General features: G+C 65.3%; 56 protein-coding genes, 1 tRNA gene and 1 pseudogene (1 of these 58 running past the window's edge). 30 read left to right on the top strand and 28 right to left on the bottom strand.

Annotation, left to right across the window (positions count from 1 at the left end; genetic code table 11):
* From infB to rimP, 5 genes and pseudogenes are all read right to left on the bottom strand, one after another.
* Positions 1-1,715: the 5' portion of a translation initiation factor IF-2 gene (infB, locus tag IFT67_RS09055; protein ID WP_192146702.1), read on the bottom strand. It extends 1,141 nt beyond the left edge of the window; the window shows 1,715 of its 2,856 coding nt (coding positions 1-1,715); its start codon is at positions 1,713-1,715; its stop codon lies beyond the left edge, outside the window.
* Positions 1,712-2,449, bottom strand: coding sequence for a DUF448 domain-containing protein (locus IFT67_RS09050; RefSeq protein ID WP_244647306.1), 738 nt, complete (start codon positions 2,447-2,449; stop codon positions 1,712-1,714). Before IFT67_RS09050 ends, infB begins: the two co-directional genes overlap by 4 nt.
* A gap of 196 nt (positions 2,450-2,645) precedes the next feature.
* Positions 2,646-2,885: a tautomerase family protein gene (locus IFT67_RS09045; RefSeq protein ID WP_055881134.1), complete on the bottom strand. Its 240-nt coding sequence runs from the start codon at positions 2,883-2,885 to the stop codon at positions 2,646-2,648.
* A 176-nt stretch (positions 2,886-3,061) separates the two neighbouring features.
* Positions 3,062-4,675 (bottom strand): annotated as a pseudogene (gene nusA, locus IFT67_RS09040) (transcription termination factor NusA); the annotation flags it as partial.
* Entirely contained in the window at positions 4,675-5,271 is a 597-nt protein-coding gene (gene rimP, locus IFT67_RS09035) for a ribosome maturation protein RimP (protein ID WP_056051561.1), read from the bottom strand. The pseudogene nusA and the gene rimP, both read right to left, overlap by 1 nt.
* Positions 5,272-5,449: 178 nt before the next feature.
* On the opposite strand from rimP, the gene IFT67_RS09030 reads away from it, so the two are divergent.
* Positions 5,450-6,574 (top strand): PQQ-dependent sugar dehydrogenase, encoded by a 1,125-nt coding sequence (locus IFT67_RS09030; protein ID WP_192146696.1) that lies wholly within the window; start codon positions 5,450-5,452, stop codon positions 6,572-6,574.
* A gap of 164 nt (positions 6,575-6,738) precedes the next feature.
* Here IFT67_RS09030 and IFT67_RS09025 read toward each other — a convergent pair whose 3' ends face one another.
* Positions 6,739-7,140: a PaaI family thioesterase gene (locus tag IFT67_RS09025; RefSeq protein ID WP_192146694.1), complete on the bottom strand. Its 402-nt coding sequence runs from the start codon at positions 7,138-7,140 to the stop codon at positions 6,739-6,741.
* On the bottom strand, positions 7,137-7,592 hold the full coding sequence (locus IFT67_RS09020) for a PaaI family thioesterase (RefSeq protein ID WP_187503999.1): 456 nt from the start codon (positions 7,590-7,592) through the stop codon (positions 7,137-7,139). Before IFT67_RS09020 ends, IFT67_RS09025 begins: the two co-directional genes overlap by 4 nt.
* 93 nt (positions 7,593-7,685) lie before the next feature.
* Here IFT67_RS09020 and IFT67_RS09015 point away from each other — a divergent pair, with 93 nt between their 5' ends.
* A complete protein-coding gene (locus tag IFT67_RS09015) occupies positions 7,686-8,468 on the top strand; it encodes a crotonase/enoyl-CoA hydratase family protein (RefSeq protein ID WP_192146692.1) in 783 nt (260 codons plus the stop codon).
* A gap of 234 nt (positions 8,469-8,702) precedes the next feature.
* Here the strand turns inward: IFT67_RS09015 and IFT67_RS09010 are convergent, their stop codons facing one another.
* The 13 genes from IFT67_RS09010 to IFT67_RS08950 form a co-directional block, all read right to left on the bottom strand.
* Positions 8,703-9,062: a hypothetical protein gene (locus IFT67_RS09010; RefSeq protein WP_244647305.1), complete on the bottom strand. Its 360-nt coding sequence runs from the start codon at positions 9,060-9,062 to the stop codon at positions 8,703-8,705.
* Positions 9,059-9,475 carry a hypothetical protein gene (locus tag IFT67_RS09005; RefSeq protein WP_244647304.1) on the bottom strand — a complete coding sequence of 139 codons (417 nt, stop codon included), beginning with the start codon at positions 9,473-9,475 and terminating at the stop codon, positions 9,059-9,061. Before IFT67_RS09005 ends, IFT67_RS09010 begins: the two co-directional genes overlap by 4 nt.
* 40 nt (positions 9,476-9,515) lie before the next feature.
* A complete protein-coding gene (gloB, locus tag IFT67_RS09000; protein WP_192146690.1) occupies positions 9,516-10,241 on the bottom strand; it encodes a hydroxyacylglutathione hydrolase in 726 nt (241 codons plus the stop codon).
* Positions 10,242-10,248: 7 nt separating this feature from the next.
* Positions 10,249-10,665 (bottom strand): VOC family protein, encoded by a 417-nt coding sequence (locus IFT67_RS08995; RefSeq protein ID WP_107963247.1) that lies wholly within the window; start codon positions 10,663-10,665, stop codon positions 10,249-10,251.
* Positions 10,666-10,744: 79 nt separating this feature from the next.
* Positions 10,745-11,842 carry an LPS export ABC transporter permease LptG gene (lptG, locus tag IFT67_RS08990; RefSeq protein ID WP_192146688.1) on the bottom strand — a complete coding sequence of 366 codons (1,098 nt, stop codon included), beginning with the start codon at positions 11,840-11,842 and terminating at the stop codon, positions 10,745-10,747.
* Entirely contained in the window at positions 11,839-13,032 is a 1,194-nt protein-coding gene (gene lptF, locus IFT67_RS08985; protein WP_181321191.1) for an LPS export ABC transporter permease LptF, read from the bottom strand. Before lptF ends, lptG begins: the two co-directional genes overlap by 4 nt.
* Before the next feature lie 89 nt (positions 13,033-13,121).
* Positions 13,122-15,086, bottom strand: a complete 1,965-nt coding sequence (locus tag IFT67_RS08980; protein ID WP_192146686.1) for an ATP-binding protein — start codon at positions 15,084-15,086, stop codon at positions 13,122-13,124.
* Between the two features lie 96 nt (positions 15,087-15,182).
* Positions 15,183-16,445, bottom strand: coding sequence for a serine palmitoyltransferase (spt, locus tag IFT67_RS08975; RefSeq protein ID WP_192146684.1), 1,263 nt, complete (start codon positions 16,443-16,445; stop codon positions 15,183-15,185).
* Between the two features lie 148 nt (positions 16,446-16,593).
* On the bottom strand, positions 16,594-16,836 hold the full coding sequence (locus IFT67_RS08970; RefSeq protein ID WP_056055832.1) for an acyl carrier protein: 243 nt from the start codon (positions 16,834-16,836) through the stop codon (positions 16,594-16,596).
* A 58-nt stretch (positions 16,837-16,894) separates the two neighbouring features.
* Positions 16,895-17,794, bottom strand: coding sequence for an NAD-dependent epimerase/dehydratase family protein (locus IFT67_RS08965; protein WP_192146682.1), 900 nt, complete (start codon positions 17,792-17,794; stop codon positions 16,895-16,897).
* Positions 17,795-17,885: 91 nt separating this feature from the next.
* Complete coding sequence (gene proB / locus IFT67_RS08960; RefSeq protein ID WP_192146680.1) at positions 17,886-18,983, bottom strand: glutamate 5-kinase; 1,098 nt, start codon at positions 18,981-18,983, stop codon at positions 17,886-17,888.
* Positions 18,984-19,101: 118 nt separating this feature from the next.
* Positions 19,102-20,148 (bottom strand): GTPase ObgE, encoded by a 1,047-nt coding sequence (gene obgE, locus IFT67_RS08955; RefSeq protein ID WP_056489559.1) that lies wholly within the window; start codon positions 20,146-20,148, stop codon positions 19,102-19,104.
* Between the two features lie 78 nt (positions 20,149-20,226).
* Complete coding sequence (locus IFT67_RS08950) at positions 20,227-20,826, bottom strand: TetR family transcriptional regulator (protein WP_192146678.1); 600 nt, start codon at positions 20,824-20,826, stop codon at positions 20,227-20,229.
* A 63-nt stretch (positions 20,827-20,889) separates the two neighbouring features.
* Here IFT67_RS08950 and IFT67_RS08945 point away from each other — a divergent pair, with 63 nt between their 5' ends.
* Positions 20,890-21,759, top strand: coding sequence for a metal-dependent hydrolase (locus IFT67_RS08945; protein WP_192146676.1), 870 nt, complete (start codon positions 20,890-20,892; stop codon positions 21,757-21,759).
* A 290-nt stretch (positions 21,760-22,049) separates the two neighbouring features.
* Here the strand turns inward: IFT67_RS08945 and IFT67_RS08940 are convergent, their stop codons facing one another.
* From IFT67_RS08940 to hspQ, 4 genes are all read right to left on the bottom strand, one after another.
* Positions 22,050-22,595 carry a GNAT family N-acetyltransferase gene (locus IFT67_RS08940; RefSeq protein WP_342450595.1) on the bottom strand — a complete coding sequence of 182 codons (546 nt, stop codon included), beginning with the start codon at positions 22,593-22,595 and terminating at the stop codon, positions 22,050-22,052.
* Between the two features lie 175 nt (positions 22,596-22,770).
* Positions 22,771-23,061, bottom strand: coding sequence for a 50S ribosomal protein L27 (rpmA, locus tag IFT67_RS08935; RefSeq protein WP_056055842.1), 291 nt, complete (start codon positions 23,059-23,061; stop codon positions 22,771-22,773).
* 13 nt (positions 23,062-23,074) lie between these two features.
* The gene (rplU, locus tag IFT67_RS08930; RefSeq protein WP_120301376.1) at positions 23,075-23,434 is read right to left on the bottom strand and encodes a 50S ribosomal protein L21; all 360 of its coding nucleotides are present in this window, start codon (positions 23,432-23,434) and stop codon (positions 23,075-23,077) included.
* Between the two features lie 254 nt (positions 23,435-23,688).
* Positions 23,689-24,084, bottom strand: coding sequence for a heat shock protein HspQ (hspQ, locus tag IFT67_RS08925; protein ID WP_056055845.1), 396 nt, complete (start codon positions 24,082-24,084; stop codon positions 23,689-23,691).
* A gap of 156 nt (positions 24,085-24,240) precedes the next feature.
* Here hspQ and IFT67_RS08920 point away from each other — a divergent pair.
* The 6 genes from IFT67_RS08920 (at position 24,241) to IFT67_RS08895 (ending at position 28,823) form a co-directional block, all read left to right on the top strand.
* Positions 24,241-24,330 (top strand) — tRNA-Ser (locus IFT67_RS08920).
* 281 nt (positions 24,331-24,611) lie between these two features.
* Positions 24,612-25,220: a hypothetical protein gene (locus IFT67_RS08915; RefSeq protein ID WP_192146674.1), complete on the top strand. Its 609-nt coding sequence runs from the start codon at positions 24,612-24,614 to the stop codon at positions 25,218-25,220.
* 577 nt (positions 25,221-25,797) lie between these two features.
* A complete protein-coding gene (locus IFT67_RS08910) occupies positions 25,798-27,048 on the top strand; it encodes a lipoprotein-releasing ABC transporter permease subunit (protein WP_132738106.1) in 1,251 nt (416 codons plus the stop codon).
* On the top strand, positions 27,041-27,754 hold the full coding sequence (locus IFT67_RS08905; protein WP_192146672.1) for an ABC transporter ATP-binding protein: 714 nt from the start codon (positions 27,041-27,043) through the stop codon (positions 27,752-27,754). The genes IFT67_RS08910 and IFT67_RS08905 overlap by 8 nt, the downstream gene beginning before the upstream one ends.
* On the top strand, positions 27,751-28,347 hold the full coding sequence (locus IFT67_RS08900) for a GNAT family N-acetyltransferase (protein ID WP_192146669.1): 597 nt from the start codon (positions 27,751-27,753) through the stop codon (positions 28,345-28,347). The genes IFT67_RS08905 and IFT67_RS08900 overlap by 4 nt, the downstream gene beginning before the upstream one ends.
* Entirely contained in the window at positions 28,344-28,823 is a 480-nt protein-coding gene (locus IFT67_RS08895) for a glutathione peroxidase (RefSeq protein WP_192146667.1), read from the top strand. Before IFT67_RS08900 ends, IFT67_RS08895 begins: the two co-directional genes overlap by 4 nt.
* Before the next feature lie 253 nt (positions 28,824-29,076).
* Here IFT67_RS08895 and IFT67_RS08890 read toward each other — a convergent pair whose 3' ends face one another.
* Complete coding sequence (locus IFT67_RS08890) at positions 29,077-29,664, bottom strand: HdeD family acid-resistance protein (RefSeq protein WP_192146665.1); 588 nt, start codon at positions 29,662-29,664, stop codon at positions 29,077-29,079.
* A gap of 106 nt (positions 29,665-29,770) precedes the next feature.
* Between IFT67_RS08890 and dnaE the strand changes: the two genes are divergently transcribed.
* The 6 genes from dnaE (at position 29,771) to rutA (ending at position 38,204) form a co-directional block, all read left to right on the top strand.
* Complete coding sequence (gene dnaE, locus IFT67_RS08885) at positions 29,771-33,271, top strand: DNA polymerase III subunit alpha (protein WP_192146663.1); 3,501 nt, start codon at positions 29,771-29,773, stop codon at positions 33,269-33,271.
* An 18-nt stretch (positions 33,272-33,289) separates the two neighbouring features.
* Positions 33,290-34,882 carry a long-chain fatty acid--CoA ligase gene (locus IFT67_RS08880; protein ID WP_192146661.1) on the top strand — a complete coding sequence of 531 codons (1,593 nt, stop codon included), beginning with the start codon at positions 33,290-33,292 and terminating at the stop codon, positions 34,880-34,882.
* A 226-nt stretch (positions 34,883-35,108) separates the two neighbouring features.
* Complete coding sequence (gene rutB, locus IFT67_RS08875; protein ID WP_192146659.1) at positions 35,109-35,837, top strand: pyrimidine utilization protein B; 729 nt, start codon at positions 35,109-35,111, stop codon at positions 35,835-35,837.
* Between the two features lie 112 nt (positions 35,838-35,949).
* A complete protein-coding gene (gene rutC / locus IFT67_RS08870; RefSeq protein WP_133029275.1) occupies positions 35,950-36,333 on the top strand; it encodes a pyrimidine utilization protein C in 384 nt (127 codons plus the stop codon).
* Positions 36,333-37,121 (top strand): pyrimidine utilization protein D, encoded by a 789-nt coding sequence (gene rutD / locus IFT67_RS08865; protein ID WP_192146657.1) that lies wholly within the window; start codon positions 36,333-36,335, stop codon positions 37,119-37,121. The genes rutC and rutD overlap by 1 nt, the downstream gene beginning before the upstream one ends.
* Positions 37,122-37,130: 9 nt before the next feature.
* Positions 37,131-38,204, top strand: coding sequence for a pyrimidine utilization protein A (gene rutA, locus IFT67_RS08860; protein ID WP_192146655.1), 1,074 nt, complete (start codon positions 37,131-37,133; stop codon positions 38,202-38,204).
* Between the two features lie 385 nt (positions 38,205-38,589).
* Here the strand turns inward: rutA and IFT67_RS08855 are convergent, their stop codons facing one another.
* Together IFT67_RS08855 and IFT67_RS08850 are read right to left on the bottom strand one after the other, a co-directional pair.
* Positions 38,590-40,368: a cation:proton antiporter domain-containing protein gene (locus IFT67_RS08855; RefSeq protein WP_056055938.1), complete on the bottom strand. Its 1,779-nt coding sequence runs from the start codon at positions 40,366-40,368 to the stop codon at positions 38,590-38,592.
* 162 nt (positions 40,369-40,530) lie between these two features.
* The gene (locus IFT67_RS08850) at positions 40,531-41,751 is read right to left on the bottom strand and encodes an NADP-dependent isocitrate dehydrogenase (protein WP_056055940.1); all 1,221 of its coding nucleotides are present in this window, start codon (positions 41,749-41,751) and stop codon (positions 40,531-40,533) included.
* Between the two features lie 142 nt (positions 41,752-41,893).
* On the opposite strand from IFT67_RS08850, the gene IFT67_RS08845 reads away from it, so the two are divergent.
* Both IFT67_RS08845 and IFT67_RS08840 read left to right on the top strand, forming a co-directional pair.
* On the top strand, positions 41,894-42,622 hold the full coding sequence (locus tag IFT67_RS08845; RefSeq protein WP_056489534.1) for a phosphatidylserine decarboxylase: 729 nt from the start codon (positions 41,894-41,896) through the stop codon (positions 42,620-42,622).
* 26 nt (positions 42,623-42,648) lie between these two features.
* On the top strand, positions 42,649-43,467 hold the full coding sequence (locus IFT67_RS08840) for a CDP-alcohol phosphatidyltransferase family protein (protein ID WP_342450612.1): 819 nt from the start codon (positions 42,649-42,651) through the stop codon (positions 43,465-43,467).
* Here the strand turns inward: IFT67_RS08840 and IFT67_RS08835 are convergent.
* The gene (locus IFT67_RS08835; protein WP_056489532.1) at positions 43,406-43,639 is read right to left on the bottom strand and encodes a hypothetical protein; all 234 of its coding nucleotides are present in this window, start codon (positions 43,637-43,639) and stop codon (positions 43,406-43,408) included. The two genes, IFT67_RS08840 and IFT67_RS08835, sit on opposite strands and share 62 nt — an antisense overlap.
* A gap of 325 nt (positions 43,640-43,964) precedes the next feature.
* On the opposite strand from IFT67_RS08835, the gene rpsB reads away from it, so the two are divergent.
* From rpsB to IFT67_RS08770, 13 genes are all read left to right on the top strand, one after another.
* Complete coding sequence (rpsB, locus tag IFT67_RS08830; protein ID WP_192146653.1) at positions 43,965-44,819, top strand: 30S ribosomal protein S2; 855 nt, start codon at positions 43,965-43,967, stop codon at positions 44,817-44,819.
* Between the two features lie 89 nt (positions 44,820-44,908).
* Positions 44,909-45,841 (top strand): translation elongation factor Ts, encoded by a 933-nt coding sequence (tsf, locus tag IFT67_RS08825; RefSeq protein ID WP_056055945.1) that lies wholly within the window; start codon positions 44,909-44,911, stop codon positions 45,839-45,841.
* 411 nt (positions 45,842-46,252) lie between these two features.
* Positions 46,253-46,981, top strand: coding sequence for a UMP kinase (gene pyrH / locus IFT67_RS08820; RefSeq protein WP_056066004.1), 729 nt, complete (start codon positions 46,253-46,255; stop codon positions 46,979-46,981).
* Between the two features lies 1 nt (position 46,982).
* Positions 46,983-47,540 (top strand): ribosome recycling factor, encoded by a 558-nt coding sequence (frr, locus tag IFT67_RS08815; RefSeq protein ID WP_056055952.1) that lies wholly within the window; start codon positions 46,983-46,985, stop codon positions 47,538-47,540.
* Complete coding sequence (locus IFT67_RS08810) at positions 47,537-48,304, top strand: isoprenyl transferase (protein WP_192146651.1); 768 nt, start codon at positions 47,537-47,539, stop codon at positions 48,302-48,304. Before frr ends, IFT67_RS08810 begins: the two co-directional genes overlap by 4 nt.
* Before the next feature lie 65 nt (positions 48,305-48,369).
* Positions 48,370-49,125, top strand: a complete 756-nt coding sequence (locus tag IFT67_RS08805; RefSeq protein ID WP_192238629.1) for a phosphatidate cytidylyltransferase — start codon at positions 48,370-48,372, stop codon at positions 49,123-49,125.
* Positions 49,122-50,279: a 1-deoxy-D-xylulose-5-phosphate reductoisomerase gene (locus IFT67_RS08800; RefSeq protein WP_192146649.1), complete on the top strand. Its 1,158-nt coding sequence runs from the start codon at positions 49,122-49,124 to the stop codon at positions 50,277-50,279. Before IFT67_RS08805 ends, IFT67_RS08800 begins: the two co-directional genes overlap by 4 nt.
* A complete protein-coding gene (gene rseP, locus IFT67_RS08795; protein WP_192146647.1) occupies positions 50,276-51,409 on the top strand; it encodes an RIP metalloprotease RseP in 1,134 nt (377 codons plus the stop codon). Before IFT67_RS08800 ends, rseP begins: the two co-directional genes overlap by 4 nt.
* Before the next feature lie 104 nt (positions 51,410-51,513).
* Positions 51,514-54,228, top strand: coding sequence for an outer membrane protein assembly factor BamA (bamA, locus tag IFT67_RS08790; RefSeq protein WP_192238628.1), 2,715 nt, complete (start codon positions 51,514-51,516; stop codon positions 54,226-54,228).
* A complete protein-coding gene (locus IFT67_RS08785; RefSeq protein ID WP_176501225.1) occupies positions 54,228-54,890 on the top strand; it encodes an OmpH family outer membrane protein in 663 nt (220 codons plus the stop codon). Before bamA ends, IFT67_RS08785 begins: the two co-directional genes overlap by 1 nt.
* Positions 54,891-54,899: 9 nt before the next feature.
* The gene (fabZ, locus tag IFT67_RS08780) at positions 54,900-55,385 is read left to right on the top strand and encodes a 3-hydroxyacyl-ACP dehydratase FabZ (RefSeq protein ID WP_374956442.1); all 486 of its coding nucleotides are present in this window, start codon (positions 54,900-54,902) and stop codon (positions 55,383-55,385) included.
* 110 nt (positions 55,386-55,495) lie between these two features.
* Positions 55,496-55,726 (top strand): 50S ribosomal protein L31, encoded by a 231-nt coding sequence (rpmE, locus tag IFT67_RS08775; protein ID WP_055880673.1) that lies wholly within the window; start codon positions 55,496-55,498, stop codon positions 55,724-55,726.
* A 127-nt stretch (positions 55,727-55,853) separates the two neighbouring features.
* Positions 55,854-56,171, top strand: coding sequence for a PilZ domain-containing protein (locus IFT67_RS08770; RefSeq protein WP_107963317.1), 318 nt, complete (start codon positions 55,854-55,856; stop codon positions 56,169-56,171).
* The last annotated feature ends 453 nt before the right edge of the window (positions 56,172-56,624 follow it).

The raw sequence follows: 56,624 nt of genomic DNA, 5'->3' as shown, positions 1-56,624 counted from the left end.
ACCTTCTGGGCATTGGCGCCTTCCTTGTCGATCTTATTGATCGCGACGATCATCGGCACGCCCGCCGCCTTGGTGTGGGCGATCGCCTCCACCGTCTGCGGCATCAGGCCGTCGTCCGCCGCCACCACCAGGATAACGATGTCGGTGACGTCCGCGCCACGCGCACGCATCTGCGTGAACGCTTCATGGCCCGGGGTGTCGAGGAAGGTGATCTTCGACTTGTCCTTCAGCGTGACCTGGTAGGCGCCGATATGCTGGGTGATGCCACCCGCTTCGCCGCGCACCACGTCGGTGCCGCGCAGGGCATCGAGCAGCGACGTCTTGCCGTGATCGACGTGGCCCATGATCGTGACGACCGGGGCACGTGGGCGCAGCGTCTCCTCGGCATCGTCGATCGTGTCGTTGGCCAGATCCTGGTCGACATCGCTGACGCGCGTCAGGTTGTGGCCGAACTCGGTGACGAGCAACTCGGCGGTATCCTGGTCGATCGTCTGCGTCATCGTGACGGGCATGCCCATCTTGAACAGCGCCTTGACGAGGTCGGCACCCTTCTCGGCCATGCGGTTGGCGAGTTCCTGAACGGTGATCGCCTCGGGGACGACGACGTCGCGGATCTGCTTGGCCTGCGCCTCGCGCGGACCACCGGTGCCACGACGCTCCTTCTCGCGCGCACGCTTCAGTGCGGCAAGCGAGCGCGCGCGCGCACCATCACCATCGCCGAGCGCGCGGTTGACGGTGAGCTTGCCCGAGGTGCGACGATCGTCGCCCTTGCGGTCACGCTGCTGCGGACGCGCGGGGACAGCGTCGCGACGGACGCCACCAGCCGGAGCATTGACGCCGGTCGCGCCGGGGCGCGCCGCGGTCGTGCCGGCGTTCGCAGCCGTGGTCGGCGCTGCGGCAGCGGGTGCTGCGACAGGCTTCGGCGGCGGCGGAGGACGCTCGGGACGCGCCACCGGCGAGAACCGGCGCGGTGCCGGGAACGCCGGATCGCGGGTCAGTTCGAGAATGGGCGGCGGTGCTGGCGGAGCAACAGGCGCCGGCGCAGGCTTGGGAGCCGGCGCAGGAGCCGCAGCGACCGGAGCGGGCTTCGGTGCAGGCGCAGGTGCCGCTGCAACCGGAGCCGGGGCAGGCGCCGCAGCAACGGGGGCTTCGACCGGAGTCGGCGCAGGCGCTGGCGTCGGAGCCGCGACCGGAGCGGGAGCCGCTTCGACGACAGGGGCCGGTGCGGGCGCAGGAGCCGCGACGGGCTTCGGCGCCTTGGCTTCAGCCTCGGCACGCGCACGATCGGCGACGCGATTACGCTCGTCCTCGATCGCCTTGGCCCGTTCGGCTTCCTGGCGACGACGCCCTTCTTCCAGCGTGTTCATGCGCTGCTCTTCAGCCTCGCGGAGCAGCTTGGCCTGGCGCTCCTGCGGCGACAGATTGCTCTGCTGCTGACGCACGGGGGCGGGCGCAGGCTGCGGTGCGCGCGCCTGCGGTGCCGGGGCTGCGGGGGCAGCCGCCGGGGCGGGCGCGGCAACCGGTGCGGCATCCGCGACCTGCACGTCGGGCTCGCCCGGACGGCGCAGGACGCGCGCGCGCTTGGTTTCCACGATCACCGTATTCGATCGGCCGTGGCTGAAGCTCTGCTTCACCTGGCCGGTCTCGACCGTGCGCTTCACACCCAAAGGTGCGCGCATGCCAAGTTTCGGCTTCTCGTTGTCCGTGTCGCTCACTCAAATTCCTCAGTCATGTCCACGGCCGGGCGTGTTCCGGTCGATCCGGACGCCTGTTGTATCGGTGGCGCCCCATTTTGTGGTGACGCCGATGCGCCCTGCGAGGCCGTTTCGCAAGACACGGAAGAAGGTTCGGGGCCGATAAAATGCAGCCAACGGTCGAGCGCTTCGCTCACCCGCTTTGCTGCAGCGCGGTCGGTCAGGCCAATGTGTACCACATTTTCCCGCCCCAGCGCCAACGCCAATATGGTGCGCGATACCGGGAGTGCCAACCCCCGCAAACCCGAGCCCTCGACATCGTTGCCGATGCGCCACGCCTGATCGAGCTTGCGGTTGCCGTCCTCGGCGGCGTCGGCCGCGTGATACAGCGCCTTTAGCTTGCCCTGGCGTGCGTTCTGCTCGATCCGGTCGGAGCCGATCAGCACCGTCCCCGAGCGCGATTCGAGCCCGAGCCGGTCTAGCGCGTTACGCTCCAGCGCGGCTTCGATCTTGGCGGGAAGCTCGGGATCGATGGTGAACTCGCCGGTCTTGAACGCGCGGGAAAGAGCGCCCTTGAGCTTGCCCTTCTTGATCGCGGCTTCGAGCTCGGCTCGCGTAACACCGATCCACGCGCCGCGGCCGGGAGCCTTGGCGCGCACGTCGGGAAGGATCTGGCCATCGGGCGACAACGCGAGTCGCACAAGATGCGGCCGCACGTCGCGTTCCCCGGAGAGGATGCACTTGCGAACAGGCATGTCATCATCCCCCTCCCGCAAGCGGGAGGGGCTAGGGGTGGGCTCGCGCTCACCTCCGTTGCCGCCCTTAGCTTTAGCCTTGGATGCGTGAGACTTAGCCGAAGCATCGCCTTTAGCCGAAGCCGGGCGCCCACCCCTCGGTCCCCTCCCGCTTGCGGGAGGGGAGGAAGGAGTAGTGTCGGTAACGCCTAGCGCCTCATCGGGAGGGTTCCGCATGCGCGTCCTCCTGCGCTGGAGTCGTCTTCGGAGCGTCGCGGTCGACCAGGAGCTGACCCCCCGCGCCGTAATTCTCGGTCGAGACCTCTTCGATCACGATCTGCACCGCAGCCGGGTTCTTTCCCAGCCGCTGCACGAGCGACTGGGTGACGTCGGCGACGATGCCGGACTTCTGGTCCTTGGTGGCGGACCCCGAGATGCGGATGCTGACGAACGGCATCAGGCCTTGTCGCCCTCGCTCTTCGTGTCGGTCTTGTCCGCCGCGTCTTCAACCGAAGCGTCCTCGACCGAAGCGTCGTCCGCCGAAGCGTCCTCAGCCACGGCTTCGTCGGCCGTCGTCTCTTCAGTCGCAGCGTCCTCGACCACAGCGTCATCGGCCGAAGCCTCTTCCACCGGAGCCTCGTCCGCCTCGACTTCTTCAGCCGAAGCCTCGGGAGCCTCGTCCTCGAACCAGTGCGCGCGGGCGGCCATGATGATCTCGTTGCCCTGCTCGTCGCTCAGGCCATACTCGGCGAGAATCCCGCCCTTCGGCTCGGGACGCTTCGGCGCGTCTTCGTTCCGACGACGCGGCTCGACGCGCTTCTTCTCGACCAGCTCGTCGGTCGCGAGATCGGCGAGGTCGTCGAGCGTCTTGATGCCCGCCTTGCCGAGCGTGACCAGCATCGCCTCGTTGAGATACGGCATGCCCGCCAGTGCATCCTCGACGCCGAGCGCCGTACGCTCCTCGCGGCTCGCGGCGTCGCGACGCTCCAAAGCCTCGGTCGCACGGTTCTGCAACTCGCCCGCCAGGTCCTCGTCGAAGCCCTCGATGCCGGCGATCTCCTCGACCTCGACGTACGCGACCTCCTCGAGGTTCGTGAACCCTTCGGCGACCAGCAGCTGTGCGAGCGTCTCGTCGACGTCCAGTTCCTTCTCGAACATCGCCGAACGCTCGACGAAGTCCTTCTGGCGCTTCTCCGACGCATCGGCCTCGGTGAGGATGTCGATCGCCTTGCCGGTGAGCTGCGACGCAAGCCGCACGTTCTGGCCACGACGGCCGATCGCCAGCGAAAGCTGGTCGTCGGGAACGACCACCTCGATGCGCTCTTCCTCCTCGTCGATCACGACGCGCGACACCGAGGCCGGCTGCAAAGCGTTGACGACGAAGGTCGCGATGTCGGGCGACCAGGGGATGATGTCGATCTTCTCGCCCTGCATTTCCTGGACGACGGCCTGGACTCGCGAGCCCTTCATGCCGACGCACGCGCCGACCGGATCGATCGACGAATCATGCGAGATGACGCCGATCTTCGCGCGCGAACCCGGGTCGCGGGCTGCGGCCTTGATCTCGATGATACCGTCGTAGATCTCGGGCACTTCCTGCGCGAACAGCTTCTTCATGAAGTCGGGGTGCGCGCGGCTCAGGAAGATTTGCGGCCCACGGTTCTCGCGGCGGACGTTGAGGATCAGCGAGCGGATGCGGTCGTTGACGCGCACCACTTCGCGCGGGATCTGCGCGTCGCGGCGGATCACGCCCTCGGCGCGACCCAGGTCGACGACGACATGGCCGAACTCGACGCGCTTAACGACGCCGGTGATGATCTCGCCGGCGCGGTCCTTATACTCTTCGAACTGGCGCTCACGCTCGGCGTCGCGGACCTTCTGGAAGATGACCTGCTTGGCGGCCTGTGCGGCGATGCGGCCGAACTCGATCGGGGGCAAAGGATCGACGATGAAGTCGCCGAGCGCCGCATCCTTCTGGAGCTTCTGCGCGCCTTTGACGTCGACCTGCTTGAAATAATCGTCGACCGCCTCGACCACTTCGACGACGCGCCACAAGCGCAGATCGCCGGTGTTCGGATCGAGCTTCGCGCGAATGTCGTTCTCGGCGCCATAGCGCGAGCGGGCGGCGCGCTGGATCGCGTCCTCCATCGCCTCGATCACGATCGCCTTGTCGATCATCTTCTCCGACGCGACCGAATTCGCGATCGCGATCAGTTCCGCGCGGTTTGCGGTGACTGCCGTGGCCATCAATGCTGTCCTTCTTCGGTGTCGGCCTCGTGAGCATCGGGCTCATCGGTGGGCGTATCTTGATAGAAAACCTCGTCCGCGCCTTCGATCGAAAGCGGCGCGGTCGCGGCGATGAGTCGGTCGGTCATGACGAGCTTGGCGTCGGCGACCTGCGAAAAGTCGATCGTCATGAGCTTGTGCTTGTTGACGTCGACGGTGATCTTCGTCCCCTCGACGCCCATCAGGTTACCCGAGATCTGTTTCCGGTCCTCGAACGGCTCGACGAGGCGGATGCGCGCCTCCTGGCCTTCCCAGTCGGCAAAGTCCTGGAGCCGGGTCAGCGGGCGATCGATACCGGGGCTCGACACCTCGAGACGATACGCGTCCTCGCCGACCGGGTCCTTGCCCTCGGCCTCGAGCGCATCGAACTTGTCCGAGATGCGGCGCGACAGCTCGGCGCAATCCTCGATCACCAGCTGGCGGGTGTCGGGGCGCTCGGCCATCACCTGCAACGTCGGATCGGACTTGCCGCCCTGCATGCGCACGCGCACGAGGCTGAGGCCGAGCGCGGTCGCCTCGGGTTCGATCAGGTCGGTCAGCAGGGCGATATTCGCCATCGAAATTCCAAACAGGGCCAAAGCACAGGTGATTGCCGCCGCGGAGCAAGCCCCGCAGCCTCTTCATCTGGCGATGTAGAGAAGTGGTGCCTCTATACGCGGGGTGGCGCCCGTCCGCAAGCGGGAGCAACCTTCGTTTAGTACGCTGCGTTAGCGCAGGGATTTCCGGGAGAAGATCATGATTCGCAAAACGCTGTTCGCCGCCAGCCTGCTGTCCGCAACGCTGCTCGCCTCTACCGCCTGTTCCGCGCAACCGGCCGCGGCGGGCAAGCCGTTCAAGGAGACGGTGGTCGCCGATTTCGATTCGCCCTGGGCAATGACGTTCCTGCCCGACAAGCGCATGCTCGTGACCGAAAAGAAGGGGCAGATGCTGCTGGTCTCCGCCGACGGCAAGTCGCGCCAGACGGTCGCGACGCTCACGGTCGATTCGGCCGGGCAGGGCGGCCTGATGGATGTCGTCCTCGCGCCCGACTTCGCGACCAGCCAGCGCGTCTATTTCAGCTATTCGACCGCAGGCGAGGGCGGCAAGGGCGTCGTCCTCGCACGCGGTCGCCTGCGTCCGGATGGTGGTGGCGGCACGCGTCTCGGCGAGATCGAGGCGCTGTTCAGCGCGCGGCCGTTCGTCGAGGGCAACGGCCATTACTCCGGCCGCATCGCGTTCTCGCCCGACGGCAAATATCTGTTCTTCACCAATGGCGAGCGCCAGAAATTCACTCCTGCGCAGGACCCGAAGATGACGCTCGGCAAGGTGCTGCGTCTCACGCTCGACGGCAAGCCCGCCCCCGGCAACCCGCTCGCGTCCAAGGGTTTCGCGCCCGAGATCTGGAGCTACGGCCACCGCAACCTGCTCGGCATTGCGTTCGACAAGCAGGGCAATCTCTGGGAGCAGGAGATGGGGCCCAAGGGCGGCGACGAGGTCAATTTGATCAAGCCCGGCCTCAACTATGGCTGGCCCAACGCCTCGAACGGCAGCAACTATGACGGCTCCGACATTCCGGATCACAAGCCCGGCGATGGCTACGAGCCGCCCAAAGTGTTCTGGAACCCGGTGATCTCGCCCGGCGGCCTGATGATCTATTCGGGCAGCATGTTCCCGCAGTGGAAGGGCGACGCGTTCATCGGCGGTCTGTCCTCGAAGTCCCTCGTCCGCGTGCACTTGACCGGCACGAACGCCGCCAAGGGCGACCAATGGGACATGAACGCCCGCATCCGCGAAGTCGAACAAGGCCCCGACGGCGCGATCTGGGTGCTGGAAGACGGCGGCGATTCACAAGGCCGCCTGATCAAACTGACCGCGAAGTAAGCCACAGCACCATCCCCCTCCCGCAAGCGGGAGGGGCTAGGGGTGGGTACGCGCTCACATCGATTGCTGACGGTGCAGTGTGGCGGGATCATCGCACCGGCAGCTAACGCCGAAGCCGCGCGCCCACCCCTCGGTCCCCTCCCGCTTGCGGGAGGGGAGGAAGATCAGTCCCGCACGATCAGGTAGTTCATCCGCGCCGCGGCAATCGGCTTGTCCCGCTCGTCCTGCCACGCGGTAGCCTCGACATTCGCCACCCGGTTCCCCAACCGAGTCACCACGCCCGCCGCCCGCGTCGGCTTGTCCCGCCCACCGCGCATGAAATCGACGGTGACGTTCACCGGCTTGATCCGCGCGTCGGAGCCATCGGGGCCCTCAGCCTTCAGCGCATGCTGCAAGGCCGCAATTGCCGCCATTTCCAGCAACCCCGAGATCGCACCCCCATGCAGGAACCCCGGCCGCCCCAGCACGTCATCGGCAAACGGCATCAGCAATACCGGCGGCGCGCCGTCCTCGGCTTCGACCGACACGCGGAGAATCCCGGCATAGGGCGGCAAACCGATCGTCATGCCTCGGTCCTCCTGTTGAGACCCATGCCGGCGACATCGCCGACCACCATGAACGTCCCCGCGACATGCGCCAGCGGATCGCCCGGATCGCCGTCATGCGCCTGCCCCCGCACGAACGCGATCGAGCGCGTGATCCGGTAGCACTCCCCACGCCCGATCACCGTCTTTCCCGGCGTCGCCGGCCGCAGATAATCGACGCGCAGGTCCAACGTCGCATGCGGCACGAACGCGTTGCGCTTGATCCAGATCGCCAGACTCGTCGCCATGTCCATCATCGTGATGATCGGCCCCGACGCGATCACGCCGCTCGCCGGATCACCGATCAGCCGTTCGTCATAGGGCAGCGCAAGCTCCGCCCAGTCGTCGCCATGCGCGTGATAGCGCATCCCCAGCGCGGCGCCGTGCCCGCCGAACCCGCGCGTCGCAAACCATTGTGGATCAAAACCAGCCATTGCCCGCCTCTACACGCCGGGTGGCCGCGCGCAACATTGCGGGGAGGAGCGGGGCCGGTTAGCGTCCTCGCAAAGATCGAGAGGATCGCCACTATGAACGACCGGGTCACCATCACCGTCACGGACGGCATCGCCGACGTCCGCCTCGCGCGCGCCGACAAGATGAACGCGATCGACCCCGCGATGTTCGAGGGCATCGCCGCCGCGATCGACCGGCTCAAGGGGATGCATGACGTCCGCTGCGTCGTCCTGTCGGGCGAAGGCAAGGCGTTCTGCGCCGGCCTCGACATGGCCTCAATGGCGAACGGTGGCTCGGGCTTGGCACTGGGCGACCGGACCGACGAGGGTGCCAACCTCGTCCAGCAGGTCGCGTGGGGCTGGCGCACCTTGCCGATGCCGGTGATCGCCGCAGTCCACGGCGTCGCGTTCGGCGGCGGCTTCCAGATCATGTCCGGCGCCGACATCCGCATCGCGCACCCGCAAGCCCGCTTCGCGATCCGCGAAACCTACTGGGGCCTGGTCCCCGACATGGCCGGCATCGCCCTCTGGCGTACGCTCGCCCGCGACGACGTGCTCCGCGAACTCACCTATACCGCCCGCGAGTTCGATGGCGCGGAAGCGTTGCGGCACGGCTTCGTCACGCGGCTGTCCGAAGACCCGCTCGGCGAGGCGATGATGCTCGCCCGCGAGATCGCAGCGAGGAACCCCCACGCGATCCGTGGCTCGAAGTCGCTCTACAACCTTGCTGCGGATGCCGATGCGGTAGCGGTGCTGCACGCGGAAACCGAAGAGCAGCTGAAGGTCATCCGCACGCCCAACCAGGTCGAACAGGTGCGGGCCAACATGGAAAAGCGGGCGGCGGTGTTCGAAGACTGATTCCCGTCATCCTGACGAAAGTTAGGGACCAGAGCCGTCAAGGGCGCCGTGCGTTACCCTGGATCCTGACTTTCGTCAGGATGACGGAGGGGAAGGGCGCTACCTTTGAGCACCACCCCGGCGTAGGCCGGGGCCCAATTGGAAAGGTCGTAGTAACAGAGCGCTGCGGTTGTCACCACCGTCCCCCAATTGGGCCCCGGCCTCCGCCGGGGTGGGTTAGCAGACAGCCTCTTCCTACTTCGTGACCTTGTCATACGGCGTGAAATCGCGAAACCGGCAATAGCCCGACGGAATCGACATACCCCCGGACACCGTCCGAAACCGGTCGTTCCGACACAATTGCCCGCCATAAACGTCAACGATCAACGTATCGAGCGGCCGAAGCGAAGCACACTCGCCGACCGGCCCCGTCTTCCAGATCCGCTTGCCCGATTGGCGATACAGGATCGTCTGCGAATCGACGATCTCAGGACCGTTGAGTTGCTGAAGGTCGATGCACCGCACGGGCGCCCCCGCGATGCGCCCCTCAAGCGGGTCCGATCGACCGGCGAGAAGCGGCAGCGCCAACGCCGCGACGAGCAGCGCGCGCATCATGGCTTCCGATACGGGACGAAGTCGCCGAAGCTGCAACTCCCGGTCGGAAAGCGCGAGGTCTGGTCGAACGTCTGCGCGATATCGCCGCGGCACAGCTGCCCGCTTGGTGTCCGCGTCACCAGGATATCGCCGCGCGCGATCCCCTCGCAGCCACCCACGGTGTCACTGCGGTAGACCAGCCCCCGATTCACTCGGTACAGGATCGTCGCGCCGTAGCCCGAGCTCTGCTTCTGCGGGAACTGGCTGATGCACGATTCAGGCTTGCCCGGTACCAGCCCGGCGAGCTCCTTCGCCAGCTTCTCCTGCACGCCAGCCTCGCGGACCTGCGCGCGCTCGACCTCCGCCTGGGTCTGCGTGCAGGCACCGAGCATGACGGCCGGCAATATCAAGAGTGACAGGGTTCGCATTCGCATCGCAACGCTCCTCAAAATCCCCGCCACCCTCATGCGCCCTTTATCCGCGAAACGCATCCTTCGCCGCACGATAGCCGGCAAGCTGTTCGACCGACGTCGCCCGCAGGAACGGGTTGGTTGCCCGCTCGCGCCCGATCGTCGTCGGCACGGTAGGCTCACCCTTCGCGCGCGCCGCGTCGACCTCGACCATCCGCGCGACGATGTCCGCATTGTCCGGCTCGGCAACCAGCGCATAGCGCCCGTTGCTCTGCGTATATTCATGCCCGCAGAACACCTCGGTCTCGTCCGGCAGCGTCGCATAGCGTTGCATGTTCGCGAACATGTCCGCCGGCGTCCCCTCGAACAGCCGCCCGCAGCCCATCGCGAACAGCGTGTCGCCGGTGAAGATCGCCGCGTCGTCGGCGAAGTGGAACGCGATATGCCCCTGCGTATGCCCCGGCACCGTCATCACGGTCGCCTCATGCGCACCAAGGCGTACGACATCGCCTTCGCCGACCTGCTCGTCGAGCGTCGGGATCTTGTCCGCTTCCGCCGCCGGGCCGACGACGGTTGCGCCATATGCCTTCATCTCGGCATTGCCGCCAGTGTGATCGGGATGCCAGTGCGTCGTCCACACCCGGTCGATCCGCCAGTCGCGCTTCTTCGCGGCGGCGATCACCGGCCCCGCCTCACCCGGATCGACCACTACCGTCTCGCCGGAAACGGTGTCGTGGATCAACCAGGCGTAATTGTCGGCCAGCACCGGCACGCGGACGATATCGAGCATCAGCGGGTCACCACTTGCCGGTGTTCGGCATCGACGCCCAGGGCTCGGCGGGATCGAGCGGACGATCGGCCTGCAACAGTTCGATCGAAATGTTGTCGGGCGTCCGCACGAACGCCATGTGGCCGTCGCGCGGCGGCCGGTTGATCGTCACGCCCGAGTCCATCAGCCGCTGGCAGGTGTCGTAGATATTGTCGACGCGGTAGGCGAGGTGACCGAAATTGCGACCCTCGCCATACTCTTCGGGATCCCAATTGTGCGTCAGCTCTACCTCGGCGCCCTCGTCGCCGGGGACCGACAGGAAGATCAGAGTGAACCGACCCTTCTCGTTCTCCATCCGGCGGACCTCCTTCAGGCCCAGCGTCTCGAAGAACGCGATCGTCTTCGCCGGGTCGGTCACGCGGATCATCGTGTGGAGATATTTCATGCTTGCTCCGAGGGTTGTTCGGACCAGCAGATAGGGACGGGGGCGGTGGCGTGAAAGGGCTCGAGCCACCGCTCGCGTCCTATTCCTCCGACCGGATCAGTACCGCCTCGCCGATGAAGAAGAACAGCAGGAACGGCGCCCAGGCGGCGAGGAACGGCGGGTAGGCGCCGAGATTGCCCATCGCGAGCGCAAAATTGTCCGCGACGAAGAACGCGAAGCCGAGGCCCATGCCGATCACGGCGCGCACGAACAGCTTGCCCGATCGCGCGATCCCGAACGCCGCGACCGCGCCCAGCAGCGGCATCAGCACCGACGACAACGGCCCCGACAGCTTGTGCCACAACGACCCTTCGAGCGCCTTGGTCGGCCGCCCCGCATCGGACAGGTCGGCAATCGCCGCCTTCAGCGCGCCGAACGACAGTCCGTCCGCATCTACGCTCGCCAGCGTGAACTGGTCCGGCCGCACGTCCTTCGCGATCACAACGGCGCCCAAGGGGCGGACGGTGCCGCTCTTCACGTCGAACCGGGTCGCAGGGCTTACCTCCCAGCCGTTCGCGACGCGCCTGCCATGATCCGCCCGCAGGATCGCGACGAGGTTACCGCCGGTGCGGTCGTATAGCGTGATCCCGCCAAGCCGGGTCGCATCGCCGCGCCCGCGGATCTGCGCGACCTCGATCAGGTCGTCGCCGTCGCGCACCCACACGTTCGCGCGGTCGCCGCGATCGATCGGCAGCTTGCCGTAATTCACCTTCTGCCACTGGTTCAGCGTCGCGGTCGCCCGCGCCACCACGCGGTCGTTGAACACGAAGCTGATCACCGCGACACCCAGGCTCGCGACCAGCAGCGGTGCGAGCACCTGGTGCGCGGACAGGCCGGAGCCCTTCAGCGCGACGATCTCGCTGTTCTGGTTCATCGTGATCAGCGTCAGGATGGTGCCGAGCAGGACCGAGAACGGCAGGAAGCGCGAGACGATCTGCGGCACGCGCAGCCCGACATACTGCCAGATCTGCGCATCGCCATTGCCCGGAAACGCGAGGATGTCGCCGGAGTTGCTCAGCAGGTCGAGCGCCTGCAGCACCAGCACGAGCGCGGCGAGCACCGCGAACGTCCGCACCAGGAACATCCGTCCCATGTAGATCGCGACCGTCCGCGACGGGAAGAAGCTGACGATGTTCATGCGGCCTTGCTCTTACGGAAGCCCGGGATGCGCTTGGTGATCGCCTTGAAAGTCTTCGAGAAGACGCGTTCGAGCGCACCGATCGGTTGCCCGCCGGGGACATAGGCGATCGTGTAGTACATCCACAGGATCAGCCCGGCGAAGATCGTGAACGGCACCCACAGCGCGATGATCGGATCGATCCGCCCGAGTTCGCCGACGTCCGCCGCGTACTGGTTCACCTTGTGATAGGTGACGATCATCACGATCGATAGGAACACGCCGAGCGCGGACGAGGATCGCTTAGGCGGCACCCCGAGCGCGAGCGCGAGCAGCGGCAACAGGAACATCGTCGCGACTTCGGCAAGGCGGAAGTGGAACTCCGACCTGCTGCCATCGCGTTGCTCCAGAGTCGCGCCACGCTGACCCTGCTTGGCGAGTTCGGGCAGCGTGTATTCGAGGTTGCGCCCGCCTCGGACGCGGAAGCTCTCGAACTTGGGCAGGTTGATCGGCAGGTCGTGGCTGGTGAAGGTCAGCACGCGCGGCGTCTTGAACTCGGGCCGGTTGTGGACGAGCGTACCGTTGGCGAGGCGGAAGATGATGACGTTGGGATCGTCGGTCGCGAGGAACTTGCCCTTCTCCGCGGTCACGCCAAGCCAGTCGCCGTTCGGGCTCTGCGCGTGGACGAAGATGCCCGACAGCTCGCGTCCCTTGTCCTTGCTCTCCTCGATCCGCAGCGTCATCTTGCTGCCGAGATTGGTGAACTCGCCGACCTTGATCGACGCGCCGAGCGCACCCGTGCGCAGCTCGAACCGCAAGCCCTCGTAATAATAGCGCGCGATCGGCTGGACATAGCCGACGATCGCGAGGTTCAGCAGCGCTAGCGCGATCGTGTACATGTACGGCACGCGCAGCAGCCGATTGTAGCTCATCCCCACGCCGCGCAGCACGTCCAGCTCGGACGAGGTCGACAGCCGGCGGAACGCGAGAAGGATGCCCAGCATCAGCCCGATCGGAATGCCCAAGCCCAGATATTCGGGCAGCAGATTGGCGAGCATCCGCCACACGACGCTGATCGGGCCGCCTTGCGTCGCGACGAAATTGAACAGCCCGAGCATGCGATCGAGCACGAACAGCATGACGGCGATCAGCAGCGTCGAAAAGAGCGGCACCGCGATCAGCCGGGCCATGTAGCGGTCGATGGATTTCATGCGCGGGTTGGGCTCGGTATGCTGGGTCGCGCGGGTATAGGGGCGCACGCGCGAGGCGTCATCCTCAATCGCAACGGATCAGTGAACGATCATTCCGCGGCGATCGGGTGGTTCGTCTCGCGACGCTCCGTGGCCATCGCCGTCACGACCGCGCGCTCCAGCCCGTTGAGCGTGAAGGGTTTACGCAGCACCTCGTGCCCGCCGAACTGCGCGACGTTCACTTCGCCGGCAAACCCGGTGACGAACAGCACCGCCACGTGCGGATACAGCGGCGAGAGCGCGGCGATCATTTCCGGCCCGGTCTGGCGCGGCATCAGCACGTCGGAGATGATCAGCCCGATCCCCGGGTTCGCCGCCAGCAGCGCAGGCGCCGCAAGCGGATCGTCGCACGCGATCGGGCGATGGCCGATCTCTTCGAGCGCGCCAGTTGTCGCGGCCAGCACGCGCGGATCGTCCTCGACCACGAGGATCTGCAACGTCTCGGGCATCGTCGGCGCGATCGGCTCGACCATCGCGATCGGGACGGTCGGCAGCGGGAGGGCGACGAGCTCGGCGGCGCGCGGGAGATAGAGCGTGACGGTCGTCCCTTCGCCCGGTGCTGAGACGATGCCGACCTCGCCGTGCAACTGCTGGACCAGCGCGAAGATCTGGCTCAGCCCGAGCCCGGTGCCCTTGCCGACTTCCTTGGTGGTGAAGAACGGCTCGAACACGCGCTCGGCGACATCGGGCGCCATTCCGCAGCCATCGTCGCCGACCGTGATCGTGACGTAGTCGCCCGCCGCGCACCGCCCGACCTGCTCCGCCGCTAGCGTCGTCGTGCCGGTCGCGACAGTCAGCGTGCCGCGCCCGTTCATCGCGTCGCGCGCGTTGACCGCCAGGTTCAGCACCGCGTTCTCCAGCTGGACGCGGTCGGCGCGGACGCACCCGCCCGCCGCATCGTCGCGGACGATGACGGTGATCGCGTCCCCCAAGGTGCGGTCGAGCAGGTCCGACATCCCGGCAACCAGCGCGGCGGCGTCGATCGTCTCCGCCTTAAGCGAATCCTCGCGACTGAAGGCTAGCAGCCGGCGGGTCAGCGCCGCCGCGCGGTTCGCGCCCTCGGTCGCACTGTCGATATGGCGGCGGACGCTGGCCGGATCGCTCGCGAGATTGCGCCGCGCGAGTTCCAGACCGCCCAACACCACCGCCAGCATGTTGTTGAAGTCGTGCGCGATTCCGCCGGTCAGTTGCCCGACCGCCTCCATCTTCTGGATCTGGCGCAGCTTGGCTTCCTGCACGCGCAGTTCGGCGGTGGCGGCGGCGACCGCGGTGGTCAGCTCGTCCGCGCGCTCGCGCTCCAGTTCGGCATCGGCCAGCGCGGTCGCCCGATCGCCGACTGCGCGGATCGTGAACCAGCCGAGCACGATCGCACCGAGCACGATCAGCACCCCGAATATCGCAAGCACGCCCGCGACCCAGCTCGACCGCTCGACCGAGCCCATCGCTGCCGCCGTCCGCTCGTCGAGCAACGCGCGCTCGCCGGCGATCAGCGTGTCCAGCGTCGTGTTGATCTCGGCGAGCGTCGGCGATTTCCGCGCCTGATAATAGCGCGCGAGCGCCTGGCCGTTCTTGCCGTAACTCGTGTTGAGCGCGGTCAGCGACAGCTCCCTACCGCGCAGATCATAAGCGGCGCGGAGTCGGTCGACTCGCGGCTGTTGATCGGGATTGTCGTTGGTGATCCGGTCGAGCCGGTCGATCTGCGTCCCCGCGAGCAGCCATTCGTCGAAGTACAGCTGGCCGAGTTGCTTGTCGCCGCTGATGACATAGCGCCCCAGCGACGCCTCCGACCGCGCGATCGTCCCCGACAGCGTGCGCGCGAGGATCATCACGTCGTAGCTGTGCGCCTGGAGTTCCAGCGCTCGGTCGCGTTGGCGGTTGGCGTTGCCGAGCGTCACGATCAGCGCGACGAGCACAGCCGCGCCGAGCAGGCCCATCACGACGAGCATGGCCAGCCGCCACTTTGCCCCGACCCCCTGGGCCGCAGTCTCGACCTCGTCTTGCGTCACGGCCGGCATCCTAACGCGTCGTTGTTCACACGCAATGACTTGGAATGCCAGTACGGATCGAACATTTCACGTATGTTTCCTCCTCCCCGCGGGAGGAGGAAACCGTCAGCCGATCACGCCTACTGCACGTCCGGCCGTCTCGAACATCCCCAGGATCGTCGTGATCTGCTCGTCGGTATGCTCCGCACACAGTGAGCACCGCAGCAGGAACGTCCCAGCCGGAGTCGCAGGCGGGCGCGCCATGTTCACGTACAGACCGCCCTCGAGCAGAGACTGCCAGATCGCGATCGCCTGTTCCTGGTCGGTCAGGATCACGGCGATGATCGCCGAATCGGACGTCTCGGTGCCGAGCTTGAAGCCCATCGCCTTCAGACCGCCGTGCAACCGACGTGCGTTCTTCCAGAGCTGCGCGCGCTTGTCGTGTGCGGTCATCAGCTTGCGGATCGAGGTCGCGGCGGTCGCGACCACCGAGGGGGGGAGCGATGCGGTGAAGATGTACGGGCGGCACGCGAAGCGCACCATCTCGAACTTCGGGTGGTTCGACACGACGAACCCGCCGACCGTGCCGACCGACTTCGAGAAGGTGCCGACGACGAAATCGACCTCGTCGGTCAGCCCCATCTCCTCGTACACGCCGCGCCCGTTGGGGCCGAAAAAGCCCATCGAATGCGCCTCGTCGACCAGCACCATGCAGCCGTGCTTCTTGGCGACCGCGACCATCTCCTTCAGCGGGGCGATGTCGCCGAGCATCGAATAGACGCCTTCGAGCACCACCAGCTTGCCGGCTTCCTTCGGCAGGCGGCCGAGCCGCTTGTCGAGGTCCTGCACGTCGTTATGGCGGAAGCGGACGATCTCGGCATTGCCCTGCTTGCAGCCGTCGTAGATCGACGCGTGGCTGTCGGCGTCGAGGATGACGTATTCGCCCTTGCCGGCGAGCGTCGAGATGATCCCGAGATTGGCCATGTACCCGGTCGAGAACACGATCGCGCCGGTCATGTCGTAGAATTCGCGGAGTGCCTGCTCGACGTCGACATGGTCGTGGAACGTACCGTTGAGCATCCGGCTGCCGTTGGTGCCCGACCCGAACGCGTCGAGCGCGTCCTTGCCCGCCTGGATCACGTCGGGGTCGAACGTCATGCCCATGTAATTGTAGGTGCCGAGCAGGATCGTGTCCTTGCCGCGGATCACCGCCTGCGTCGGGCCCTTCACCTCGTCCATCACGATCGCGAACGGATTGCGCACGCCACTGGCGATCAGCGCCTCGCGTTCGGCGATCAGCGCGTCGAATTTCGACATGAGGTCGCGTTCGGGGGCGACCTCCGGAGCGTCGACGGGGAGGGCGTGGGCAGTGGTGGCGGCTTCGGTCATATCGGATTCCATGAGGTTGGAATGGGTATCCCAACCGTTCGTCCCGAGTAGCCGTCGAGCTTGTCGAGATGGCGTATCGAAGGACATGTACCTCGATACGGGCTCTCGGCTACGCTCGATCCCTACTCGGCACGAACGGCAAGGGGGGTCAGGCCTTCAGTTTCGCGACGGCATCGACCAGCTGGCCGACCGTCTCGATCTCGGCCTGCATGTTCATCGTGATGATGATGTCGAATTCGTCCTCGATCGCCGCGACGAAATCCATCACAGTGAGGCTGTCCCATTCGAGATCGCCCTGGAACGTCGTCGCGTCGGCGAGGGCAACGCCCTTCTTGTTGAACGGCTCGATCTGCGCGGTGACGGTGTCGTAGATCTGCTGGCGGTCGCTCATGATAATCCCTTCGGTGTCGCAGCGACCCCTGACAGAGAATTGCGGCGGCTTTTCGGCGCTATAGCAGTCCGGCAGCGCGATACCACGCCGCGGTTTGCGCAAGCGCCTGCGGTGTCGGGACGGACGGCGTCCACAGCGCGGCCGGCGGCGGCTTGTGCGAGATCCAGTCGGGGTGGCAGAAATAGCTGACTCGGTCGCGCGTCAGCTTCGCCTTGCGACGGCGAACGAGCCGCTCGGCGGCGGACGCCAGTTTCAGGAGCGCGCGCGGTGTCGATAAGACCTTGACCGGCTTGCCCACGGCCACGCCGATCGCGCGCGCGAAATCGCGATTGTCCCAGCCGTTCGGCACCCCATCGTCGGGCTCCATGATCGACGGCGCATCGGCACTCTCGGCGAGCGCGAGCAACAGCGTGGTCAGGTCCTCGACATACAGCAGCGAGACGCGCGTGCCGGCCGGGGGCATCGGCACATAACCCGACCGTGCCGCCTTGAAGACGTCGAGCAGCTCGTGGTCGCGCGGGCCGAAGATCGCGGGCGGGCGGACGATCGTCCAGTCCAGCCCCGACGTCTGCACACGCGTCTCCGCCTCGGCCTTCGACCAGCCATAGTTCGACAGCGTCGGCTCGCGCGCGGCAAGCGAGGAGACGTGGACGAAACGGCGAATGCCCGCCGCCCGCGTCGCCTGGAGGATGCCCTCTGTACCCGCGACGTTACCCTTGCCGAAGCCGGCCCGGTCGGGGGCATTGACGACACCGGCAACGTGGATCACCGCGTCCGCGCCTTCGACCAGGGTAGCGAGGCTCTTCGGCCGATCCAGCGCACCCTCGATCCAGGTCACGCCGATGCGCTTGGCCTGCGGCTTCCGGGCGAGCGCACGGACGGTGTGGCCGGTCTCGAGCGCGTGGTCGATCAGATGGCTGCCGACGAACCCGGTGCCGCCGGTGATGGCGAGAATCATCAGCCCATTTCCTAGATAGAAGATTGTTCACCCGCGAAGGCGGGTGCGCAGTCTGGGCACCCGCCTTCGCGGGTGAACAAGGCTTGGCCGATCATACGAGCGCCAGATGATTGCGATGTACCAGCGCAGACCGTGGCGCATAGCCAAGGATCGCACCATGATCATCGCTATGATGACCGAGCAGACGCGCGGTATCTGCCGCATCATATTCCGCGAGCCCGCGCGCGACAGTCCCGGCAGGCCCTTCAATCGTCACCAGATCCCCACGCGCGAAACCGCCGTCGATCCGCGTCGCGCCGGCGGCGAGCAAACTCCGCCCCCGTCCAAGCGCAGCCGCAGCCCCTGCATCGACATGGATCGCACCCTTCGCGGTCAGCCCCCCCGCCAGCCAAGCCTTCCGCGCAGACGCAGTCCGCTCGGCAGTGAAGATCGTGTGGCGGGCAGGGGTGGACAGCGGGTGCTCGATCCGTCCCGAAGCGATCGCCAGCGGAATACCCGCACCCGTCGCGATCCGCGCCGCGGCGATCTTCGAGGCCATCCCGCCCGAACCCATCCCCGAGCCCGAACCGTCGTCCGCCATCCCCGCAACCGCATCGATCCGCGGCACGCTGGCGATATGAGTCGCGGATGGATCGGTATGTGGATTGGCCGTGTAGAGCCCGTCGACGTCGGACAGCAGGATCACGCCCTGCGCGCCGGCGGCTTGCGCAACGCGGGCGGCGAGGCGGTCGTTATCGCCGAACCGGATTTCCTCGGTCGCGACGCTGTCGTTCTCGTTGATGACCGGCACGACCTTCAGCGACAATAGCCGGTTGAGCGTGGCCGCGGCGTTGAGATACCGCCGCCGGTCTTCGAGATCGTCCAGCGTGACCAGCATCTGCGCCGCGTTCAGCCCCTGCGCGGCCAGCAGTTCGGCCCAGACCTGGCTGAGCGCAATCTGTCCGGTGGCGGCCGCAGCCTGCGCGTCCTCGAGACTAGCTCGCCCACCCTTTGCGAGACCAAGCCGGCGTGCGCCCAAGGCAATCGCGCCAGACGACACGATCGCAACCTGCTGGCCTTCACCAGTCCGAGCAACAATGTCGGCAACGAGACCGGTCAGCCACTTCCGCCGAACGCTACCATCAGGATCGACCAGCAACGCTGAGCCGATCTTCACGATCAGCCGCGCACAGGACGAAGGTGGAAACATCACTGCTCCCTCTCCCCGCCGGGGGGAGGGCCGGGGTGAGGGGCGGCCACGAACGGTAGCGCCCGGAACAGCCCCTCACCCAACCCTCTCCCCGCAGGGGAGAGGGCTAAGATGGAGCCTAAAGCGGCGACCATGCGACCGGCACTTCGCCTTCTTCCAGTTCCTTCGCCGCGCCCGGCGCCGGCCCGATCGCCTCGATCAGCTGGTCCAGCACAGCCTCGATACCAGCGCCGCTAGCCCCCGAAATCGCCATCACCTCGGCACCGCTGGCTTCCGCCAGTTCCGCCGACAGCGCCGCGATCAGCTCCGGATCGAGCATGTCGATCTTGTTCAGGGCGATGATCACCTTCTTGTCGGTAAGCCCCTCGCCGTAATTCTCCAGCTCGTCGCGGACGATCCGGTACGATTCGGCCACGTCGCGGTCGTTCGCATCGACCAGATGCAGCAGCACCCGGCACCGCTCGATATGCCCGAGGAACCGGTCGCCGATCCCCGCACCCTCGGCCGCACCCTGGATCAGCCCCGGAATATCCGCGACCACGAACTCGCGCTGCTTGTGGCGGACCACGCCCAGCTGCGGCCGCGTCGTCGTGAAGGCGTATTCGCCGACCTTGGCCTGCGCGTTCGTCACCTGATTGATGAAGGTCGACTTGCCCGCATTCGGCAAGCCCACGAGGCCCGCATCGGCAAGCAGCTTCAGCCGCAGCCAGACCCACGCCTCGCCGAACGGCCAGCCGGTGCCGTGCTGGCGCGGGGTGCGGTTGGTCGAGGTCTTGTAGCTCGCGTTACCGCGCCCGCCATCGCCACCGCGAAACAGCACTTCACGCTGGCCGACCTCGGTGAAGTCGATCAGCACCTCTTCCTTGTCCTCCGACAGCACCTGCGTGCCGAGCGGAACGCGGATGACGAGATCCTTGCCGCCCGCGCCGGTGCGGTTCGAACCCGACCCGCCCGAGCCGCGAGGCGCGCGGAAATGCTGCGTGTAGCGGAAGTCGATCAGCGTGTTCAGGCCGGCGATGCATTCGAACACGATGTCGCCGCCCTTGCCGCCATTGCCGCCGTCGGGGCCGCCATATTCGATATATTTCTCGCGGCGGAAGCTGACGGCACCGGGGCCGCCCTCACCCGAACGTACGTAGATCTTGGCTTGGTCTAGAAAATGCATCGCCGCCCCATAGCGAAATTGGCGAAAATCTCCACCCTCTGCGATTCGCCTCGCGATTCGAGCCCAGATCCGGTGTGCTCAGCAGCGGGCAGGGGCGGCGGCGTCCTTGCTGGCGAGCAGCGCGTCGAGCGCGAGTTCGCGTGCCTTGCCGACCGGGAGGCCGAGCGCGCGCGCCATCGGTGCCCCCATCAGCGCATCGCCGAGCGCCATCAACACCAGCGTCAGCGTCTGTTCCTGGATCGGTTGGTCGCCGGGCATGTCACCCTCCGCCAGTTCGTCGACGAGATCGTGGATCGCGGTCAGGATCGGGTCGAGCGCATTGGTATTGCCCGACAGGATCATCCAGCTCGCCAGCGCGCCCGCGCCGCCCTTGCCGAACGCGTCGAAGGTCATCTCCACCACCTCGCGCGGATCGAGTTCGCCTGCCCGCACGCGCAGAACGGCTGCACCTATAGTGCCGACGATATCCGCCGCCATCCGCGTGATCAGCGCGGTATGCAGCGCCTCCGCCGAGCCGAAATGGTGAAGCAGATTGGCGTGCGTCCGCCCGACGCGGCTTGCGACGGCCTTGAGTGTGACGGCGCTGGGGCCGCTCTCCACGAGCAGGGCCCGCGCGGCCTCGACGGCGGCTTCACGCGATTCGGTGGGGGAGAGTCGCTTGCGCGGTGTTGACGTCACGGACCGGGAAACCTATTTACATCAATGTAAGTAACGAGTGTTCATTCCTGTTTGGAGGTTTCCGTGGCGAAAGCAACCACGCCTGCCGATCTGACGATCACCCCGCGCGACCGCCGCTTCGGCCGCGGCGCCGCGATTCGCCGCTGGTGGCTGAACGACGATCCGATCGCGACCGCGTTCTACAACGCGCTGTCGGTGACGTTTCCGAAGGGTGAAGGCTATTTCGTCGACAGCGTCCGGAAGTTTCGCGAGGGCACGCCGCCGAAACTCCACGCCGAGATCAACGCCTTCATCAAGCAGGAGGTGATCCACACCCGCGAGCACGTCGCCTTCAACCGCCACGTCACCGATCAGGGCTACGATGTCGCGCCGTTGATCGTGGATGTCGACGCGGCGCTGGCGCTGACCAAGGGGCGGCCAGAGATCGCGAGCCTCGCCGCCACCACCGCGCTCGAGCATTTCACCGCGATGCTGGCGCACGAACTGATCGCGAACCCGAAGCACCTCGCGGGCGGCGATCAGCAGGCGGCGGCGCTCTGGCTGTGGCATGCCGCCGAGGAGATCGAGCACAAGGGGGTCGCCTACGACACGTGGCTCCACGCAACGCGGGACTGGCCGCGCTTCACGCGCTGGCGGGTGAAGTCGCTGGTGATGCTGATCACGACGTGGCGGTTCTTTACCGGGCGAGCACGGGGGATGGCGGAACTGTTGCGGCAGGACGGGCTGACCGGGCCGAAGGTGTGGGCGCGGATGGCGTGGTACGCGTTCGGTAATCCGGGAATGGCGCGCAAGATTGCCGGCGTGTGGGCGGCGTATTTCTTGCCGGGGTTCCATCCGTGGAAGCATGACGACCGCGCGCTGATTGGGTTGGCGGAGAGCGAGTACGAGGCGGCGGTGTTGCCGGTTGCGAAGCGTGCGGTTGCAGTGGCCTGAACCTCGGCCTGCAGGCTCCAAGCTTCTCCGCTACTTCCTAGTTCTCCCGCGAAGGCGGGAGCCCAGGATACCAAACGCCACCGCCCGTGATTCCTGGACCCCCGCCTTCGCGGGGGAACAGCTATTGCTGAGGGGCTACCCACATAAACTGAAGCACCACCCCGGCGAAGGCCGGGGCCCAATTGGGGAACGTTGCCAACGGAGTACACCGCTCCGTTACTGCGACCTTTCCAATTGGGCCCCGGCCTTCGCCGGGGTGGTGTGCGATTGTGCGGCGACGGTGCTGCGAATCACGCCGCCAAAGGCATCGGCGAACATCGATCGTCATCCAGATCCAGCTCGAACATCACCGCCGGCGCCTCGCCACCCCGCCCCCGCGAAGTCCGCGCCTCGACCCGCCCAGTCGGCCGAAACCCGAGCTTCGCCAGCACGCGCCCCGACGCCGGGTTGTCCACGAAATGAAAAGCATCCAGCCGGTGCAGGCCCAGCGCATGCCGGGCCATCGCAACCACGGCTTCACCAGCCTCGGTAGCATACCCGCGCCCCCAGGCATCTGGCGTCAGCCAATAGCCGAGTTCATGGCCCGATTCGGCAACCTGAAGTCCGATCCCACCGACGAGTCGCGGCGCACCGGTCTCCATGGTCTCGATCAGGAATCGCGGCTCGTGCCCGCCGCGCGGCTCCGAGAGAAACGCCTCGGCATCGCCCAGCGCATACGGCCAGGGCGCACGCGCCAGCTTGGCGACCACCGACTCATGGCCGATCGCCCGCGCCAATGCAGGCGCATCTTCCGGCCAACCCGGCCGCAATGTCAGTCTCTTGGTGCGCGCGAACACGGCTCTCTCCTTCACGCATCGCGCCCGACGAATACCATGTCCGGATGACACGGCGGCGACAGGCGAGGGGGGAGGGAGCAATAAAAAAGGGAGCCGGGGTGACCCGTCTCCCTTGTTCAGGTTCGCTTTCGCGACCCGGGTCACCCTGGTGGGCAACCCGGATGGTTACCCGATGTTATTCGGCTGCTGCTGCCATATCGGCAGTGTCGTTCGCTGCCAGCTCGACCGAGCAGAACTTGCGTCCGAGTTTGCCCTGGCTGAACACGACGCGGCCATCGACCAGCGCGAACAGCGTATGGTCGGTACCAATACCGACGTTCGTGCCCGGGTAGAACTTCGTCCCGCGCTGACGCACGAGAATGTTGCCGGCGACGCACGCCTGGCCACCGAACTTCTTGACGCCGAGGCGACGACCGGCCGAATCGCGACCGTTGCGCGAAGAGCCGCCTGCTTTCTTATGTGCCATCTGAAGCTACTCCTTATGCCTGAGCGGCCGGGGCGGTGTCGCCCTCGTTGCGCGCCGAGTTCGCCTGGGCAGTCTGGCCGCCGACCGACACGATCTTCAGGATCGTATGCTGCTGGCGATGGCCGTTCTTGCGACGATAGTTATGACGACGACGCTTCTTGAAGACGATGACCTTGTCCGCCTTCGCCTGAGCGATGATCTCTGCAGCGACGACGAAGCCCTCGACGGACCGCAGCTCGGAGCCTTCGCCCGCCAGCAGAACGTCACCCAGCGTCACCGACGCACCTGCATCGCCCTCGATCTTCTCGATGACGATCTTATCTCCGGCGGCGACGCGATACTGCTTGCCGCCCGTGCGCACGACTGCGAACATGGCCCTTGTCACTTTCCAAATACGTGTACCCCACGAACGCAGGGTCCGCCGGGAGAAGCCGGGCAGCTAAGCGAGGGGGGGAGAGTTGTCAACCGCGAAGGGGCGGAAAGGGGTGGTTTAGGTAGGGCAATCACCGCCACTCCGTCACCCCGGACGTGTTCCGGAGTCCACCACGCAGCGAATCAACCGCCGATGATCAAGCGGAGCGGTGGATGCCGGAACAAGTCCGGCATGACGAAGATTCGATTCGCTCCTTAGTGCCGATGAACCTGCCGCAGCGCGTACCGACCATCCGCATATTCGCTGAACAACCCGTCGATCGCCGGATGGTCGACTGGCTCGTCGCTATCGTCGGGCACCAGGTTCTGCTGGCTGACATAGGCGACGTAGCTCGACTCCATGTTCTCCGCGAGCAGGTGGTAGAACGGCTGGTCCTTGCGCGGACGAATGTCCTCCGGGATTGCCGCATACCATTCGTCGCTGTTCGCAAACACGGGGTCGACGTCGAAGATCACCCCGCGAAAGTCGAACAGCCGGTGCCGCACGACGTCGCCGATCGAGAAATTCGCATGCGAGATCGGCGGTGCGATCACCTCGGCCGGAATAAGCGGGCCGGTGATGTCGTGAGCGATACTGTCGTGTCGGGGCATATCCGCCAATTTAGGGTCTGTTTTGCGCTGCACAAGGAAAACGCGTCGAGCGGTGCCCGGAGCGCTCAAAACCCTCTTGCATCGCTGCGGTCACTTCATTAGAGGCCGCGCTTCGACCGATCGGAGGCGCTGTTCGCAGAGCTTCGGATGACCTGCGGAGAGGTGGCAGAGTGGTCGAACGTACCGCACTCGAAATGCGGCGTACCCGCGAGGGTACCGTGGGTTCGAATCCCACCCTCTCCGCCATTACTTTCTGATATCGCTGAATAGACACCCCTCGGGGTCGTGCGCCTGACCGACTGCGACGTCTTGCGCGCAAGGCTGGTGGTTAACGGTAGTTTCCCTCGATTAGCGCTTTGGAAACCGTTAATTTTCGGCGGATCGATACGAATCCGCGGCTAGGCCCGGTCCCGACATTTCGGGGGACGATCGTGAAAACACCAAGACTGACGGCGGCAAGACCAACAGGGCCGAGGCTGCCGGGATCTATGCTTGCGGGCGCCGTATCCGCTGCCACGGCATTGGGTATGCTCGCGACACCCGCCGCCGCGCAGAACTTCGTCTATTGGCCTGCGCCGGCTGCGGTCACCGGAACGCCTGTTCCGATGTCGTACTTCCCGATGGGAACGCCGCTGACGTTGCGATCGCGCACTCAGGTCTCGACGAAGGTGAACAAGCCAGGCGACCGCCTTTATCTCGACGTTGCGGAAAGTCTCTCGTACCGCGGCCAAGTCGTCGTCCCCGCTGGATCGGTGGCGGTGGCCGAAGTCGCCGCGGTGCAGCGCAACGGGCATTTCGGCAAGAAGGGCAAGCTAGAGATCCGACTGCTCTATATCGACACGCCGAGCGGACCGGTCCGGCTGAGCGGACAGGCAAACGACGAAGGGACCAGCGGCACGATCACGTCGGTTGCGACGATATTGTTTGCCTCGCCGCTCGGTTTTCTCGTTCACGGTACCAGCGCGCAACTTCCGCCGGGCACCCTGGTGCGCGCCTATCTCGCCGACGACATGCAGTTCGCGGTCCAGCCGCAGTCCCAGGTTGCGGCGATGCAGGCCTATCCCGACAGGACGCTGCCGGTGAGTTTCGAGGCGGCGAAGGGCCAACGGCAGGGAATGCCCTGGGTTTCGCGATAAAGGGTAAGGCGCCGGCGGACCGCTGCGGTCCCTCGGTGGTGCGGACGGTAGGTGGTGGGCGTGATCTTCCGGGCGCCTTGGTCAGTATCGTGAAGCACCGAAGAGGGCCTAATTCTGCGCTCGATCGAACAGCGGCGACACATCATCGCTCCGTTTCAATGGTGTCGAAGTATAGTTTTTCAGGAAAACTGCGCCAGACAAGCAAACGCCCGGACCGTTGCCGATCCGGGCGCCTGCGTGACGATCGCTCGTCAGCCCCCATTTTTTTGCTCTCGCATCTCGTCTTGCGACGGAGCGGAAAAGCAGTCCCCGAACCACGGCCGTTGCCTGTGTCTCAGCGAGTTTGTTGCTAGTTACGTCGGTGCATTTTGTCACGGTCTTTGCGTGGGGCGGTTCACGATTGAACTGCGCCTGTGGCGATTACGCAACAGACCAATCTAGACACTTCCGGATCGGGACTAATTCGGTCCGATCCGGGAGGTCGTTGCGCCTCCCCCACAGGCCCGACAGTTGCCTCGCAACGGGCCGCGTCCTAGAGCCGCTGCACTGTATCCCTAACGATCGAACCTGGCCGCCCATGATCCTGTCCCGCTACGAACGGATGATAGCCCGCCGCTATCTGCTGCCGGGCAAGGGCGAGGCATTCATCTTCCTCGTCGCCTCGATCAGCCTGGTCGCGGTCATGCTCGGCGTCGCCGCGCTCGTGATCGTGATGAGTGTGATGAACGGCTTCCGCGCCGAGCTGTTCGACAAGATCGTCGGACTCAACGGCCATGCGGTGGTGCAGGGCGTCGGCAACCGGCTTCCCGACTGGCGCGAGATCGTTGCGCAGGCGCAGAAGACGCCGGGCGTCACCAGCGCGCTGCCGCTGATCGAACAGCCGCTCGCCGCCACCTATAACGGCCGTGCCGAGGCGGTGCTGGTGCGCGGGATGCGCGTCGACGACATCCGGCGCAATTCGACGATCAGCAATAAGGTCGTGATGGGGTCGCTCCAGTCGATCACGCAAGGGTCCGGCCGGATCGCGATCGGCTCGCGGCTGGCCGAATCGCTCGGTGCGCAGGTCGGCTCGGAGATCTCGCTGTTCAGCCCGCAAGGCCAGACGACGCCGTTCGGCACCGTCCCGCGGATCGTCAGCTACACGGTCGGCGCGATCTTCGAGATCGGCGTTTACGACTACGACAAGGCGTACATCATCATGCCGATCGAGGATGCGCAGACGCTTCTCCTGATGGGCGACGCGGCCGGCATGGTCGAGCTGAAGACGGTCGATGCGGACAAGGTCGGCGAAATCCTGAAGCCGCTGGCGGACAAGATCGGCGGACAGGCGGTGATCCAGGACTGGCGGACGATGAACGCGCAGCTGTTCGAGGCGCTCGCGGTCGAACGGGTGGCGATGTTCACCGTGCTGTCGATCATCATCCTGGTCGCGGTGTTCAACATCCTGTCGTCGCTGATCATGCTGGTCCGCGCCAAGACGCGCGACATCGCGATCCTCCGGACGATGGGCGCCACGCGCGGCTCGATGATGCGGATCTTCATCGTCGTCGGCACCACGATCGGTGCGCTCGGCACGGTCGCGGGGCTCGTGCTCGGCTTCATCTTCCTGTTCTACCGACAGGGCGTGGTGAACTTCGTCCAGCTCGTCACCGGCCAGAACCTGTGGGACCCATCGATCCGCTACCTGACCGAACTCCCATCGAAGACCGATCCCGTCGAGATCGTCGTGATCGCGCTGATGGCGCTCGTTTTCAGCTTCCTCGCAACGCTCTATCCGGCCTGGAAAGCGGCGAGTACCGACCCCGTGCAGGTGCTGCGTTATGAATGAAGGCCTTCGTATCGACCGCCAGATCGAGAAGTTCGACGATTACGTTCTCCAGACCAGAGGACTGACCAAAAGCTTCACGCAAGGCGGTGCGACGATCGACGTGCTGCGCGGTGTCGACCTCGCGATCGCACCGGGCGAGATCGTCGCGCTGCTCGGGCCGTCGGGTTCGGGCAAGTCGACGCTGTTGCAAGCCGTAGGCCTGCTCGAAGGCGGCTTCCAGGGATCGATCAGGATCGCCGGGACCGAGGCGGCCAGGCTCAACGCGCATGAGCGTACCGTGGTGCGCCGTGACAGCCTCGGCTTCGTCTATCAGTTCCACCATTTGCTGCCGGACTTCAACGCTACCGAGAACGTCGTCCTCCCGCAGCTCGTCCACGGCGCGACGCGCGCCGAGGCGGACGCGCGAGCGGCGGAATTGTTGACCCAACTCGGCCTCGGCCACCGCCTGACGCACCGCCCGAGCCAGCTTTCCGGTGGCGAGCAGCAGCGCGTCGCAGTCGCCCGCGCGCTTGCCAACAAGCCCGCGCTGGTGCTGGCGGACGAGCCGACCGGCAACCTCGACGAACACACCGCCGACATCGTCTTCGCCGAGTTCATCCGACTGGTTCGCGAACAGGGCACGGCGGCGGTGGTCGCGACGCACAACGAGCGGCTCGCGGCGCGCATGGACCGCGTGTTGCGGCTGCACGAGGGGCGGCTGGCGTGACCTGGGGCGAGACGCCGACGCTCACCGGGCGTCACGTCACGCTCCGCGCTTTGGTCGCCGACGACATGGACGCGCTGGTCACGGCCGCGTCGGCGGACAATTTATGGGATACGTTCTACGCCAACGTCGCGATGATGAAGGCACCGGACCGCTGGCTCGCTGCGGCGTTGCGCGAACAGGACTTCGGCCGTGCGCGACTGTTTGCGGTGGTGGCCGGCGGGACCGTCGTCGGCACCACGCGCTTCATGCGGATGAACGCGGCGAACAAGCGGCTGGAGATCGGCGGCACCTTTTACGCCAAGTCCGTACAGCGCACCGGCGTCAACACCGAAGCCAAGCTGATGCTGCTGGCCCACGCCTTCGATGCCCTCGGCTGCGAATGCGTCCAGATCCGCACCGACTCGCTCAACAAGAACTCGCAGCGTGCGATCGAACGCCTCGGTGCCAAGCGCGACGGCGTGCTGCGCGGGCACCAGGTCATGGCGGACGGCCGCTTGCGCGACACCGTCGTCTACAGCATCCTCCGCCACGAATGGCCCGGCGTGCGTCAGAACCTGGCGTATCTGCTCGCCCGAAACGAGGACCGCCCATGACCGCGATCACCGACTTCACCGTGAAGAGCGCAGACGGCAGCGCGGCTTCGCTCGAACCCTATCGCGGCAAGGTGCTGCTGATCGTCAACACCGCCTCGAAATGCGGCTTCACCCCGCAATATGACGGCCTCGAAGCGCTACATCGTGACTATGCGGAGCGCGGGTTCGAGGTGCTGGCGTTTCCCTGCAACCAGTTCGGCGGGCAGGAGCCGGGGAATGCGGCGGAGATCGCCAACTTCTGCACGCTGACCTACGACGTTACGTTCCCGGTGTTCGCGAAGGTCGACGTCAACGGGGCAGGGGCGGACCCGCTGTTCGAGCGGCTGAAGTCCGATGCGCCGGGCGTGCTGGGCTCGAAGGCGATCAAGTGGAACTTTACCAAGTTCCTGGTTGGCCGCGACGGGGTTGTGGTGGATCGCTACGCCCCAACTACGAAGCCCGAGGACATCCGTAAGGATATCGAGAAGCTACTGTAGCGCCTCGACCTACCACCCCGCACTTTCACTACCCCCCCCGGCGAAGGCCGGGGCCCAATTGGGGGACGGCAGTGAAGACCGCTGCGCTCCATTACTGCAACCTCTCCAATTGGGCCCCGGCCTCCGCCGGGGTGGCGCTGTATCTAGGGCGGTTGCTGGTACCAAAAGTAAGCTTGTTCGCCCGCGAAGGCGGGGGCCCAGTCTGGGCTCCCGCCTTCGCGGGAGAACATGCTTCGTGGTGTCCGCTAGGTGCTCACACAGAAAACGCCGGCGCCCCCTTCTTATGCGCCAGCGCCGAAGCAACCGAAGTCACCCCACCAAACAGGAAACTGATTCCCAGCACATACCCCGGCAACGTCAACGCCGACCAAGGCAACGTCGCCAGCACGATCACCGCCAACACGATGTTCACCACCCCAAGCGCGATCATCAATCCCTTGCCCCGCCGAAACCGCGCCCCAAGCCCGATCTCCAACGCGCCACGCACACCCAGCCAAACCGCAATCAACAACGTCAGCGAAATCGCCCCGGTCGCAGGCTCGAACGCCATGATCAGCCCGATCACCAGCGACACCAGCCCAAACCCGATCGCATAGCCGCGCCCCTCATGCCCCTTGCCGGCAAACCCCGACACGATCGACACGATCCCGGCCGCAATGAAGAACGCCCCGATTACCAGAGTTGCGGCATAGGTCGCGGAAAACGGCGACGCGAACGCCATGATCCCGAGCACCACCGACAGCACGCCGTATGCCAGGATCCACCCCCAGCCGGCGCCAGCGCGCGGCGTTCCTGCAGCCGTGGTTTCGGTGTCGGCAAAGTGCCCGCGTGGATCGGTCATGAAGAATGCTCCCAGATGTCTCCGCCGCAACGGCTCGTCGTGTCCGCGGTTCCGATCGGACTCATCCCGGCTGGTCGAATCACGCCGCAGCGCCTACCTCCGGTCGATGCATTCCGGTTACGTCCCCCTCCGCGTTTTCTCCTGCTACACCATGCTCGACGGCGCCATCGATCCGAAGGCGATCGCCAAGCAGGCGCGCGCATTGGGCTTCCCCGCCGCCGCGCTGACCGATCGCAACGGACTCTACGCGGCGATGGCCTATTCGGACGCCGCCAAGAAGGACGGCGTGCAGCCGATCATTGGCGTGATGCTTGGCGTCGGTCGTCCCGACATGCCCGATGGCGTCGCGACGCAGTTCGACTGGCTCGCACTCTACGCGCAAAACATGACCGGCTACGACAATCTCTGCGCGCTCGTCTCGATGGCGCATCTCGACCGCCCGATCGAGATGCCTGCGCATGTCGACTTCGCCGCGCTCGAACGCCACACCGACGGACTGATCGCGCTAACGGCAGGCGGCGAAGGCGGTCTCGCTCGCCTGTTCGCGGAAGGCCAGCCTGCCCGCGCCCGCGCCTATCTCGATCGCCTGCAAGGGCTGTTCGGCGACCGCCTCTACATCGAACTCTCGCGTCGCAACGACGCGATCGAGACGGCGGCCGAAGCCGACCTCATCGACATCGCCTACGAGCGCAATTTGCCGCTCGTCGCGACCAACCCCTGCTGCTTCACAGAGAGCGCGTTCGGCGATGCGCACGACGCCATGCTCTGCATCGCGCACTCGACCTATGTCGAGACCGAGGACCGCATCCGCAGCTGCCCCGAGGCCTGGATGAAGCCGGCCAAGATGATGCACGAGATGTTCGCCGACCTGCCCGAGGCGATCGCCAATACGCTCGTCGTCGCACAGCGTTGCGCGGTGATGGCGCCCTACCGCAAGCCGATCCTACCCAGCCTCGCCGGCGATATCGAAGGCGAGGCCAAGTTGCTCCGCGACGACGCCGAAGCCGGCCTCGAAGCGCGCCTCGCCCGCATCACCGAACTCCACGGCGAAGGCGAAGACGGCTGGCGCGAAGTATACCGCAAGCGCCTCGCGTTCGAGGTCGACGTGATCGTCCAGATGGGTTTCCCCGGATACTTCCTGATCGTCGCCGACTTCATCAAATGGGCAAAGGACCACGACATCCCGGTCGGCCCGGGCCGCGGTTCGGGCGCAGGCTCGGTGGTCGCCTGGTCGCTGACGATCACCGATCTCGATCCGATAAAGCTGGGCCTGCTGTTCGAACGCTTCCTCAACCCGGAACGCGTGTCGATGCCCGATTTCGACATCGATTTCTGCGAAACCCGGCGCGTCGAGGTGATCCGTTACGTCCAGGAGAAATACGGCCGCGATCAGGTCGCGCAGATCATCACCTTCGGAAAGCTGAAGGCGCGCGCGGTGCTCAAGGACACCGGCCGCGTGCTGCAGATGAGCTACGGCCAGATCGATCGCCTCGCGAAACTGGTGCCGAACCACCCGACCGATCCCTGGACGCTGGAACGCGCGCTCAACGGCGTCGGCGAACTGGCGAAGGAATACGCCAACGACAATGGCGTCCGGAAGCTGCTCGATCTGGCGATGAAGCTGGAAGGATTGCCGCGCCACTCGTCGACGCACGCCGCTGGCGTGGTGATCGGCGACCGACCGCTCGCACAGCTCGTCCCGCTATATCGCGACCCTCGGTCCGACATGCCCGTCACCCAGTTCGACATGAAATATGTCGAGGGCGCGGGCCTCGTGAAGTTCGATTTCCTCGGGCTGAAGACGCTGTCGGTGCTCCAGAAGGCGGTACAGTTGCTCGCCAAGCGCGGCGTGACGGTCGATCTCGAGGCGCTCGAATGGGACGACACCGGCGTCTACGCGCTCCTGCAAAAGGGCGACACGGTCGGCGTGTTCCAGCTCGAATCAGAGGGCATGCGCCGCACGCTGTCCGCCGTCCGCCCGTCCAATTTCGGCGACATCATCGCGCTCGTGTCGTTGTATCGACCGGGCCCGATGGACAACATCCCGTCGTTCGGTCGCCGCAAGAACGGCACCGAGGCGATCGACTACCCGCATCCGCTGCTCGAACCGATCCTGTCGGAGACCTACGGGATTTTCGTCTACCAGGAACAGGTCATGCAGGCCGCGCAGGTCCTCGCCGGCTTCTCGCTCGGCGGCGCCGATCTGCTGCGCCGCGCGATGGGCAAGAAGGTGAAGGCCGAGATGGACGCGCAGCGCGCGGGCTTCGTCGAGGGGTGCCTGAGCGTCAATGGCATCAAGAAGGCCGAGGCGAACGCGCTGTTCGACTTGATCGACAAGTTCGCGGGCTACGGCTTCAACAAGAGCCACGCTGCCGCCTATGCGCTGCTCGCGTACCAGACCGCGTGGCTGAAGGCGCACCACCCGCACGAATTCTTCGCCGCCTCGATGTGCTACGACCTCCACCAGACCGACAAGCTGGCGATCTTCACCGACGACATGCGCCGCCTCGGGATCACCGCGCTGCCGCCGTGCATCAACGCGAGCCAGGCCGAGTTCGATGTCGAGGTCCTGCCTGACGTCGAGGATAACAACCTCGCCGTCCGCTATGCCCTCGGCGCGCTGAAATCGGTCGGCGAAGGCGCGATGGAGAAGCTCATCGTCGAGCGCGTCCAGAACGGCCCGTTCGCCGGTCTCGACGATCTCGCCAAGCGAGTCGATCCGCGTCTGCTCAACAAGCGCCAGCTCGAAACGCTCGCCGCCGCGGGCGCGTTCGACGGCCTCGACCAGAACCGCGCCGGCATCCACGCCACCGCCGAGACGATCCTCGCGATCGCCGCGCGCACGCACGAACAGAAGACCAGCGGGCAGGGCGGCCTGTTCGGCGACGCCGAACCCGCGGGCGACGCGATCAAGCTGCCGCCATCGGTTCGCTGGACGCTCAGCCAGCGCATGGACCAGGAAAAGGAGGCGTTCGGCTTCTATTTTTCCGCGCACCCGGTCGATCGCCACCGCCACATCGCGGTCAGCCACGGCGCCCGCGCCTACACCGCGCTGTCCGAGCTCAACATCCCCGACGACGGCAGCCGCGCCGGCGCGACGATGGCGGTGCTGGTCGAAGACGCGCGCTACCGCACGTCCGCACGCGGCAAGCGTTTCATGATGGCGCAATGCTCCGACGCCAGCGGCCAGTTCATGGCGACCTGCTTCGACGACCAGGTCTCGAAGGATCTGGAGGAAGCAGCAAAGGCCGGCGGCTGCGGCCTCATCACCGTCGAGCTCGACCGCAAGCCCGGCGAGGACACGCCGCGCGTCAGCATCAAGCGCATCCAGCCGTTCGAAGGACTCGCCAACCTCGCGCGCTTCCAGGTGGTCGTGACGATCTCCGACATGACCGCGTTCGCCGGCCTTGCATCGCTGCTTGCCGAACATCGCGGTGCGCGCGGTGAGGTCCGCGTGCGCGCGCAACTGCCCGACGGCGAGGTCTGCATCCTGCTGGGTCGCGACTTCCTGCTTGATGGAGAGCTTGTCGAGCACATCGAGTCGTTGCACGGTGTCGCCAAGGTGGAGATGAAGACCTCGGAAACGAGGCTCGCTCTGGTCGGTTAACAGCTTGGGAGAGCATGAATGCTGGGTGGAATGCAGGATTTCGAGCTTCGTGTTCCCCGCCTGATCGACCACGCGGCCCGCGAACACGGCGCGAGGGAACTCGTCAGCTACTGGGCCGACGGTCGCGAGACGCGCACCAACTGGGCCGGTATCGCGCACGACGCCCGCAAACTGGCGCAAGCGCTCGAAAAGCTCGGCGTAGCGCCCGGCGACCGGGTCGCGACGCTGGCGATGAACCACGCGCACCACCTCGTCGCCTGGTACGGCACGATCGGCATGGGCGGCGTGATCCACACGATCAACCCGCGGCTGTTCGACGAACAGCTCGTCTACATCGCCAACCACGCCGAAGACCGCGTGATGCTCTACGACAAGGCGTTCCAGCCGCTCGTCGATCGTCTCCGCGCGCAGTGGACCAGCATCCGCCACTTCATCTGCTTCGACGATCTCGGCGCCAACGGTTTCCAGGCGCTGCTCGACGCCGAGGACGGCAACTATGAGTGGGTCGAAGGCCCTGAGCGCGATCCGTGCATGCTCTGCTACACCAGCGGCACCACCGGCAATCCGAAGGGCGTCCTCTACACGCACCGCTCGACGCTCATCCACGCGATGGCCGAGGTTGCGCCCTGGGTGTTCGATCTCTCCCCCAACGCGGTCGTGCTGCCGGTCGTGCCGATGTTCCACGCCGCCGCCTGGGGCCTGCCGTTCGCGTGCGCGCTGTCGGGGGCGAAGGTCGTCTATTCCGCCGTCAACGATCCCGCCGTGCTGTGCCGCTTGATGAACGACGAGAAGGTGACGCACTCCGCCGGCGTGCCGACCGTCTGGCTGGCGATGTTCGGCCACATGGATGCAACCGGTGACGCGCCCGCGCATTTGCGGCTGGTCACGATCGGCGGCTCGGCCGCGCCGCGCGCGATGATCGAGCGGATCATGGGCATGGGCGCGACCGTCAAGCATCTCTGGGGCATGACCGAGACCTCGCCGATCGGCACCGCCGGCTTCGCGCCCCCACACTGGGAGGACATGAGCCACGAGGAGAAGCTCGATCTCGTAGGCAAGCAGGGCAGCGTCCCGTTCGGGATAGAACTCCGCATCATCGACGACGAAGGCACGGTGCTAGCCCGCGACGGCAAGGTCGCCGGCCGCTTGCAGGTGAGGGGCCCCTGGGTGGTCCAACGCTATTTCGGCGCCGACGAGGACGCGGTCGACGCGGACGGCTGGTTCGACACCGGCGACGTCGCGATGCTGCATTCGGATGGCACGATGCAGATCACCGATCGCTCGAAGGACGTCATCAAGTCCGGCGGCGAATGGATCAGCTCGGTCGACCTGGAGAACGCGGCGGTCGGCTGTCCGGGCGTGGCGGAGGCGGCGGCTATCGGCATCCACCATCCGAAATGGGACGAGCGCCCGCTGCTGCTGGTCGTCCGCAAACCCGGCAGCGACGTGGGAGAAGCCGAAATCCGCGACCACCTGGCAAAGCACGTCGCCAAATGGTGGCTCCCCGACGCGATCGTCTTCGTTGACGACCTGCCCCACACCGCGACGGGCAAGCTCCTCAAGACCGCATTACGCGAACGCTTCAAGGACTTCACGCTGGCGACGGCTTAATCTCCCCCGTCATGCCGGGCTCGTTCTGGCATCCACCGGCTACGAACTCGCGAGCATAGGAGGCGCTGCGCGGTCAGTTCGCCGTTCCTTGTTCTCCCGCGAAGGCAAGAGCCCAGTCTGGGTCCCCGCCTTCGCGGGGAAACAAGTTCTCTGCCCCCCGACGCTCCCCAACCGCCCAATTCATTTCGCACTTGCACAATTCCGACGATGCAGCGAGCTTGTCACAATGACCGAGGCCACCCCGATCATCCGTACCGGCGCGAACGAGGCGAACGCCGTCACGTTGCCCGCACGGCCGGAAGCGCTCCGCCTCGACCCCGCCGAAACCGCGGTCGTCGTGATCGACATGCAGAACGCCTACGCCTCCCCCGGCGGCTACGTCGACACGGCCGGTTTCGACATCGCAGGCTCGGCCGGCACCATCGCCCAGATCGCCAAGGTCCTCGACACCGCTCGCGCGGCGAAAATGCCGGTCGTGTTCCTGCAGAACGGCTGGGACCCCGACTATGTCGAGGCCGGCGGCCCCGGCTCGCCCAACTGGCACAAGTCCAACGCGCTCAAGACCATGCGCGCGCGCCCCGAACTCCACGGCCAGTTCCTCGCGCGCGGCGGCTGGGACTACGAGATCGTCGACGCGCTCGCTCCCCAATCCGGCGACATCCGCGTCCACAAAACCCGCTACAGCGCGTTCTTCAATTCGCAGCTCGACAGCATCCTGCGCAGTCGCGGCATCCGCAACATCGTCTTCGTCGGCATCGCCACCAACGTCTGCGTCGAGAGCACGCTGCGCGACGGCTTCCATCTCGAATATTTCGGCGTGATGCTGGAGGACGCCACCCACCATCTCGGCCCGCCCGAGATGCAGGCGGCGACCGTCTACAACGTCGAGAAGTTCTTCGGCTGGGTCAGCACGGTCGGCGATTTCTGCGGATCGTTCGGGCAGTTGCCGAAGTGACCGTTCCTTGTTCCCTCGCGAACGCGGGGGTCCAGGAATCACGAACGCTACCGCCCGTAACCCTGGACCCCCGCCTCCGCGGGGGAACGGCGATGACTTGAAAGGAAAGCAGATGCCGTTCGAAGCCATCAACCCGCCCCAGTTCCCGACCCCCATCGCCCCCTATTCGGCCGCCGCGAAGGCCGGCAACACGGTCTACGTCTCGGGCGTGCTGGCACTGGGCGAGGGCGGCACGGTCCTCCATGTCGGCGACGCCGCAGCCCAAACCCGCGCCGTCCTCGACACCATCAAGACCACGCTCGAAGCCGCCGGCGCGACGCTCGCCGACGTCGCCTTCAACCACATCTTCCTGAAAGACCTCGCCGACTACGCGGCCTTCAACACGGTCTACGCCGAGTATTTCCCCGGCCCCAAGCCAGCGCGCTACTGCATCAAGACCGAGTTGGTGAAGCCGGACTGCCTCGTCGAGATCGCCAGCATCGCTCACCTCGCCTGATGGGGATCGCAGGCGGCATCCACTGGGAGCAACACGGCCAGCCCGACGGCCCCGCGATCCTGTTGTCGAGCGGCCTCGGCGGCTCGAGCACCTACTGGCAGCCGAACCTCTCAGCCCTCGGCGCCGGCCACCGCGTCGTCACCTACGACCACCGCGGTACCGGCCGCTCCGACGCCCACGTTCCCGGCGACCTGACCGTCGAGGCAATGGCCGCCGACGTGATCGCGCTCATGGACGCGATCGGGCTCGAGAGCTGCACCTTCATCGGTCACGCGCTCGGCGGTCATATCGGCCTCGCGCTCGCGCTGTCCGCACCCGAACGGCTAGACCGTCTCGTCGTCATCAACGGCTGGGCCAAGCTCGACCCGCATACCGCGCGCTGCTTCGATACCCGGCTCGCGCTGCTGAAAGACAGCGGCCCGCGCGCGTATCTCCACGCGCAACCGCTGTTCCTCTACCCGCCGCAATGGATTTCGGACCACCACGACCGGATCCAGGACGAGGAGGAGGCGATGCTCGCGCATTTCCCCGGCGCGGAGATGATTCAGCGACGCGTCGCGGCGGTCCGCCGGTTCAACATCGCCGGCCGCCTCGACGAGATCCGCGTCCCGACGTTGCTGGTAGCCTCGGACGACGACATGCTCGTCCCCCCGTCCGCCTCCGAAAAGCTTGCCGCGGGCATCCCCGGCGCGCAGCTTGCCCGGATGGCGGCAGGCGCGCACGCGTGCAACGTTACCCGCGCGGAGCATTTCAACATGTGGCTGCTCGACTGGCTCGACGGCGAATAGGAGCGGCATATGCAGGTCGGCGTCTTCGTGCCCATCAACAACAATGGCTGGCTGATCAGCGAGAACGCGCCGCAGTACAAACCGAGCTTCGACCTCAACAAGGCGATCGCGCAGGCCGCCGAGAAGCACGGGCTCGATTTCCTGCTGTCGATGATCAAGCTGCGCGGGTTCGGTGGCAAGACCGAGTTCTGGGACTACGGGCTGGAGAGTTTCACGCTGATGGCGGGCCTCGCCGCCGTCACCGAGAAGATCAAGATCTACGCGACCTGCGCCACGCTGCTCGTGCCCCCCGCCTATGCCGCGCGGATGTGCAACACGATCGATTCGATCAGCCACGGGCGGTTCGGCCTCAACCTCATCACCGGCTGGCAGCCACCCGAATATACGCAGATGGGCATGTGGCCCGGCGACGAGCATTTCCGCAATCGCTACAAGATGCTCGACGAATACGCGCACATCCTCCGCGAGCTGTGGGAGGAGGGCACGTCCGACTTCAAGGGCGACTATTACCAGATGACCGACTGCCGCGTCTGGCCAAAGCCGACCGGCGACATGAAGATCATCTGCGCCGGATCGTCCGATGACGGCTTGGCATTCTCGGCGAAATGGGCCGACTACGCGTTCTGCCTGGGGAAGGGCGTCAACACCCCGACCGCTTTTGCGTTCAACAACGAGCGGCTGGCCGTAGCGACCGCAAAAACCGGCCGCGACGTTCAGATCTTCGTCCTGATCATGATCATCGCCGCCGAAACCGACGACGAGGCGATGGCGAAGTGGAAACACTATAACGCTGGCGTGGACGTCGACGCGATCGCCTGGCTGATCGATCAGGGCGCCAAGGACACGCACAACACGGACACCAACGTCCGCCAGCTTGCCGCCCCCGAAGGCGCGGTCAACATCAACATGGGCACGCTGGTCGGCTCGTACGAAAGCGTGGCGCGGATGCTCGACGAGATGGCGGCCGTGCCCGGCACCGGCGGCGTGTTGCTGACGTTCGATGATTTTCTGGAGGGGGTGGAAGCATTTGGGACGCGTATCCAGCCGCTGATGAAGAGCCGCGTGGGTGTCGTCCCAAGCTGAAGTGGCCGCTTGCTGGCCTAACCCGCCCCAACCTTCTTTTGCCTCGCCCTCTCCCGTCGGGAGAGGGAAGTGCCCCGCGGCATCTTCGCCGTGGAAAGGGTGAGGGCAAGAGGAGGGCGCGCGTGACGAAGCGATCACCGCGCAACCACCACCCCGGCGAAGGCCGGGGCGCAATTGGGGAACGAAGATAATGGAGGGCAGCGCTCCGTTACGACCACCTTTCCACTTGGACCCCGGCCTCCGCCGGGGAGGTTACGAAGCCCTGCCTCCATCTGAGGATGCCACCTCTCAAGGAACCTACCAAAGCTTGTTCCCCCGCGAAGGCGGGGGCCAGACTGGACTCCCGCCTTCGCGGGAGAACAGCCTGTTTACGAACCGGTAAGCGTCAAACCGCGCGAGGAGTCCGCTTCGCCTTACGGATCCGAGGCTCGGCAATCATATCCGCCGCCTTCTTGATCTCCTGCCGAAGCTCATCCCGCTTCTCATGGATCGAAGCGATCACCGGCCCCATCGCCACCCCCAGATCGACCAGCACCGCCTCCGCCAGCTGCAGCGAACTCTCCAGCGTCTCGGGCACCGCGTCCGTAACACCAGCCCGGTACAACTCCGCCGCATGTGCCGTATCCCGCGCACGCGCCACGATCGGCAAGTCCGGCGCCAAAGCCCGAACCCGTCGCGCCAGCCGCACCGTCAATACCGGATCGTCCATCGTCAGGATCAGCGCTTTGGCGGTATGCAGCTTGAGCCGATCCACCAGTTCCGGCCGCGCGACGTCCCCGAACAGCACCGGATGCCCCTGGGCCCGCGCGGCCTCTACGGAATCGATATCCGCCTCCACGGCAACGTACTTCTGTCCGTGGACCGCCAGCATGTCGGCCACCATCCGGCCCACGCGACCAAAGCCGATCACGACGGTTCCCGGCCCGTCGTCGTCGATCTCGATATCCCCGGCATCGGCACCCGACCGGCTTTCCAGTTGACGCGAGACGGTGCGGCCGAGCTTTGCCAGCAGCGGCGTGATCGTCAGCCCGATCGCAGTGACGGTCTGCCAGAAAGCGGCGGTCGACGGCATGATCAACTGCGCCTGCGCGGCCGTCGCAAGCACGATCAGCGTCGTCTCGGAAGGGCTACCCATCAGCAACCCCGTCTCCGCCGCAACGCCGCGCCGCGAATTGGCGACGCGCAGGAACAGGAACGTCACGATCGCCTTGGTCGCCACCACGCCCGTCACGGCCAGCAGCAACGACGGCCAGTTCTGCGCGATCAGCCGTAGGTCGAGACTCATGCCGACGGTGATCAGGAACACACCTAGCGCGAGCCCCTTGAACGGCGCGGTGATGACCTCGACCTCGCTGTGATATTCGGTCTCAGCGATCAGCAACCCCGCCAGCAGCGCGCCGACGATCGGCGACAGCCCGGCGGCCGTTGTCGCGACGCTCGCGACGATCACCACCAGCAGCGACGCGGCCAGGAAGAGTTCGGGGCTCTTGGTCCGTGCAGCCTGCCCGAACAGCCGGGGCAAGACGACCCGCCCGCCGATATACATCGCGACTACGGTAAGCCCGCCGCGGAGCGCGACACCGGCGATGTTCGACCAGCCGTCCGCGCTCGCTGTCGGCGCTAGTGCACCAAGCACGAAGATAATCGGGACGAGCGCCAGATCTTCGAACAACAGCATCGCGAACGCACCACGCCCGACCGCGCCGGTGGTGCCGACGAGCGGCAGGACCAGAGCTGTCGACGACAACGCGAGGGCAAACCCCAGTCCGATCGCGCCCGCCCATTCCTGGCCGATAAAGTGAAGCGCCACGCCGATGATGAGCGCCGAGCCGATCAGTTCGGCGGCGCCGGTGCCGAACACGAGCTGCTTCATCGACCATAGTCGCTTGAACGAGAGCTCGAGGCCGATCGAGAACAGCAGCAGGATGATCCCGAACTCGGCGAACGGCTCGATCGATTCCGGGTTCGAGATGGTCAGGTAATATAGCCAGGGCGCGGAGCCGGTGAGCGAGCCTAGCCCGGCAGGGCCGACCAGCAGGCCGACCAGGATGAAACCGATAACCGGGCTGACCCGGAACCGCGCGAACGCGGGGATGACGAGCCCCGCCGCGCCGAGAATGACGAGCGCGTCGCTGAAACCTTGATTGTCGAGCCGTAATGCCATGCGTGCGACCTTAGGGGACGCATGACGGATTTGTCACCCGTGGTGACATGTGCAGCGGAATACGGCTTTGCGTCCGGTTAACCGCCCTCCGTCATCCTGAATTTCGACAGGATGACGGGAGAGAGAAAACCCCGCCCCCGTTTCCGGGAGCGGGGTGCCAGATCAGGCCCAGTTGGCCATTTCGGTCTCGAGGTTCGAGCGGACCTGCTCGAAGAACTGCTCGGTCGTCATCCAGGGCTGGTCGGGGCCGATCAGGATCGCGAGATCCTTGGTCATGTGGCCGTTCTCTACCGTCTGGACGCAGACGCGCTCGAGCGTCTCGGCGAACTTGGTGACGTCGGGCGTATCGTCGAACTTGCCGCGATACTTCAGGCCGCCGGTCCACGCGAAGATCGACGCGATCGGGTTGGTCGACGTCGCCTTGCCCTGCTCGTGCATGCGGAAGTGGCGCGTGACGGTGCCGTGCGCCGCTTCGGCCTCGACGGTCTTGCCGTCCGGGGTCAGCAGGATCGAGGTCATCAGGCCGAGCGACCCGAAGCCCTGTGCGACCTGGTCCGACTGGACGTCGCCGTCATAGTTCTTGCAGGCCCAGACGAACTCGCCGTTCCACTTCAGCGCCGATGCGACCATGTCGTCGATCAGGCGATGCTCGTAGACGATGCCGGCTTCCTTGAACTTGTCCTTGAACTCGGCCTCGAACACCTCGGCGAACAGATCCTTGAAGCGGCCGTCATAGGCCTTGAGGATCGTGTTCTTGGTCGACAGGTACACCGGCCACTTCAGGTTGAGGCCGTAGTGCATCGAGGCGCGTGCGAAATCGCGGATCGAGTCGTCGAGGTTGTACATCGCCATCGCGACGCCCGCCGACGGGAACTGGAACACCTCGCGGTCGATGACCGTGCCGTCGTCGCCTTCGAAGACGAGGCGCAGCTTGCCGGGGCCCGGGACCAGATAGTCGGTCGCGCGGTACTGATCGCCGAACGCGTGACGGCCGACGACGATCGGATGCGTCCAGCCCGGGATCAGGCGGGGGACGTTCTTGATCACGATCGGCTCGCGGAAGATGGTGCCGCCGAGGATGTTGCGGATCGTGCCGTTCGGCGACTTCCACATCTTCTTCAGGCCGAACTCGGTGACGCGCTGCTCGTCGGGCGTGATCGTCGCGCACTTCACCGCGACGCCGTGCTTCTGCGTGGCGAGCGCGCTGTCGATCGTGACCTGGTCGTCGGTCGCGTCGCGATGCTCGACGCCGAGATCGTAATAATCGAGCTGGATGTCGAGATACGGCTTGATCAGGCGCTCGCGAATCCATTCCCAGATGATCCGCGTCATCTCGTCGCCGTCGATCTCCACGATCGGATTCTTTACCTTGATCTTCGCCATGTGCGCATCCTTCGGGGGAGGGGTTTGGGGAGCGTCTAGGGGAGCATGCCGCGGCGATCAACCGCTGGCCAACCGTTGGTGCTATAAGGAAAAGCCGGTTCATCGTTGTATCGCGCGTCGTGCACGGATAGACCCGCGGGTTATGGCATCGCTCGACAAGCCGCCCGTCACGACCTCCACGGTCAAATGGCGATTTCCCGCAGTCCATCCGGAGGGCCACAAATACGTCGCGATCGCGACCGGCATCACGCTGCTGCTGACGATCGTCAGCCACGTGCTGTTCTGGCCGATGGTCGGCGTCGTGATCTGGGTCGCGACGTTCTTCCGCGATCCGATCCGCACCACCCCACAGGGCGAAGGCCTGATCGTCGCGCCTGCGGACGGGCTGATCACGATGATCCAGCGCGTGCCGATCCCGCGCGAGCTCGCCGGCGAGAACGGTCTCGGCGATGCGCCGCTGGTGCGCGTGTCGATCTTCATGTCGGTGTTCGACGTGCATATCAATCGTACGCCGATCGCGGGTACGATCCGCCAGGTGGTCTATATCTCGGGCAAGTTTCTCAACGCCGACCTCGACAAGGCGAGCGACGAGAACGAGCGCCAGCATTTCGTCGTCGAGGACCGTAACGGGATGCGGATCGGCTTCACCCAGATCGCCGGCCTGGTCGCGCGCCGCATCCTCGGCTTCGTGAAGGCCGGTGACATGGTCGCGGTCGGCCAGCGCATCGGCCTGATCCGGTTCGGTAGCCGAGTCGACGTGTACCTGCCCGATCACGTCGTGCCGCAGGTCTGCCTCGGCCAGCGTAGCATCGCGGGTGAGACCGTACTCGGCCGCGTCGGTGGCGTTCCGGTCGGTGGTATCGCGCAGTGATCGATCGCGATGGTTCGACCGATCCGATCGAAGAGCGAGGTCGGGGGCGGTTCGGTCGCACACGTCGGGCGCCGCGCGGACTTCCCCTGCGCGCCGTCGCTCCCAACGCCGTTACCGCGCTAGCCTTGTGTTCAGGCCTGAGCGGCGTGCGGTTCGCGATCGGTGGGCAATGGGAAAGCGCCGTCGCGATGATCATGGTCGCGGGCGTGCTCGACGGCCTCGATGGTCGGATCGCCCGGATGCTGCACGGAGAAAGCCGGTTCGGTGCCGAGCTCGATTCGCTGTCCGACGCGATCTCGTTCGGCGTTGCGCCTGCGTTAATCGTCTATCTCTGGTCGCTAACGGCGTTGCCGCGCGTCGGCTGGATCTGCTCGTTGATCCTCGCCGTGTTCTGCGCGCTCCGTCTCGCACGTTTCAACGCCAAGATCGACGAGAGCCACCAACCGCATAAGTCGGCGGGCTTCCTTACTGGCGTTCCGGCTCCAGCCGGCGCGGGACTCGCGCTGATGCCGATGTTCTTCTGGTTCTGGACCGACGAACCCAGGTTCGCGTCGCCGTATTTCGTGGCGCCTTGGGTCGCGTTTGTAGCACTGCTGATGGTGTCCAGCATCGCGACCTATTCATGGAGTTCGGTCAAACTCCGCAGCAACATCCGGTTCGAGGCCATTGCGCTCGTCGTACTACTCGGCGCTGCGATCGTGAGCGCGCCTTGGCATACGCTCAGCATCATCTGCGTACTGTACCTGCTCTCAATGCCGTTCAGCATCGCGAGCTACGCCAAGATCAGGCGGCAGCGTTCCAGCGGCGGGCGGGCACCGGAGCCGACGTCGAAGCCCAACGCCTGACCGCAATCCGGCGCTCCGCAACGGCCAGCGTGCGGAGCGGCTGGAACGCGGGTTCGACGTTGCCCATCGCGAGGCGGACGATGCGATCCCACTGCGGCGCGATCGACGAGACGATCATCATGCCCGCGACCGCGAATGCACCAGCAAAAACCATGAAGCTCAGAACCAACATCACGTCCGCCTTCCTATGAGTTGCGAACAAATTCCTAATATCCGCAAACACTTGGTCAGAAACATCGTTCCACTCGTCGCATTTCGAATCCCGTCATGCCGGGGTAATTCCGCGCCGAGTCGAACATCTGTTCCCCTCTGAGCCCTTTATGTTCTCATTGCGTTCCATGAGTCAAGCGGGCCTTGTGCGATTGCTTTTCGAATAGAGCCACGCTAAGGGCCGCGCCTCTAACCCCGCATGGGAGGCATCATAGCCCGGTGCGTCACGGTCATTCGGCCACGACGTCATCCGCTTCCCAGAGGCACAACCGGAAGGATATATCCCTATGGCGGCTCCAGTCGTCTCCATGCAGCAGCTCATCGAAACGGGCGCGCATTTCGGCCACCAGACTCATCGGTGGAACCCCAAGATGAAGCCTTACATCTTCGGTGATCGTAACGGCGTCCACATCCTCGACCTTTCGCAGACCGTGCCGCTGTTCGCGCGCGCGCTCGAATTCGTCTCTTCGGCGGTTGCCGGTGGTGGCAAGGTCCTGTTCGTCGGCACCAAGCGCCAGGCACAGGATCCCGTTGCGGACGCAGCGCGTCGTTCGGGCCAGCACTTCGTCAACCATCGCTGGTTGGGCGGCATGCTCACCAACTGGAAGACCATCTCGGGTTCGATCAAGCGTCTCAAGACGCTCGAGGAAATGCTGTCGGGCGACACCGTCGGCCTGACCAAGAAGGAAGTCCTTCAGCTCACCCGCGAGAAGGACAAGCTCGAGCTTTCGCTCGGCGGCATCCGCGACATGGGCGGCATTCCCGACGTGATGTTCGTGATCGACGCGAACAAGGAAGAGCTGGCGATCAAGGAAGCGAACACGCTGGGTATTCCCGTCGTCGCGATCCTCGATTCGAACGTGTCGCCGGACGGCATCGCCTTCCCGGTTCCCGCGAACGACGACGCAGCCCGCGCCATCCGCCTGTACTGCGAGGCGATCGCGATCGCAGCGACGCGCGGCGGCCAGGAGCAGCAGCGCCGCACCGGTGCCGACATCGGCGCGATGGTCGAGCCGCCGAAGGAAGAAGCACTGAGCGCAGAGCCGACCGTCGAAGCTACGGCTGACACGGCACAGGCAACCGCGAATGCCGATACCGCTGCAGAATTCGCAGCCGAGGGTGAGCGCCAGATCGACGCATAAGCGTCGTCGCCGAACCGTCATGCGGGCGGGGTAGGGCGAAAGCTCTGCCTCGCCCGCAACCATATTCAGACCTAAAAAGGATTAGAGACATGGCCGATATCACGGCAGCAATGGTCAAGGATCTGCGCGAGAAGAGCGGCGCGGGCATGATGGATTGCAAGAAGGCGCTGAGCGAGAACGCCGGCGACATGGAGCAGGCGATGGATTGGCTGCGCACCAAGGGGCTCGCAGCCGCCGCCAAGAAGTCCAGCCGTACCGCGGCCGAGGGTCTGGTCGGCGTCGCCGTGTCGGGCACCAAGGGCGCAGCGGTCGAAGTCAATTCGGAGACCGATTTCGTCGCGAAGAACGACCAGTTCCAGTCGTTCGTCCGTGACGTCACGCAGATCGCGCTCGCAACCGGCGGCGACATCGAGGCGCTGAAGTCGCAGGCGATGCCATCGGGCAAGACCGTCGAGGAAGTCCTGACGAACAACGTCGCGACGATCGGCGAGAACCAGTCGCTGCGCCGCTCGCGCACGCTGGAAGTCAGCAAGGGTGCGGTCGTTCCGTACATCCACAATGCAGCCGCTCCCGGCCTCGGCAAGATCGGCGTTCTCGTCGCGCTCGAGTCGGAGGCTTCGGACGAGGTTCTCCAGGCACTCGGCAAGCAGCTCGCGATGCACATCGCAGCAGCGTTCCCGAAGGCACTGAACGAAGCCGACCTCGACGAGTCCGAGATCGAGCGCGAGCGCGCGATCGCGACCGAGAAGGCCGCCGAGTCGGGCAAGCCTGCCGACATCATCGCCAAGATGGTCGAGGGCGGCATCGCCAAGTACCGCAAGGAGCATGCTCTGGTCAGCCAGCTGTTCGTAATGGACGGCAAGACCAAGATCTCCGACGTCGTCGCCAAGGCCGGCAAGGATGCGGGCGCCGAGATCAAGCTGGTGGACTATGTCCGCTTCCAGCTCGGCGAAGGCATCGAGAAGGAGCAGTCCGACTTCGCAGCCGAGGTTGCTGCTGCTTCGGGCGTACCCCAGGCATAAGCCGACTTCCTCCCTCGCCCCTCCGGGGAGAGGGAAGGGGCCCGCCGCGCTTGCGGTGGGAAGGGTGAGGGGAGTGGTGAGGTCTCGAACCTCACGCCCCTCATCCGGCCCTGCCGGGCCACCTCCTCCCCGAGGGGGAGAAGGATTATGGGGGAGCCTCAGCGCTTCTCCGTCATCCCCGCGCAGGCGGGGATCCATAAACTCCGGACCCGGTGATCTACCGAGGCGCCAGCCCATATGGGTTCCCGCCTCCGCGGGAATGACAGTGATTCTCCGATACGCGCGCTTCTGCGAACGACGATTTTCCGTCCGATCTCCATCCAGTTTCGATGCACGCGCCGCACAGCGCTTCACATCCCGGGCCTCGCCGCCTAAGGTCCGCGCCGCCCCGCCAATCACAATTCGAGATTTATGACGCCTCCGCGCTACAACCGTATCCTGCTGAAACTCTCGGGCGAAGTCCTGATGGGGCCGTCGGGTCTTTCGATCGATCCAACCGTCACCGCGCGCGTCGCGCAGGAGATCGCGGACATCAAGGCGAAGGGCTACGAAATCTGCATCGTCGTCGGCGGGGGCAACATCTTCCGCGGCATGGCGGGTGCAGCACGTGGGATGGACCGCGCGACCGGCGATTACATGGGCATGCTCGCGACCGTCATGAACGCGCTCGCCGTGCAGAACGCGCTGGAGCAGATCGGCGTCGACACGCGCGTCCAGTCGGCGATCCCGATGGCGTCGGTGTGCGAGCCGTTCATCCGTCGTCGCGCCGAGCGTCACCTGGAGAAGGGCCGCGTCGTGATCTTCGCGGCGGGCGTCGGCAGCCCCTATTTCACCACCGATTCGGGCGCCGCGCTGCGTGCTGCCGAGATGAAGTGCGATGCGCTGTTCAAGGGCACTTCGGTCGACGGCGTCTATAACGCCGACCCGAAGACGCACCCGGACGCAGTGCGCTACGAAACGGTCACGTACAGCCGCGTGCTGTCCGACGACCTCAAGGTTATGGACGCGAGCGCGATCGCGCTGTGCCGCGACAACAACATCCCGATCGTCGTCTTCAACATCCGCGAACCCGGCAATCTCGCCGCGGTCCTGGCGGGTGATGGCGTGTCGACGATCGTCCAGAACGAGCAGGAGCTTTAAGATGGCCGCATACGACAAGACCGACCTCGAACGCCGTATGGCGGGTGCCGTCGAAGCGCTGAAGAGCGATCTCGCAGGGCTTCGCACGGGGCGCGCGTCGACCGCGTTGCTCGATCCGGTGATGGTGACGGTGTACGGCTCGTCGATGCCGCTGAACCAGGTCGCGACCGTGTCGGCGCCTGAGCCGCGCATGCTATCGGTGCAGGTCTGGGACAAGTCGAACGTCGGCCCGACCGACAAGGCGATCCGCTCGGCGGGTCTGGGGCTCAACCCGATCGTCGACGGCCAGACGCTGCGCCTGCCGATTCCCGACCTGACCGAGGAGCGCCGCAAGGAACTCGCCAAGCTTGCCGGTCAGTACGCAGAGAAGGCGCGCATCGCGGTCCGTAACGTCCGCCGCGACGGGATGGATTCGCTCAAGGTCGATGAGAAGAAGGGCGTGTTCGGCGAGGACGAGCGCAAGCGTCACGAGACCGAAGTGCAGAAGCTGACCGACAGCATCATCGCCGAGCTCGATGCGACCGCGACCGCCAAGGAAAAGGAAATCCTGGGCAAGTGAGGGCGTTCGGCGCCGCTTCGGCCGGGGCCTCTCCGGCCGCACCGCTCGTCGCCGTTTCCTCAGGCGGCGCGGTGCCGCGTCATGTCGCGATCATCATGGATGGAAATGGCCGCTGGGCGAAGAAGCGGTTCCTCCCGCGCTTCGCCGGGCACAAGGCCGGCGTCGAGGCAGTGCGCAAGGTTACGCGGGCGGCGCGCACGATGGGGATCGAGGCGCTGACGCTCTACGCGTTCTCGTCGGAGAACTGGCGCCGTCCGGCCGAGGAGGTCAGCGACCTGATGGGTCTGCTGCGGCATTTCATCCGCAGCGACCTCGACGAACTCGCGCGCGAGAACGTTCGGCTGCGCGTGATCGGCGATTACCACAGCTTTTCGCCCGATCTGGTGGCGATGGTTGACGATGCGATCGCGCGGACCGCGAGTAATACTGGCCCGATCCTCGCGATCGCGCTGAATTATGGCGCACATGCCGAACTGGTGACGGCCGCGCGGCGGCTGGCGGAACGTGCCCGCGATGGTGTGCTGGATCCGGCGGACATCGACGCGGCGACGATCGAAGCCGAACTCGACACGCACGACCTGCCGCCGCTCGATCTGATGATCCGCACGTCGGGCGAGCAGCGGCTGTCGAACTTCCTGTTGTGGCAGGCCGCGTATGCGGAACTCCTGTTCGTCGACACGCTCTGGCCCGACTTCGACGCAGGCTCACTCGCCGATGCCGTCGCGGTGTTCGGTCAACGCCAGCGCCGCTACGGTGGCCTGTGAGCCTTACCGACCCTGAAAAGGCGCCCGATCAGGCGCTGCGCACGCCGTCCAATCTTCAGCTCCGGATGATCGCCAGCGTCGGCATGATCGCGGTGGCGAGCCTTGCGCTGACGCTCGGCGGGATCGCGTTCTGGGTGCTGGGCGTGGTCGCCGCGCTGTTCATGATGGCGGAATGGTCGATGCTCCAGGGCGCCGACGCCAAGACCAAGCGGATGACGCAGTTCGCGCTGTCGGTGCCGCTCGCGTTGATGGCCCCCGCGTCGCTGATCCTCGTGATCCATGATTTCTTCACGCTGGGGCTGCTTGTGGGGGCGGCGTTCTTCGTCGTCATCACGACGCGCAAACCCAAGCTGGCGCTGGGCATTATCTATTGTGGCCTTCCCGTGTTCGCGCTGATGATCATCCGGCGGCAGGACGAGGGCATCCTCTACACGCTGTGGGCGCTGTCGCTGGTGTGGGCGTGCGATATCGGCGCGTTCTTTACCGGGCGCACGCTGGGCGGACCCAAGCTTGCGCCGGTGATCAGCCCGAACAAGACATGGTCGGGGCTGATCGGCGGTGTCGTGCTGGCGAGCGCGGTCGCGGCGGTGCTGCACACGCAATACGGCCTGCCGATGCGGATGACGCTGGCGACGCCGGTACTCGCCGTGCTCGCGCAGATGGGCGATCTCTACGAGAGTTGGTTGAAGAGAGTGGCGGGCGTGAAGGACAGCGGCAACATCCTGCCCGGCCATGGCGGCGTGATGGATCGCCTCGACGGCTTGGTGCCGGTCGCGCCAGTCGCGGCGCTCCTCGTCATCTTGCCACATTTCTACGCATGAAGACCGTCACGATTCTGGGCGCGACCGGCTCGGTCGGCACCTCGACGCTCGACCTAATCGAGCGTGAGCCCGATCGGTTTCGCGTTGTTGCGCTAACCGCGAACTGCGATGTGACCAAACTCGCCGCGGCCGCGATCCGGACCAAGGCCGAGTTCGCCGTCGTTGCTGACGAGAAGTGTCTGCCGGCGTTGCGTGAGGCGCTGGCCGGCACGGGGATTCGCTCGGGCGGGGGGGGCGAGGCTATCGCTGAGGCGGCGTCGTCTGGTGCCGACTGGACGATGGGCGCGATCGTCGGCTGCGCCGGATTGAAGCCGGTGATGGCGGCGATCGAACAAGGCGGCACGGTCGTGATCGCCAACAAGGAGCCGCTGGTTTCCGCCGGTGACGTGATCCTCGCCGCGGCCAAGCGGACCGGCGCGACGCTGTTACCGGCCGATTCCGAGCACAACGCGATCTTTCAATGCTTCGATGCGACTCGGCCCGAACGTGTCCGCCGGATCATCCTGACGTGCAGCGGCGGACCGTTCCGCGACTGGACGACCGAGCAGATGCGCGGCGTGACGCTCGAGCAGGCGGTCAAGCATCCCAACTGGTCGATGGGAGCTAAGATCTCGGTCGATTCGGCGACCTGCATGAACAAGGGCCTCGAACTGATCGAGGCCGCGCGGCTGTTCCCGATTGCGCACGACCGGATCGAGATCGTCATCCATCCGCAGTCGGTGATCCACAGCCTCGTCGATCATGTCGACGGGTCGGTGCTCGCGCAGCTCGGGCCACCCGACATGCGGACGCCGATCGCGCATACGCTCGCGTGGCCGGACCGGATGGCGACACCGATGGCCCCGCTCGACCTCGTCGCGATCGGCCGACTCGACTTCGAGGCGCCCGATCCGGTCCGCTTCCCCGCTCTGCGATTGGCCCGCGAGGCGCTCGACGCAGGTGGCGCACGACCCGCAATTCTCAACGCCGCCAACGAGGTAGCGGTCGAGGCATTCCTGCAACGACGTATCGGCTTCCTCGAAATTGCCGCAATCGTCGAACATACGTCGTCGTGTTATGACCCGGCCGTGCCGGACAGCGTCGATGCCGTGCTGGCGATCGATGCCGAGGCGCGGATCTTGGCCGGCGAGCGTGTGAAGGATTACGCGGTTTGATCGAAACACCCGGTGTCCTGCTGACCATATTGTCGTTCGCCGCGGTGATCGGCCCCCTCGTGTTCGTGCACGAGATGGGACATTACCTCGCCGGGCGCTTTTTCGGGATCAAGGCGGATGCCTTCGCGATCGGCTTCGGCCACGAGATCGCGGGTTTTACCGACAAGCGCGGCACGCGGTGGAAGTTCGGGTGGCTCCCGCTCGGCGGTTACGTGAAGTTCGCAGGGGATATGAACCCAGCCAGCCAGCCGTCGGCCGAGTGGCTTTCGCTCCCCGCCGAAGAGCGCCAGCGTACGTTCCAGTCGAAGCCGGTATGGCAGCGCGCGATCGTCGTCGCAGCCGGCCCGGTCGTCAATTTCGTCGTCGCGATCCTGATCCTCGCCGGCTTCGCGTTCGCATACGGCGACATCCGCATGCCGCCGATCGTGGGCGGCACCGTTCCAGGCAGCGCGGCCGCAACTGCCGGTCTTCAGGCGGGCGATCGGATCACCGGCATCGGCGGCCGATCGGTCGAGACGTTCGACGACATGGCGCGCTATGCCCGCATCCGCGCTGGTGAGCGGACCCGGATCGACGCGGTCCGCGGCGACCGGACGCTGTCGCGCGACATCGTCATCGGCACCGAACTGCAGCGCGATCGCTTCGGCAACGAATATCGAATCGGTCGCCTCGGCATCGCCGGCAGCAAGCCCGTCATCGTTCCCGTCAGCCTGATCGAGGCGCCGGTCGTCGCGGTAAAGCGCACCGGCGAGATCGTCTCGATGATGGTCGAGACGCTAGGGCAGGTCATCACCGGTCGCCGCTCGGTGAAGGAACTCGGCGGACCACTCAGCATCGCCAAGGTGTCGGGCGAGCAGATGTCGCTCGGCCTCGACGCCTATGTCTTCCTGATCGCCCTGGTCTCGATCAATCTGGGGTTCATCAACCTGCTGCCAGTGCCGATGCTGGATGGTGGCCACTTGTTCTTCTATGCGATCGAAGCAGTGCGTCGGCGCCCCGTCGAGCCGGAAGTCCAGGAATGGGCGTTTCGCGGCGGACTGGCGGCGATCCTTGCGCTGATGCTGCTCGTGACCTTCAACGATCTCGGTAATTTCGGACTGTGGAAGAACTTGGCCGGCTTGATCGGCTGACGACGATAGGGCAGGGCGGGCGCGCCTTGTATGTGCACGTTTTTAAGGTGGGTTTGGTGACAGCGATCAACGGTTACGATTTCGCGCGTAAGGGCGCCCTGCTTATGGCAAGTACGATCCTGTCGGGCGTTCCCGCGTTCGCGCAGACGGCGCCTGTCGCGACGTCTACGCCCGCCCCGGTTCGCAATCCGGTTGCCGGAGCGTCTAATGGTGTAACGCCCGTCGCTGCTCCTGTATCCGTCACCACGATCAAGACTTTGCGAGTCGAAGGTTCGCAGCGGATCGAGCCCGAGACGGTGCTGTCGTACACGAAGCTGCGCGTCGGCGTTCCGTACACGGCAGAGACGCTCGATCAGGCGCTGAAGGATCTGCAGGCGAGCGACCTGTTCGCCGATTATTCGATCTCGGGCGTCGCGGACGGCAACATCGTCCTGCGCGTGCGCGAGAACCCGATCATCAACCGGGTGATCATCGAGGGCAACAAGGCGCTCAAGACCGACAAGATCACGAAAGAGATCAAGCTCGCGCCACGCCAGATCTTCACGCGCACCGCGGTTCGCCAGGATATCGCACGGATCATCGAGCTCTATCGTCGCCAGGGCCGTTTTGCCGCGGTGATCGATCCGAAGATGGTCAATCTCGACCAAAACCGCGTCGATGTCGTGTTCGAGGTTAGCGAGGGCCCGAAGTCGAAGGTTCGCCAGATCAACATCCTCGGCAACGAGGTGTTCTCCGACGACCAGATCCGCGGCCAGATGGCCACCAAGCAGTCGCGCCTGTTCCGCCTGCTCTCGTCGGCGACCAGCTACGATCAGGATCGCCTGTCGTACGATCAGCAGAAGCTCCGCCAGTTCTACCTGACGCAGGGCTATGCGGATTTCCGTGTGACCTCCGCCGTGGCCGAGCTGACGCCGGACAAGAAGGACTTCATCATCACGTACGTGGTGGAGGAGGGCAAGCGCTACAAGTTCGGCGACGTCACCGTCGATAGCCAGATCCGCGACTTCGATAATACCAAGCTCGCAGCTAGCCTGCCGCTCAAGAAGGGCGATTGGTACAACGCCAAGCTAGTCGAGGATTCGGTCGACAACCTCAGCCAGACCGCTGGCCTGTTCGGTTACGCGTTTACCGAGGTGAACCCGGAGTTCGCCAAGGACGCCGAGACGCTGACGATGGGGATCAACTTCAACATCGCCGAAGCCAAGCGGACTTATGTCGAGCGGATCGAGATCAACGGCAACACGCAGACGCAGGACAAGGTCGTCCGCCGCGAGATCCGTCTGGCCGAGGGCGACGCGTTCAACAGCTTCCAGGTGAAGCGTTCGCAGGATCGCATCAACTCGCTGGGCTATTTCCAGGACAAGATGGAGATCAAGCAGCTGCCGGGTTCGGCACCCGATCGCGTCATCCTCGAGACCAACCTCGAAGAGAAGTCGACCGGCGAACTTCAGCTGTCGGCAGGCTATTCGAGCCTCGAGCGCTTCATCATCCAGGCGAACATCACGCAGCGCAACTTCCGCGGCAAGGGCCAGGAGCTGCGCGCCGGCGTCAACTATTCGAGCTATTCGAAGTCGATCGAACTAGGCTTCACCGAGCCGTATCTGTTCGACAAGAACATCGCGATCGGCGGCGACATCTTCCGCCGCGATTATAACTCGTTCAGTTTCAACGGCAACGATCGCCAAACCAACTATTCGCAGGTCTCGACCGGCTTCCAGCTTCGTGCCGGTGTCCCGTTGACCGAATTCTGGTCGTTGTCGGCGCGCTATGGTCTTTCGTACGACGAGGTCAGCCTCGACAACCAGTTCCTGAATCCCAACGGCTCCTGCAACTTCTTGGCAGCAGGGCGCTATCTTTGCGAGGCAATCGGTAACCGGTGGACGTCGTCGGTCGGCTATTCGCTGATCCGCGATACGTTGAACAGTCGCCTGCGTCCTACCGCCGGCTCGCGTTTCTCATTCAGCCAAGATTTCGCCGGACTCGGCGGCGACGTTAAGTATATCCGAACTCGTTTCGAGGGTTCCAAATACGCCAACCTCGGCAGCGGCTTCATTGGTTCTATCATTGCGGAAGGTGGCTACATCCACCCGCTGCAAAGCAGCACCGGTCCTGGCGTCGATCCAGTCCGCATCACCGATCGCTTTTATCTGGGCGAACCGCAGTTTCGGGGTTTCGATATCCGCGGCGTCGGTCCGCGCGTTTTGCGTGCGCCGTACATCAACAATGCAGACGGCACGCAGACTGTCCAGACCTCGCGCGACCAGATCCAAGACGATGCGCTGGGTGGCCGTGCCTATTATCTGGCGCGTGCGGAGATCGAGATCCCGTTGGGTTCGGGCGCGCGCGAGCTGGGCCTGCGTCCATCGATATACGCCCAGGTCGGCAGTCTTTTCGGCATCAAGAAGCCGTTGCCGACCGCAGAGTTCCCGTTCACGCTCGATAACAACGGCAACAAGGTTTTCCAGCCGCTTCCTGCGCGGGATGCGGCGAACAACATTTTGTATAACAACGTGTTCACGGCAGCAGGCGCGACCTCGCCGTCCATACGTCAGACGACCTGCCAGACCGGCTATTCGGCGACGCCGGGCGCTACCGGTGCAAGCTGCGTCGGGACCGAGACTAATACCGTGATACCAGGTACTGCGCCGTTCCAAGAAACCTTCCTCGGCAACTCGGCCAAGCCGCGTCTGTCGGTGGGTATCGGCGTCAACTGGAACTCGCCGTTCGGCCCGCTCCGTATCGATCTCGCCAAGGCTCTGCTCACGCAGAAGGGCGACGACCCGAAGCTTATTACTTTCAACGTAGGGACACAGTTCTGATGACGACGTTCAAGACGCTTCTCCTCGCCGCAGCGCTCGTCGCGCCGGCCGCCATGACCGCGACCGCTGCCGATGCACAAGTTTCGGGCATCGCCGTCGCCGACGCGCAGGGTGCGATCGCCAACTCGAAGGCCTGGAACGCCGCGCGCGCCCAGATCGAGACGACCTACAAGGCTCAGCTCGACCAGGCCGAGACTCGTCGTCAGGCCGTGGCCCGCGAGCTCCAGCCGCTGGTCACCGCGTTCCAGACCGCACAGCGTGCGCCCGGCGCGACCGAAGCGACGCTGCGCCCGCAGGCTCAGGCGATCCAGACGCGTGAGAACGCGGCGAACCAGGAACTCGCCCGCCTGACGCAGCCTGCCCAGCGTGCACAGCAATACGCGATCGAGCAGATTCAGGCGAAGCTCAGCGACGCCGTGACCGCAGCCGTTCGTGCCAAGAACGTCAGTCTGTTGCTGCGCCCCGAAGCAGCTCTGTTCGCGCAGCCGACCGCCGACATCACCGCGGCGATCACGACCGAGCTCGATCGTCTCGTGCCGACCGTCAGCACCGCAGTGCCGGCAAACTGGCAGCCGAACCAGCAGGGTGGCCAGCAACAGGGTGCCGCTCCGGCTCCAGCAGGTCGCGCGCCTGCCGCAACGCGCACGCCGCAGGGTCGCTAAGGTCAGCTCGTGACTGAAACTGTGACTGAAATAGCGAAGACCGGTCTGGGCCCGCTCGATATCGGGCGGGTCATGGCTGCGCTGCCGCATCGCTATCCGTTGCTGCTGGTCGATCGTGTCGAGGATCTGATCCTCGACACGTCGATCACCGCGATCAAGGCGGTGTCGATGAACGAGCAGTTTTTTCAGGGACATTTCCCTGGACGCCCGATCATGCCGGGCGTGCTGATCGTCGAGGCGATGGCGCAGGCGGCGGGGATCCTTGCGGTCGAGTCGCTGGGTCTCGCAGGGTCGGGCAAGCTCGTCTATTTCATGGCGATCGACGGTGCGAAGTTCCGCAAGCCGGTCGAGCCGGGCGTGTTGCTCAAGCTCGAAGTGACGTTCGTCCAGAAGCGCAGCTCGGTGTGCAAGTTCGCCGGTCGTGCGCTGGTCGACGGGCAGCTGGTGGCCGAGGCGAACTTCACGGCGATGATCGCCGATCCGCCCAAGGCCTGAGCCCGAAGTCGGGGCTCTAGCCTGGCAATCTTGTAAAATAGGGCGCGTCCGTGTACGGGCGCGCCTTCCTTTTCAGGCTGGTCGGAACCAGCCACATACGGAGAATTCCCATGAAGGCCGATACGCACCCCGATTACCACATGATCACCGTCCAGATGACCGATGGCAGCAAGTACCAGACTCGCACCACCTGGGGTAAGGAAGGCGACGTGATGACGCTCGAGATCGATCCGCTCGCGCATCCGGCATGGACCGGCGGCCGCGGCACGATGCTCGACACCGGCGGCCAGGTCGCGCGTTTCAACAAGCGTTTCGGTGGCGGTCTCACGCTCCGCAAGTAACATCCAGTAACCCCCGGAATGAGTTTGATTTAACTCGTTTCGGGGGTTCTTTTTAATACCTCGTTAGGTGCCGGCGGATAGGCTTGTGAACGCAAGCCATATCAGGACTCGCAAGGACGAGGACGCCATGTTCGCCGCCGACTTCGAACCCGCAGAGCGCACGAGCCGCCGCGGTTCGCCCCGTGCCCCGATCGCCCTCGATGCCAGTATCGGCAAGACGCGCCGCGCTTTGTGCAGGGTCGTCGATATTTCGGTCAACGGTGCGCGGCTCCAGACCTATTCGGCGCTCAAGCGTGGCACGAGCATCTGGCTCAACCTGCCACAGATCGGCCAGATCGTTGCCGACGTCATGTGGGCGGACGATTTCACCGCCGGCTGCAAATTCCGAACCCCGCTTTCGATCAAGGCGTTCGATGCGCTCATCCAGGATCACCCAGCGACCTGATCGTACCGCGGCAACGCCGTCGCTTCTTGGAATACCTCGCCGAGGCAAACGCGTCTTTTGGAGCGTCAGCCGTCGTGGAGGTTCGGCAATCCAGATGTCGCCCACACATACCTTCCGCATATGAGCAGCGAGCTCGCCTCGGTTCGGCGATCATTCGCACGGGCGACTTAGGGACGAGATGGTCGTCACCGCATGCCGGGAGGGGATGATAGGCGCCACTGAGCGTGCGAGCTTTGAATTTTCCGAAAAGTGACCTGAAACTGTAAAAAAGCGTTTGACGGTATCGGGAGGTGGCCCTAGAGGGGTGTCACCGCAGCGAACGGCCACACGGTCTGGACGCAGCGGTCGCAAAAAACCAGATGCTGCAAGCTTCTTCTGATGGAGAGGTTATGCGAGTGTCGGTATTTTTGTCGGCTCTTTGACATTGTAGGTTAAGATGAAGGGACATGTGGG

Source organism: Sphingomonas sp. CFBP 13728 (assembly GCF_014841895.1).
Taxonomy (GTDB): Bacteria; Pseudomonadota; Alphaproteobacteria; order Sphingomonadales; family Sphingomonadaceae; genus Sphingomonas.
This window is presented reverse-complemented; position numbering and strand designations above follow the sequence as displayed.

Bases quoted from the DNA above. Each gene is read 5' to 3' on its own strand.
- gloB (WP_192146690.1), bottom strand. From the start codon at position 10,241: ATGCTCGATATCGTCCGCGTGCCGGTGCTGGCCGACAATTACGCCTGG.
- IFT67_RS09045 (WP_055881134.1), bottom strand. From the start codon at position 2,885: ATGCCGTTCGTCAGCATCCGCATCTCGGGGTCCGCCACCAAGGACCAG.
- rutD (WP_192146657.1), top strand. From the start codon at position 36,333: ATGGGGATCGCAGGCGGCATCCACTGGGAGCAACACGGCCAGCCCGAC.
- IFT67_RS08770 (WP_107963317.1), top strand. From the start codon at position 55,854: ATGTTCGCCGCCGACTTCGAACCCGCAGAGCGCACGAGCCGCCGCGGT.
- IFT67_RS09005 (WP_244647304.1), bottom strand. From the start codon at position 9,475: ATGCGAATGCGAACCCTGTCACTCTTGATATTGCCGGCCGTCATGCTC.
- IFT67_RS08845 (WP_056489534.1), top strand. From the start codon at position 41,894: ATGGCATCGCTCGACAAGCCGCCCGTCACGACCTCCACGGTCAAATGG.
- IFT67_RS08805 (WP_192238629.1), top strand. From the start codon at position 48,370: ATGATCGCCAGCGTCGGCATGATCGCGGTGGCGAGCCTTGCGCTGACG.
- rutA (WP_192146655.1), top strand. From the start codon at position 37,131: ATGCAGGTCGGCGTCTTCGTGCCCATCAACAACAATGGCTGGCTGATC.
- lptG (WP_192146688.1), bottom strand. From the start codon at position 11,842: ATGAACATCGTCAGCTTCTTCCCGTCGCGGACGGTCGCGATCTACATG.
- frr (WP_056055952.1), top strand. From the start codon at position 46,983: ATGGCCGCATACGACAAGACCGACCTCGAACGCCGTATGGCGGGTGCC.
- IFT67_RS09030 (WP_192146696.1), top strand. From the start codon at position 5,450: ATGATTCGCAAAACGCTGTTCGCCGCCAGCCTGCTGTCCGCAACGCTG.
- IFT67_RS08850 (WP_056055940.1), bottom strand. From the start codon at position 41,751: ATGGCGAAGATCAAGGTAAAGAATCCGATCGTGGAGATCGACGGCGAC.
- IFT67_RS09015 (WP_192146692.1), top strand. From the start codon at position 7,686: ATGAACGACCGGGTCACCATCACCGTCACGGACGGCATCGCCGACGTC.
- IFT67_RS08910 (WP_132738106.1), top strand. From the start codon at position 25,798: ATGATCCTGTCCCGCTACGAACGGATGATAGCCCGCCGCTATCTGCTG.
- rpsB (WP_192146653.1), top strand. From the start codon at position 43,965: ATGGCGGCTCCAGTCGTCTCCATGCAGCAGCTCATCGAAACGGGCGCG.
- obgE (WP_056489559.1), bottom strand. From the start codon at position 20,148: ATGCATTTTCTAGACCAAGCCAAGATCTACGTACGTTCGGGTGAGGGC.
- IFT67_RS08800 (WP_192146649.1), top strand. From the start codon at position 49,122: ATGAAGACCGTCACGATTCTGGGCGCGACCGGCTCGGTCGGCACCTCG.
- tsf (WP_056055945.1), top strand. From the start codon at position 44,909: ATGGCCGATATCACGGCAGCAATGGTCAAGGATCTGCGCGAGAAGAGC.
- IFT67_RS09025 (WP_192146694.1), bottom strand. From the start codon at position 7,140: ATGACGATCGGTTTGCCGCCCTATGCCGGGATTCTCCGCGTGTCGGTC.
- rimP (WP_056051561.1), bottom strand. From the start codon at position 5,271: ATGGCGAATATCGCCCTGCTGACCGACCTGATCGAACCCGAGGCGACC.
- lptF (WP_181321191.1), bottom strand. From the start codon at position 13,032: ATGAAATCCATCGACCGCTACATGGCCCGGCTGATCGCGGTGCCGCTC.
- IFT67_RS08965 (WP_192146682.1), bottom strand. From the start codon at position 17,794: ATGATTCTCGCCATCACCGGCGGCACCGGGTTCGTCGGCAGCCATCTG.
- IFT67_RS08980 (WP_192146686.1), bottom strand. From the start codon at position 15,086: ATGCCGGCCGTGACGCAAGACGAGGTCGAGACTGCGGCCCAGGGGGTC.
- hspQ (WP_056055845.1), bottom strand. From the start codon at position 24,084: ATGCCCCGACACGACAGTATCGCTCACGACATCACCGGCCCGCTTATT.
- rutB (WP_192146659.1), top strand. From the start codon at position 35,109: ATGACCGAGGCCACCCCGATCATCCGTACCGGCGCGAACGAGGCGAAC.
- bamA (WP_192238628.1), top strand. From the start codon at position 51,514: ATGGCAAGTACGATCCTGTCGGGCGTTCCCGCGTTCGCGCAGACGGCG.
- IFT67_RS08970 (WP_056055832.1), bottom strand. From the start codon at position 16,836: ATGAGCGACCGCCAGCAGATCTACGACACCGTCACCGCGCAGATCGAG.
- IFT67_RS09010 (WP_244647305.1), bottom strand. From the start codon at position 9,062: ATGATGCGCGCGCTGCTCGTCGCGGCGTTGGCGCTGCCGCTTCTCGCC.
- IFT67_RS08895 (WP_192146667.1), top strand. From the start codon at position 28,344: ATGACCGCGATCACCGACTTCACCGTGAAGAGCGCAGACGGCAGCGCG.
- IFT67_RS08855 (WP_056055938.1), bottom strand. From the start codon at position 40,368: ATGGCATTACGGCTCGACAATCAAGGTTTCAGCGACGCGCTCGTCATT.
- rpmA (WP_056055842.1), bottom strand. From the start codon at position 23,061: ATGGCACATAAGAAAGCAGGCGGCTCTTCGCGCAACGGTCGCGATTCG.
- IFT67_RS08785 (WP_176501225.1), top strand. From the start codon at position 54,228: ATGACGACGTTCAAGACGCTTCTCCTCGCCGCAGCGCTCGTCGCGCCG.
- IFT67_RS09050 (WP_244647306.1), bottom strand. From the start codon at position 2,449: ATGCCTGTTCGCAAGTGCATCCTCTCCGGGGAACGCGACGTGCGGCCG.
- rplU (WP_120301376.1), bottom strand. From the start codon at position 23,434: ATGTTCGCAGTCGTGCGCACGGGCGGCAAGCAGTATCGCGTCGCCGCC.
- rpmE (WP_055880673.1), top strand. From the start codon at position 55,496: ATGAAGGCCGATACGCACCCCGATTACCACATGATCACCGTCCAGATG.
- dnaE (WP_192146663.1), top strand. From the start codon at position 29,771: ATGCATTCCGGTTACGTCCCCCTCCGCGTTTTCTCCTGCTACACCATG.
- IFT67_RS08915 (WP_192146674.1), top strand. From the start codon at position 24,612: ATGCTCGCGACACCCGCCGCCGCGCAGAACTTCGTCTATTGGCCTGCG.
- spt (WP_192146684.1), bottom strand. From the start codon at position 16,445: ATGACCGAAGCCGCCACCACTGCCCACGCCCTCCCCGTCGACGCTCCG.
- IFT67_RS08890 (WP_192146665.1), bottom strand. From the start codon at position 29,664: ATGACCGATCCACGCGGGCACTTTGCCGACACCGAAACCACGGCTGCA.
- pyrH (WP_056066004.1), top strand. From the start codon at position 46,253: ATGACGCCTCCGCGCTACAACCGTATCCTGCTGAAACTCTCGGGCGAA.
- IFT67_RS08880 (WP_192146661.1), top strand. From the start codon at position 33,290: ATGCTGGGTGGAATGCAGGATTTCGAGCTTCGTGTTCCCCGCCTGATC.
- proB (WP_192146680.1), bottom strand. From the start codon at position 18,983: ATGTTTCCACCTTCGTCCTGTGCGCGGCTGATCGTGAAGATCGGCTCA.
- IFT67_RS08835 (WP_056489532.1), bottom strand. From the start codon at position 43,639: ATGTTGGTTCTGAGCTTCATGGTTTTTGCTGGTGCATTCGCGGTCGCG.
- IFT67_RS08905 (WP_192146672.1), top strand. From the start codon at position 27,041: ATGAATGAAGGCCTTCGTATCGACCGCCAGATCGAGAAGTTCGACGAT.
- rutC (WP_133029275.1), top strand. From the start codon at position 35,950: ATGCCGTTCGAAGCCATCAACCCGCCCCAGTTCCCGACCCCCATCGCC.
- IFT67_RS09020 (WP_187503999.1), bottom strand. From the start codon at position 7,592: ATGGCTGGTTTTGATCCACAATGGTTTGCGACGCGCGGGTTCGGCGGG.
- IFT67_RS08995 (WP_107963247.1), bottom strand. From the start codon at position 10,665: ATGAAATATCTCCACACGATGATCCGCGTGACCGACCCGGCGAAGACG.